Here is a 56529-nt window from a genome sequence, read left to right as displayed (position 1 = left end):
CGTCGAACACCGGCGACAGCGTGGCTTCCTCGTGGTACAGGGTGCCGTCCCGGCGCCGGTTCACGAAGCGTCCGCGCCAGGAATGGCCGGCCAGCAACCGGCTCCACATGTCCCGGTAAGTACCGGCGGGCGTGTGTTCGCTGGCGGCTATCGATGGCTTGCGCCCGCGCACTTCGCCCAGCGTGTAGCCGGTGTTGCGTTCGTACTGGGGATTGACCCACGCGATCACCCCTTCCGCATCGGTGATGACGATGGAAATGGGGCTGTTCTCCAGTGCCGCGCCCAGCACGGAAAAGCGCTGCATGCTCTCCGCCAGGCGGCGCCGGTTGCGCAGCGCGTCCAGCGCCATGGCACCCACGAGCGCGAAGAGCGCGAACGCGCCCCCTCCCACCATCCAGCGCAACCCCATGGGCATGATGGCACTCATGTCGTCCAGCAACACCAGCTGCCAGGGGCCCGCAGGGTCCTCCCAGTCCACGGCGCGGCGGCCCACGGCATAGCGCACGCCGTCGATCAGCGCTTCGCGGGAGTCGATGGAAAACGGCAGGGCCGACACCAGCCCGTTGTCGAAACGGCTGCCAAACTGGCGCGTGCTGCGCACCGCGTCGATGCGTTCCTGCGTCAGGGGCGCGGCCATGGCGTAGAGCCACTCCGGACGGGTGGAAGAGAACACCACGCCCTGCGGCGACATCAGCAGCACGGGATGCCCCGCCCGCGTGAGCAGGCGGTCGAAATGGGAGAACCCCACCTTGACGGTAACCACACCGATGACGGGACTGGACGGGGTATCGCTCTCATACAGCGGCGCTGCGTAATAGAGGCCGCGCTCCTGCGACGTGCCGCCCAGGGCGGCATATACGGACGCATTGCCCTGCAGGGCCTGCTGAAAATAGGGCCGATGTCCCAGCTGCGCACCGGTCGTGCGGTTACCGGCGGTGTCATGCGCTACCACCGTGCCGTCGCGCGCGATCACGTAGGCGCCATCCACCATGAAGCGGCCGCGGATGACGCCCAGGCGCGCCAGCACCGGCGGCGCATCGTAGGGCAGAAAGCCCTGCGCGGCAGCCTTGAGTGACGGCTCGCTCAAGCCAAGCAAGGTAACCATTCCCAGCAGCGGGCCGTTGCTGCTCTCGCCCAGCAGCGTCTGCTCCATGCCTTCCAGCAGCTGATTGCGTTCGTGTTGGCGCTGTTCCGAGCGCACCAGCGCGATCGCTTCCACTGCCAGCCAGGCACCCAGCGCCGCCAGCACGAGCACCCATACGGCGCCCCGCAGCCACCGGCCCTGGGGGTCGCGCAGCGAATCGCGCAGAACAGCCAGCCGTTCCTTGCGCTCAGGCATGGCCGTCAGGCTTGCCAAGGGGCCGAGCGAGCAGCCACACGTCGGGGGAGCTTTTCAAGGAAACCTCCATCAGCCCCGTGCTTCGGGGGGCGGTGCAAGATGCGTCACAGACGCGTGGTGCGCCGTGATCCAGTGGGTGCGCGGAGTATGTCAAAACGTAACTATTTTCGCCATCCTGCATGACACTTATCCACCACCTGCCAACAGCAGCGTACCAGCATGTAACAGCGGGAGCGTGTGACCTTTCTGCCCAGTACGATGGCCCGGATCACGCCACCACCAAGGAGACCCCGATGCGACCGTACCTGCGCGCCCAACGTATGACCGCCTCTGTCGTCGCCGCCCTCGCGGTGGTGACGCTGGCGGCCTGCTCCAGCCCCCCCGCCGCATTCCACTACCAGGTGCCGCAACAGCCCGAGGGCTCTTCCGGCTACACGGAGAAGCCCGGCTGGGCTACCGAGCGCTTCGCGGTGGCAGCCGCCAATCCGCTGGCGACCGACGCCGGCTACCAGGTGCTGAAGGCAGGCGGCTCGGCGCTGGATGCGGCCATCGCGGTACAGATGGTGCTTACCCTCGTGGAACCGCAGTCCAGTGGCATCGGCGGCGGCGCGTTCCTGCTGCACGCGGCTGGCAGCAAGGTCGAGGCCTACGACGGGCGCGAGACCGCCCCCGCGGCCGCCACGGAGAACCTGTTCATTGGCGCCAATGGCAAGCCCATGGCCTTCCATGACGCTGTGGTGGGCGGGCGCTCGGTCGGCGTGCCGGGTACGGTGCGCATGCTGGAGCAGGCCCACAAGGAACACGGCAAGCTTGCCTGGGCCACACTGTTCGAGCCCGCCATCCAGTTGGCGGAACAGGGCTTCAAGGTCAGTGCGCGCCTGCACACCTTGCTGGCCAATGAGAAGTTCCTCGCGCAGGACCCCGTGGCGCGTGCCTATTTCTTCGATGCCGCCGGCCAACCCTGGCCCGTGGGGCACACGCTCAAGAATCCTGAGCTGGCGAGCGTGCTGCGTGCCATAGCCAGGAACGGCTCCAAGGCGCTGCTGGAAGGGGAAGTGGCCCAGGCCATCGTGGCCAAGGTCCAGGGCCACGCAGGCAATCCCGGCGGGCTCAGCCTGGCCGACTTGGCAGGCTATCAGCCCAAGAAACGGGAGGCCTTGTGCTCCGACTACCAGATCGGCGCTAAAGCCTATCGCGTCTGCGGCTTTCCGCCGCCCAGTTCCGGCGCCATTGCCGTGGCGCAGATCCTGGGCATCCTGAAGAACACCGATGCCACGACCATGCCGTTGCAGGAGGGCCCCCAAGGTTCCGCCGACCCGCTGGGCCCGCTGCCCACGGCCGACTGGCTCTATCTGTACAACGAAGCCGCCCGCCTGGCCTTCGCCGACCGCGCGCAATACGTGGCCGACCCCGATTTCGTGCGCCCCCCTGCCGGCAGCTGGATGAGCCTGCTGGAGCCGGCCTACCTCGCCAGCCGCGCACGCCTCATCCAGCCGCAGAGCATGAAGGTGGCCCAGCCCGGAACCCCCGGCGGGGCGCAGACCAGCATGGCGCCCATGCCCGACCAGCCGGAATACGGCACCAGCCACATCAGCGTCGTCGATGCCCGGGGCAATGCCGTCGCCATGACCACCACCATCGAAGACCAGTTCGGCTCCCGCCAGATGGTCAGCACCAGCAGCGCGCGCAGCGGGGGCTTCCTACTCAACAACGAACTGACCGACTTCAGCTTTGCGCCGCGCGACGCCCAGGGCCGCCCCATCGCCAACCGCGTCGAGCCGGGCAAGCGTCCCCGCTCGTCCATGGCGCCCACACTGGTGTTTGACAAGGCGTCCGGGCGTCTGCTGATGAGCGGAGGCAGCCCGGGCGGCGCGCTCATCATCCACTACACCGCCAAGACGATCTACGGGATCTTCAACTGGGGCCTGACGCCGCAGCAGGCGATCAATCTGCCCAACTTCGGCAACCTCAACGGCCCCACCCTGCTGGAGGAAAAGCGCTTCACCTCCACCACGATCGACAACCTGCGCGCACGCGGCGCGGAAGTGCGCGAGATGAACATGACCAGTGGCCTGCAGGCCATTACGCGCAGCGAAGTGCATGGCAAACCCATGTGGCTGGGCGGAGCGGACCCGCGGCGCGAAGGCGTGGTCATGGGCGACTGAAAGCCCGATCCCCCCCCTGGCGACGCACGGGCGATGCGTCGCCCTTCGTGCGGCAGCGCGTGGACCGCCTGCGCTATTGCGTGCGCCGTTTTCTCCCATTTTCATAGCAGCGCAACGCCCCTGCCCCTGCGGGGGCAGGCTAAACCCTTTACCTGGCGAGGCTGCGTGACTTCGTAGAATGTCACCTTTGTAAGGACGTGTGCGCGGCGCCGCCGACCGTGCCCTGCCTACCGACGGCAGCGTCAGCGTTCTGCAAATCGATCTGACCCATGCCCCACCCCGCGTGCGGACAGACACGCGCACCCAGCCATCTTCTTGGAGACACCATGCAGGCTTTACTTTCACTGTCGCGGGCCATCGACAGGCTCAACGCGTTCGTGGGCAAGTATTCAATCTGGCTCATCTTCGCATCCACTTTCATCAGTGCCGCCAACGCCATCGTGCGCAAGGCGTTCGACACGAGTTCCAACGCCTTTCTGGAAGTGCAGTGGTACCTGTTCGCATGGTCTTTCCTGATCGCCGCCGGCTGGACGCTGCTCAACCGCGAGCACGTGCGCATCGACGTGGTCAACAGCCGCTTGCCCAAGAAGGTGCAGGTGTGGATCGACATCGTCGGCTTTGCGCTCTTTCTCACCCCGCTGTGCATCACCATCCTGTACCTGAGCATGCCGGTCGTGATCCAGATGTACCAGTCGGGTGAAGTGTCCGGCAATCCTGGCGGCCTGATCCGCTGGCCCGTATGGGTGGCGATTCCCGTCGGTATCACGCTGCTGATGCTGCAGGGCTGGTCCGAACTCATCAAGCGCATCGCTTTCCTGCGTGGCCAGGGGCCCGATCCCATGGGCAAGCTCAGCGACAAGAGCGCTGAAGAAGAACTGGCCGAGGCGCTGCGCGCCGAAGCTGAGAGAAAGCAGGAGCAGGCCCTGTCCGCCGTTCCCGCCGCGCAACGCTGATCTGCCCCAGGAAAGCATTTCATGGAATTCATCACAAGCAATTACGCCCCCGTCATGTTCGGGGGCCTGATCATCTTCCTGCTGCTGGGCTTCCCCGTGGCGTTCAGCCTGGGCGCCTGCGGCCTGCTGTTCGGCTTCCTGGGGATCGAGCTGGGGGTCTTTCCTTCGTCCGTGATGGCCTGGCTGCCGCAGCGCCTGATCGGCATCATGGCCAACGACACGCTGCTGGCGGTGCCCTTCTTCACGCTCATGGGCCTGATCATGGAGCGCAGCGGCATGGCGGAGGACCTGCTCGACACGGTGGGCCAGGTGTTCGGCCCTTTGCGCGGCGGCCTGGCGCTGGCGGTGGTTTTCGTGGGCGCGCTGCTGGCGGCCACCACCGGTGTGGTGGCGGCCTCGGTGATCTCCATGGGCCTGATCTCGCTGCCCATCATGCTGCGCTACGGCTACGACCGGCGGCTCGCCAGCGGTGTGATTGCCGCATCCGGCACCCTGGCCCAGATCATTCCCCCATCACTGGTGCTGATCCTGATGGCCGACCAGCTCGGCCGCAGCGTGGGCGAGATGTACAAGGGTGCATTCGTGCCCGCCTTCATCCTCGTCGGCCTCTACGTGCTGTGGGTGGTCATCCTGGCCATCTTCAAGCCCCAGTCCGTACCCGCCCTGCCACCCGAGGCGCGCATCTACCGTGAAGACAATGGCAGCTCCGGCTATGCCTCGCTGGCCGTCGTGATGGGCATCTCCACGGCAGCATCGATCTTCCTGGCCGCTCACATGGCCGACGTGCATACGTGGTGGACAGGCACCGAGGTGCTGGACGTGCCGACCGATGAGAAGGTCGTCACCGCCATGTGCGGCGGCACCTTCATCGCGTTCGTCATCGCGAGCATCAACCGCGTGCTCAAGCTGGGCATGCTCTCCCGTCTGGCCGAGCGCGTGACCTTCGTGCTGATTCCGCCACTGCTGCTGATCTTCCTGGTGCTGGGCACCATCTTCCTGGGCATTGCCACACCGACCGAAGGCGGCGCCATGGGTGCCATGGCGGCGCTGGTCATGGGCTTCGCGCGCCGGCGCCTGGACATGCCCCTGCTCAAGCAGGCGCTGGGCGCCACTACGCGCCTGGCCAGCTTCGTGATGTTCATCATGATCGGCGCCACCACGTTCAGCCTGGTGTTCCAGGCGGCCGACGGCCCGAAGTGGGTGGAGCACCTGCTGGCCAGCCTGCCCGGCGGACAGGTGGGCTTCCTGATCGTGGTGAACCTCATGATCTTCTTTCTGGCGTTCTTCCTGGACTACTTCGAGCTGTCCTTCATCGTGGTGCCGCTGCTGGGACCCGTCGCCGACAAGATGGGCATCGATCTGATCTGGTTCGGCGTGCTGCTGGCGATGAACATGCAGACCTCGTTCATGCACCCGCCTTTCGGCTTCGCGCTATTCTTCCTGCGCTCGGTGGCCCCGGACAAGCCCTACATCGACCGGGTGACGCACAAGGCCATCCAGCCCGTGACCACCATGCAGATCTACAAGGGCGCCATTCCCTTCGTCCTGATCCAGCTGATCATGGTGAGCCTGCTCATCACCTTCCCGTCCCTGGTGACGGGCAGCCTGGACAAAAAGGTGGAAGTGAACATGGAAGCGGTGGGCGCGCAAATGATGGATGCGCTCCAGGATGCGGAGAGCTACGGTGCGCCAGGCAACGACCCGTTCGCATCGCAGCCCGCTCCAGACGCCGAGCAGGCCCCGGCACCGGCACCGGAGGGCGAGTTGGCACCCCCTGCCGACGGCGGCTACGGCTCGGACGACCCAGCCAAGGCGCTGCAGGACGCCATGGGCTCGGGCAGCAAGTAAGCCGTCTCAACCCCACTAAAAAGCCCCGGTACGCCGGGGCTTTTTTAGTTTGCGCGGGCAACAAAAAAAGCCGCAGGGAACTGCGGCCTCGTTGGATTGGTCGCAAGCCGCCGCCGCAAGGGCAGCAGCCCGCCACGCGATCAGATCTTCACACTGTTCATGTACTGGTTGAACGGGAACTCCGAGAAGCGGTTCCACAGGATCTGGTCACGCTGGAAGGCGCGCATGTCCTGGTGGATCTTCTTGAACTCGGGCGACTTGGCCTCGTGCTCGGCAAACACTTCCATCGACGCCTTGAAGCCGGCGTCCATGATCGCCTTGGGGAACGCCTTGAGCTGCGTCTTGTTGGCCACCAGGTTCTTGATGGCGCGCGGATTGAACACCTGGTACTTGGCGGTCATGTCGGCAGCGGCCACGCGGGTGGCTGCGTCCAGGATCGCCTTGTGCTCGGGCGACAGGGCGTTGTACTTCTTGATGTTGATGAAGAACTCCAGATCAGCGGAGCCTTCCCACCAGCCGGGATAGTAGTAGTACGGCGCCACCTTGTTGAAGCCCAGCTTTTCATCGTCGTACGGGCCAACGAACTCCACGGCGTCCAGCGTGCCCTTCTCGAGCGCCTGGTACACGTCGCCGGCGGGCATGTTCTGCGCCACCACGCCCAGCTTGGCCATGGCCTCGCCGAACACGCCGCCGCCCAGGCGCATCTTCAGGCCCTTGAGGTCAGCGACGGTCTTGATTTCCTTGCGGTACCAGCCGCCCATCTGGGTGGTGGTGTTGCCGGCGCTGGCGGTCTTGAAGTTGTACTTCTCGAAGAAGGCATCCAGGTACTTGCGGCCGTTGCCGTGGTCCTTCCAGGCGGCCATCTGCAGCGTGGTCAGGCCGAAGGGCACGGCGCAGCTGAAGGCGAACACGGGGTCCTTGCCGGTGAAGTAGTAGGCGGCCGTCTGGGCCATATCGATGGTGTCGCCCTGCAGCGCATCCACCACGCCAAACGCGGGCATCAGCTCGCCGGCGGGGTGCACCGAGATCTCGAACTTGCCGCCCGACATCGCCTTGACGGCCTGGGACAATTTTTCTGCACTGCCAAAGATCGTGTCCAGCGACTTGGGGAAGCTGGAGGCAAGGCGCCAGCGAACGGCGGCCTGGGCATGCACTGCGGGTGCAACCCCGGCTGCGAGTACGCCAGCCAAACCGGCCTGCTTGATGATTGAGCGACGATCCATGGACAAATTCTCCGAAATGATGAAGCAAACAAACAGTAACGCGGTTGAGTGTACGCGCCGCTGAATCCCGCCGATGAGCGGAGGTAAATTGTAAAAACGCGGGTTGCCGGCCCCGTTGCGGGTTTCCCCTGAAAAATCCGCGAATGGCGCGTATTACTCGGCCGGGCAAGGAGCAGCGCAGGCCTCCGCGATGGGCGGCACAGGCGCCGCGACGCATCCCAGCGGCACGCTGCCGCGGGGTGACTGCATTGTTGTGAAGGGAAGGAAAGCGCGTCAGGCCGCTGCCAGCGCCTGCTCGCCCGGCAATGCGCCGAAGCGCTCGGTGATGGAGCGCTGCATGCCAGCGGCGTCCAGCCCCTGCAGGGCCAGCAGCTTGGCCGGGTCGCCATGCTCGATGAACGCGTCGGGCAGGCCCAGTTGCAGCAAGGGGCGCTGCACGCCTGCGGCGGCCAGCGCCTCGGCCACGGCACTGCCGGCGCCGCCCATGATGCAGCCCTCCTCGACGGTGACCAGCGCATCGTGCTCCGCTGCCACCTGAAGCAGCAGCTGCGTATCCAGCGGCTTGGCCCAGCGCATGTTCACCACCGTAGCGTCCAGCGCCTCGGCCGCCTGCAGCGCCGGGTACAGCAGCGTGCCGAAAGCCAGGATGGCAATGCGCCGGCCCTTGCGACGCACCTCGCCCTTGCCGAAGGGCAGCCCCTCCAGATCGGGCAGCGGCGCCACGCCCACGCCCGCGCCGCGCGGGTAACGCACGGCCACAGGGTGGTCTTGCTCGTAGGCGGTGGTGAGCAGTTGGCGGCATTCGCGCTCGTCGGCCGGGCAGGCCATGCTCATGTTCGGAATGCAGCGCACGAAGGCGATGTCATACGCGCCGGCGTGCGTGGCGCCGTCCGCACCCACCAGGCCCGCACGGTCCAGGGCAAACACCACGGGCAGGTTCTGCAGCGCCACGTCGTGGATGAGCTGGTCATAGGCGCGCTGCAGGAAGGTCGAGTAGATCGCCACCACCGGCTTCACCCCCTCGCACGCCATACCGGCGGCAAAGGTCACGGCGTGCTGCTCGGCGATGCCCACGTCGTAGTAGCGCTCGGGAAAGCGCTGGTGGAACTCCACCATGCCCGACCCCTCGCGCATGGCGGGCGTGATACCCACCAGGCGCTCGTCCTTCTCGGCCATGTCGCACAGCCACTGGCCAAAGACCTGCGTGAAGCTCTGCTTGGGCGGCGTGGCCGGTTTCACCAGGCCCACGCGCGGATCGAACTTGCCCGGGCCGTGGTAGGCCACCGGGTCGGCCTCGGCCAGCTTGTAGCCCTGGCCCTTCTTGGTGACCACGTGCAGGAACTGCGGGCCCTTGAGGCCGCGGATGTTTTCCAGCGTAGGAATCAGCGAGTCCAGATCGTGCCCATCAATGGGGCCGATGTAGTTGAAGCCGAACTTCTCGAACAGCGTGGCCGGCACCACCATGCCCTTGGCCTGCTGCTCCAGGCGCTTGGCCAGCTCCAGCAGCGGCGGCGCGTTCTTGAGCACGCTCTTGCCCACGTCGCGTGCCTTGGCGTAGAACTGTCCGCTCATGAGCTGCGCCAGGTAGCGGTTCAGCGCGCCCACGGGCGGGCTGATGCTCATGTCGTTGTCGTTCAGGATCACCAGCAGGTTGGCGTCGGCCACGCCGGCGTTATTCAGCGCCTCGAAGGCCATGCCGGCGGTCATGGCGCCGTCGCCGATGATGGCTACACAGCGGCGTTCGTCGCCGCGCTGCTTGGCCGCCAGCGCCATGCCCAGCGCCGCGGAGATGCTGGTGGACGAGTGCGCGGTGCCAAAGGTGTCGTATTCGCTCTCGGCGCGCTGCGGAAAGCCCGACAGGCCGCCCAGCTGGCGCAGCGAGGGCATGCGGTCGCGCCGCCCGGTCAGGATTTTGTGCGGGTAGGTCTGGTGGCCCACGTCCCACACCAGCCGGTCGCGCGGCGTGTCGAACACGGCGTGCAGCGCCACGGTCAGCTCCACCGTGCCCAGGTTGGACGACAGATGCCCGCCGGTCTTGGACACGCTCTCCAGCACGAAGGCGCGCAGCTCCGTAGCCAGTGCCTTGAGCTCGGCACGGGGCAGCCGGCGCAGGTCGGCGGGATCGTTCACGCGCTCAAGCAGCGGATAGTTCGTCGTGGACATATGCTATGTTTTTAGTAGCTGCTAGCGCTTGATGAACAAGCGCTAGAGGCCAATTTGATTCATAAAAAGACACCAGCCCCGCCATGCGCAGCCTTGCCCATCATCAATGCGAACGGCGCACCACCATGTCGGCCAACGCCGCCAACGCCCGCGTGTCGGTCAGGCCGCTGGCGGCCAACGCCGCCAGTGCCTGCGCGCGCAGGGCTTCGGCATGCGCGCGCGCGGCCTCCAGCCCCATCAGCGAGACATAGGTCGGCTTGTCGCTCGCGGCGTCCTTGCCGGCGGTCTTGCCCAGTGTGGCGGAGTCCTGGGTCACGTCCAGCACGTCGTCCACCACCTGGAAGGCCAGCCCCATGGCTGCGCCGTAGTCGCTCAGCGCGCGCAGCGTGCCCTCCGGGGTCTGGCCGCAGACCGCGCCCATCACCACGCTGGCCTGCAGCAGCGCGCCCGTCTTCAGGCGATGCATCTGACGCAACTGGTCTTCAGACAGCTGCAGGCCCACGCTGGCCAAGTCGATGGCCTGCCCGCCGGCCATGCCGTCGGCACCTGCGGCGCGGGCCAGCTCACGGCACAGCCGCGCCTGCATGGCCGGCGGTACCCCCTCCTCGGGTGTGAGCAGCTCAAATGCCAGCGCCTGCAGTGCGTCGCCCGCCAGCAGTGCACGCGCTTCGCCAAAGCGCACATGCACCGTGGGCTTGCCGCGGCGCATCACATCGTTGTCCATGCAGGGCATGTCGTCATGCACCAGCGAATAGGCGTGGATCAGCTCCACCGCGCAGGCGGCGCGCAGGGCGGCCTGCGCGTTTCCACCGACGGCCTCGCAAGCGGCCAGCACCAGCAGCGGGCGCAGGCGCTTGCCGCCATCCAGCACGGCATAGCGCATGGCCTCGCCCAGGCCTGCGGGCGCATCGGGGCACACCCAGTGGGACAGGGCGTCCTCGACCCGCGCAAGCTGCGCGCGCATCCAGCCATCGAAGTCGAACACAGGTACGGCGGACATGGCGGGCGTCACTCCTGCGTCCATGGCTGCAGCGTGCCTTCGTCCAGCACCTTGATCTGGTCCTGTACCGCGTCCAGGCGCGCGCGGCAGAAGTTCAGCAACACCGCGCCCCGCTGGTAGCCCGCCAGCATCTGGTCCAGCGGCAGCTGGCCCGACTCGATGCGGCCCACGAGCTGCTCAAGCTCTTCCAGTGCGGCTTCGTAGCTGACGGGATCGGGCTGGGTGGATGAAGGGGCGGCGGGGGCCTTGGCCATGGAGACGCAGCGCCAAGGGCGCAAGTGGAAACGGCCAATTTTAGGCGCAGGGCCCCGCGCCTACCCGGCGAAGGCCGCGGGGATGCCCCCGCGGCCGGCGGGAGATCGCCGCCCCGGACGCCGCACGCGGCTTGCTAGGCGCGCGCAATACACGTACACCCGCCGCGGAAATAACCCCACCACCTATAATCCCATTCCTTCACCACGAACCGGCTATGGAGTACTTCCCTGGGCCGGTTTCGTTTTTTCTATAGCCCCGTGCGCACGCGCACCCTCCCTGTGGGGAGTCTTTAGGTCAGGTCACCCATGTCTGATTTAAGTCTTCAACTGCAGCAGGCCGCAAGCCAACTACCAGTTTCCAGCTATTTCGACGAAGCGCTGCTGCAGCGCGAACTGGAGACGATCTTCCAGCGAGGGCCCCGCTACGTGGGGCACCAACTCGCCGTCCCCGAGGTGGGCGACTACTTCGCGCTGCCCCAGGAAAAGGAGGGCCGCGCCCTCGTGCGCAATGCCCAGGGGCGGGTGGAGCTGATCTCCAACGTCTGCCGGCACCGCCAGGCAGTGATGCTCAAGGGCCGCGGCAACCTGCAGGCCCAAGGCAAGGGCCATGCGGGCGGCAACATCGTCTGCCCGATTCACCGCTGGACGTATTCCACCAGCGGCGAGCTGTTGGGCGCGCCGCATTTCGCGCACGACCCCTGCCTGAATCTCAACAACTACAAGCTGCGCGAATGGAACGGCCTGCTGTTCGAGGACAACGGTCGCGACATCGCCGCCGACCTGGCCGGCATGGGCACGCAGCGTGAGCTGTCGTTCGAGGGCTATGCGCTCGACCATGTGGAACTGCACGAGTGCAACTACAACTGGAAGACCTTCATCGAGGTCTACCTGGAGGACTACCACGTGGGTCCGTTCCATCCGGGCCTGGGCAACTTCGTCACCTGTGACGATCTGAAGTGGGAGTTCCAAAAGGAATACTCCGTGCAAACCGTGGGGGTGGCTTCCACGTTCGGCAAGCCGGGCTCCGACGTGTACAAGAAGTGGCACGAGGTGCTGCTGAAGTATCGCGAAGGCAAGATGCCCGAGCGCGGCGCGATCTGGCTGACCTACTACCCGCACATCATGGTGGAGTGGTATCCGCACGTGCTCACCGTCAGCACGCTGCACCCGATCGGTGTGGACAAGACGCTGAACATGGTGGAGTTCTACTACCCCGAGGAAATCGTCGCCTTCGAGCGCGAGTTCGTCGAGGCGCAGCGTGCGGCCTACATGGAAACCTGCATCGAGGATGACGAGATCGCCGAGCGCATGGACGCGGGCCGCAAGGCCCTGATGGAACGCGGCGACAACGAGGTCGGCCCCTACCAGAGCCCCATGGAGGACGGCATGCAGCACTTCCACGAGTGGTACCGCGGTCGCATGGGTGCCGCCGTGTCCCGCGGCTAAGGCCCCACACCGCCGCCCCACGCTACCATTACAATAGCTGCCAGCGCTTGATACACAAGCGCTGGCAGCTATTTTTATTCATACCCATAGGTTTTCCATGCAAGCGCTCTGGATGGTGTTGGCGGCGTTCCTGTTCGCAAGCATGGGGGTCTGCGTGAAGATGGCCTCGGCCTACTTCAACGCGGCCGAACTGGTCTGCTACCGCGGCTTCATCGGCATGGCCATCCTCTGGGCGCTGGCACGCTCGCAAAAGGTGGCGCTGGCCACACGTTACCCCGGCATGCACGCCTGGCGGAGCCTGATCGGCGTGACTTCGCTGGGCGCGTGGTTCTACGCCATCGCCTACCTGCCCCTGCCCACGGCGATGACGCTCAACTACATGAGCAGCGTGTGGATCGCCGCCTTCCTGATCGGCGGCGCGCTGCTCGCCTGGCGCCCCTCCAGCGCGCAGCCGCGCCCGCCGTTGCAAGTGACCTTGGTGCTGACCGTGCTGGTCGGGTTCGCGGGCGTGGTCATGATGCTGCGCCCCAGCATCGACGACAACCAGGCCTTCGCGGGCCTGGTGGGCCTGTGCTCGGGCCTGACCGCCGCGTTCGCCTACATGCAGGTGGTGGCGCTGTCGCGCCTGGGCGAGCCCGAGACGCGCACCGTGTTCTATTTCGCCGTGGGCTCGGCCGTAGCCGGCGGCGCGGCTATGCTGGTCACGGGTATGTCCGACTGGCCCGGGTGGCCCGCGCTGTGGCTGCTGCCGCTGGGCCTGCTGGCCGCGGGCGGGCAGTTGTGCATGACACGTGCCTACTCGCGCGCCCTCACCGCCCGCGGCACGCTGGTGGTGGCCAACCTGCAGTACTCGGGCATCGTCTTCGCCAGCATCTACGGCGTGGCGCTGTTCGGCGACCAGTTGCCGCTCATCGGCTGGGCGGGCATGGCGCTCATCGTGGGCAGCGGCATCACGGCCACCGTACTGCGCGCCCGGGCCGCGCCGGACACGCCTGCCGAAGAACACTGACGCGCTGGCGCGCCCAACGCCACGACAATGGGGCCTGATCGATACGCACAGAGCCCGACCATGCCCTACACCACGCTGATCTCCGTTCCTGAACTGCAGTCCCTCCTGCACAGCGGCCAGCCGCTGATGGTGTTCGACTGCAGCTTCGACCTCACCCAACCCACCCTGGGCGCCAGCCAATACCGCGAGGCGCACATCCCCGGCGCCTTCCACGCCGACCTGGACAAGCACCTGAGCGCCCGCCATGGCGCCCCCGGCGCGGGCGGCACGGTCGTGGCCTCGGCGGCGGACGAGCCCGCATCGGGCGGGCGCCACCCGCTGCCCAACCGCGAGCGATTTGCGACCTGGCTCTCGGACATCGGCTTTGCCAATGACATGCAGGCCGTGGTGTACGACCGCAACGGCGCCAACTACTGCGGCCGCCTGTGGTGGATGCTCAAGTGGGCGGGGCATGATGCCGTGGCCGTGCTCGACGGCGGGCTGCAGGCCTGGCAGGCCGCCGGCGGCGCGGTGGCCAGCGGCGACGAGCCGGCGCGTTTCCAGTCGCACTTTCGGCTGCAGGCGCCGCTGCGCCGGCTGGTGAGCGCGCAGGAGGTGCTGGCGCAACTGGGTCAGCCCGGCCAGACGGTGGTCGACGCGCGCGCCACACCGCGCTACCGGGGCGAGGTGGAGCCGCTGGATCCCGTGGCGGGCCACATCCCCGGCGCACTCAACCGCCCCTTCGGCCTGAACCTGGGAACGGACGGCCACTTCAAAAGCCCGGAGCAGCTGCGTGCCGAGTTCACCACCCTGCTGGATGGCCGCGACCCCGCCACCGTCGTCCATCAATGCGGCAGCGGCGTGAGTGCCCTGCCCAACCTGCTGGCCATGGAAATCGCGGGCCTGGGTCCCACGGCCCTGTTTGCCGGCAGCTGGAGCGAGTGGTGCAGCGACCCCGGCCGGCCGGTTGAGCGCGGCTGACGCTCACGCGGACGCTTCCGCAACGTTACAGCCCGTTTTGCGGTGCACGGCCAAGCCGGCGCCGCGCCTGGGCCTGCCTGTGGTGCACGCGCAGCGGCACCTGTCGCGCGCACGCATCGCAACGGCGGACGGCCTTCACGTACGCAGGCATTCCTCACCTATACTTAAATGCGAATCGTTCTCATGACATATCTTAAGTAATCCGTGATCCGCACCTGCTCCGCCTTGACGTTGCGCCTCGACGCCGCTCCGCCCCTGTTCAACGGCGAGGCCTCGGCCGCCGTGCGGCCGTCCCGCTCCCTCGCGGCACAGGAGGGAGTCCGATGAGGCCCACGCAACCGTTGTGGCGCTACCGGCTCGCCGTGGCCTCGCGCACACTGGCCGCGGTGGCGGGAGGCTATGCGCTCACGGCGGCCTTCACGGCTGCGGCCGCGCTGGCCCTGGCACAACGCAGCACCCGCGTGGACGCCGTGCTGGCCGCCACCTTGCTGGCGTGGCTGGTCTATGCGTTGGCCATCGCCTGGGTTTTCTTTGCGCGCACGGCCTGGCAGGCCTGGTGCGGCGTGCTGGGCCCTGCGATGCTGCTGGGGCTGGCCGCCCAGGTGCCGCAATGGCTGGCGGGTGCCGCATGAGCCCGCCCGCCGACGCATCCCGCGCCCCCGCACGCGAGGGCTTTCGCCAGGCCATGGCCTGGCTGCACACCTGGGCGGGGCTGCTGCTGGGCTGGCTGCTGTTTGCCATCTTCGTGACGGGCACGCTGTCGTATTTCAAGCCCGAGTTCAACCACTGGATGCGCCCCGAACTCCATGCCTTGCCGCCCGCCAAGGCAGATGACGCGGCAGCCGTCGCCGAGCGCGCCCTGGCCGCCCTGCGGCAGCACGCACCGCAGGCCACCCAGTGGATCATGCGCCTGCCCGACGAGCGCCAGCCCGAGGTGTCGCTGCTGTGGCACGCGGGGCCGCGCGAGCGCTTCCAGGCCCTGCTGGTGCACCCCGCCACCGGCGACATCCTCACGCCACGGGCCACGGCGGGGGGAGACTTCTTCTACCGCTTCCATTTCGAGTTGCGCACTGCGCACCAGGGCCGCTGGGTGCTGCAAGGGCGCTGGATCGTGGGCGTGGCCACGCTGCTGATGTTCGTGGCGCTGCTCACCGGCGTGGTCACGCACCGGCGCATCTTCAAGGACTTCTTCACCTTTCGCCCCGCCAAGGGCGGCCAGCGTGCATGGCTGGATGCGCACAACGTCAGCGGCGTGCTGGCGCTGCCGTTCTACCTGGTGATCACCTTCAGCGGACTCATGATCTTTCACTCGCTGTACCTGCCGGCGGGCATTGCCGCCGTGTATCCCGGCGCACGCGGCACCGACACGGCCAGCTACTTCGCAGAACTGCAGGGGGACGCCCCGCGCAGCGCGGGCACCGCCCAGGCCGGTCCGCCCGCGCCCCTGCCACCGCTGGCCGTGGCCGCTGCCATGCAGCAGGCCCAGGCCCACTGGCAGGGAGGGCGCGTGCAGCGCCTGCGCGCGCAGCGCGACCCCGGCGGCGATGTGCGCCTGGAGGTCACGCGCCATGACGGCGACCGCCTGCAGTACGGTCCCGAACGCCTGTGGTTCGATGGCGCCAGTGGCCAGTTGCTGCACGAAGCCGCCCCCGCCGGCGCGGCACGGCAGACCTATGGCGTGCTCTACGGCCTGCACCTTGCACGGTTCGCAGGTCCCGGCCTGCGCTGGGCCCTGTTCGGCTTCGGCGTGCTGGGCAGCCTGATGATCGCCACCGGCCTGGTGCTGTGGACTGTCAAGCGCCAAGCGCAGGCACGGCGTCCCCATGCCGGGCAGCCCCAGCGCCTGCTCTTTGGCGAGCGGCTGGTGGCCAGCCTCAACCTGGCGGCGCTGGCCGGCCTGCCGCTGGCTTTGGCGGTCTACCTCGCTGCCAACCGGCTGCTGCCGCTGCACTGGGCGGCGCGGGCCGATGCGGAGCTGGCCTGTTTCTTCAGCGCATGGGCGCTAGCGCTGCTGCTCGCGGCCGTCTCGCCGGGCCGGCGCGGCTGGTGCGCCCTGCTGGCACTGGCCGGGGCGCTCTGGGCGCTGCTGCCGCTGCTGAACGCAGCCACCACGCACGCGCACCTGGGCGTCAGCCTGCCAGCCCGCGACTGGGTTTTGGCGGGCATGGACCTGGCATTCCTCGCCACCGGCGCGTTGCTGCTGGCGCTGGCCTACCGGCTGCGGCCGCTGCGGGCGCCCGCCAGCGCAAGGCCCCCAGCGACCGTGCAGGCACATCTGTCGGCCACGCGCGGCCACCGCGCGGGAGCCTGAGATGACGGAACTGTTGTTGTGCCTGGCCGGCTGGTGCGCCATGGCCCTGGGCATGGATCGGCACCACGAGGACGCGCTGCGCCGATCCGCCACCGCCCCCACGCTGCAGCGCCTGCGTGGCGTGGGCTGGGTACTGCTGGCAGCGGCCCTGGCCCATGCCGTGGGACGGCCGGCCCCGACCGTGCCCATGGGCCTGGTGTGGTGGAGCGTAGCCCTCTCGCTGGCAGCGCTGGCCGCCACGGCGCTGGCCACCTGGCGGCCACGCTGGCTGCCCACCGCCGGCGTGGCGGCCTTGCTGGCCGCGCTGTTCGTAGGGGCCGCGGCCACGGGCTGCGCCGGCGCGGGGCCGGGCTGAGCCCGCATGGCCCGCATCGCGGGCCGGTGTGCCGACGCACACGCACTTCTTTCAGAGCCACCCACGCCAGCCGCCCGGCTGGCGCAGGCAGCCAGCGTTATCCACAAGGCGCCCCGGGGCGCCCTTGCGAGAGCCTTCATGCGCCTGCCTGTACTCCACATAAAAACCTGCCACAGCGCTTATCTGTAAAGCGCTGACAGCTATTCATTCAATAGCAAACGCCATTCCTCGCATACATCCATCCATTCACAGGAGAACACGCCCATGTCCCTCATCCCTCGACACCCCCTCGCGCGGCTGGCCGGTGCGCTGCTGCTGGCCGGCGGCGCTGCGCAGGCCCACCAGGTCTGGCTGGAGCAGGCACCGAACGAGACGCGCCTGCACTTCGGTGAATACGCCGATAACCTGCGCGAGACCTCGCCGGGCCTGTTGGACAAATTCACCGCAGTGCCTGTGCTACGCCAGGCCGGCGCGCGGTCGACCGAAGGCCGCCGCACGCCCACCGCCTTCGTCTATGCGCCGCAAAGCGCCGCGGACACGCTCTGGGCGGAAGCTCCGTACCCGCTCATCGACCGCAGCAAGACGCAGCGTCCACCGCTGCTGTGGCGCCCCGCGGCGCGCTGGGTGTCCAGCCTGGCGCAGCCGGTGGACGCCGCCACGCCCCTGGACCTGGTGCCCACGGGGCAGGACGGCACGCTGCGCGTGGTGTTCCAGGGCGCCCCGCTGCCCAAGGCCAAGGTGACGCTGGTGGCGCCCTCCGGCTGGTCGCGCGAGGCCACCACCGGCGAAGACGGCACGGTGCGCTTTGCCCTGCCATGGCAGGGCCAGTACGTGGCCGAGGTCCAACACACCGACAAGACCCCCGGCGAGCACCTGGGCCAGCCCTATGGCGAAGCGAGCTACGTGACCACGCTGAGCTTCGTGCAGACGCACGGCGCCATATCGCCTGCCCTGCCCGCCCTGCCCGCCCTGCCCGCACCGACCGCCAAGGCGCGCTGAGCGGTGTCCCGCCCCTTGCATCCCCTACCGCCATGAAACCTCCCCTTGTTCCCCGGCCGCGGCGCACGGCCGTGGCCCTGGCCGCGCAGGCCGCGCAAGCCGCGCTGTGGCTGCTGTGCGGCAGCGCGATCGCACAGACCGCCGAGGCCCCGCCGGGCGCGCCGGCGGCAACCGCCACCCCCACCCTGCGCCAGGTAGACGTGGTCGACTCCACGGCGGGCGCCGCCGCCACGCCCGCGCGCCGCGCGCAAAGCAGCTCGCGCCTGGGCCTGCCAGTGCTGGAGACGCCGCGCGCCGTGAGCGTGATCGACAGCGCGCTGCTGGAGCAGCAGTTGGCCACCACGGAGCGCGACGTGCTGCGCAACGCGGCCGGCGTGTCCTCGCGCAGCGAGTACGCAGGCTCGTACTCGCAGTTCGCGATCCGCGGGTTGTGGGCCAACAACACCTACAACTACCTGCGCGACGGTGCCAAGTTCGTGCACCTGCTCGATCCACCGCTGTTCAACATCGAACGCGTCGAGGTCATCAAGGGACCGGCCGCGCTGGAGTTCGGCCAGGTGGCGCCGGGCGGCCTCGTCAACTACGTGAGCAAGCGGCCCCAGGCCGATCCGCTGCGCAGCGTGAAGATCGGCGCCGGCAGCCACGGCTGGCGCAATGCCGAATTCGACCTCACCGGCCCCCTGAATGCCGACGGCACGCTGCGCTACCGGCTGGACGGCGGCGCGAGCCGCGGCGGCAGCTTCGTGGACGGCAACACGCCGCGCAAGCAGGGCCTGGCCGGCAGCCTGGAATGGCAGCTCACGCCGGACACGCGCTGGCGCGCACAGGCCGAGTACCAAAGCCTGGAAGGCGTATCCACCGTGGGGCTGGCGGTGCCCGACCCGCAGAACCCGCGCAGCGCGGACGTGCTCCCGGTGGGCACCTTCTATGGCGAGCCCTGGCTGCGCACCGACGGGCACCTGCGCTTTTATTCCACGGAGCTGCAGCACCGCTTCACCGACAGCCTTGAAGGGCGGGTGCACTTGTCGCGCAACGAGACCTTTCGCAACGTGAACATGGTCTACCCCATCGGCCCGGTGACGGGCGGCCAGGTCGCGCGCAGCTACTGGCTGGCACCGGGGCAGAACTACACGTCGGACACCGCGCTGGCCGAACTGCGCGCACAAGTGCGGACGGGTCCCGTGCGCCACACGCTGCTCGCCGGGCTGGATTGGCGTGCCATCGAGGGCGTGTACGGTGCGCGTGGCACGGGCAACCTGGGTGCGGTGGACCTGTACCAGCCCGTGACGGGCCTGGTGCCGCCCGCGGCTTCGGGCGGCAGGGCCGCAGTGGCCTCGGACACGCGCAACACGGGCCTGTTCGTGCAGGACCGGATCGCCCTGGGCGACTTCAGCCTGCTGCTGGGCCTGCGCCACGACCGGCTCAAGGACGCTTACACCAAGCCCGCCACGGATCTGAGCAAGACCCAGCCCAGCGCCGCGCTGAGCTGGCAGCCCCTGCCCGCCAGCATGTTCTATGTGAGCCATGCGCGCTCGTTCCAGGCGAACTCGGGCACGCTGCTGTGGGGCGACCGCGCGGCACCGCCCTCCGAGGGCAAGCAGCTGGAGGTGGGCTGGAAGCAGGAATGGCTGGGCCAGCGCCTGCTCACCACCGTATCGGCCTTCGCGCTGGAACTGACCAACGCACCGGCCAACGACCCCGAGCACCCCGGCTACTCGGTGCTGACAGGCCGCCAGCGCATCAAGGGGCTGGAAGTGGAGGCACAAGGCCGCATCACCCCGGGCTGGAGCGTCACCGCGCAGGCCACCTTCCTCGACCCCAAGGTGCTGGCCGACACCGTGCCCGGCGCCAACGTGGGCCACCGCGTCGCGCTCGCCCCGCGGCGCACCGCCTCGCTGTGGACCCAGTACCGCCTGCCCCGGGTGCCCGGCCTGTGGGTCGGCGGCGGGCTGGTCCACCAGGGCGACAAGTTCACCGCCAACGACAACCGGTGGCGCCTGCCCGGCTACACCGTGGTGGACCTCGCGCTGGGCTACCAGTTCGGCGGCGGCGTGCGACTGCAAGCCAACCTGAAGAACGCCGCCAACCGGCGCTACTACGTGGACGCATCCACCACGGCCGCGGGCTTTGCGGCCGTCACACCGGGCGAGCCGCGCTCGCTCTACGTCACGCTGGACTACACGTTCTGAGCCCCTCAATTTCTATCAAAACACGCTGCAGCGTCCGTCCATCCTGCGCAACCAGCTTCACTATTCATAGCACCATGATCTTTCGCACTTTCCCCGCCACGCGCACTGCCGCCGCACAGGCCGCCGTGGCGCTGCTGTGCGGCGCCGCCGCGCATGCCCAGACCACCGAAGCCGCCCTGCCCGCGGTCACCATCAGCGCCGACCCGGCGCAGCAAAGCGCCACCGAACCGGTACGGGGCTTCGTGGCCCGCCGCGCGCTGTCGGCCACCAAGACCGACACGCCGCTCATCGAGACACCCCAGGCCATCAGCGTGGTCACGCGCGACCAGATGGAAGCCCAGGGAGTACAGACGCTGCGCGAGACCACGCGCTACAGCGCGGGCATCGTATCGAGCTACTTCGACAGCCGCGTGGACAGTTTCAAGGCGCGCGGCGGCGATGTGACGCAGTACCTGGACGGCCTGCTGCGCACCTATGGCACGTACAACAATGTCAAGGCAGAGCCCTACACGCTGGAGCGCGTGGAATTCCTGCGCGGCCCCTCTTCGGTGCTCTACGGCCAGGGCAGCGTGGGCGGCGTGCTCAACCTCACGTCCAAGCGTCCGCTGGCCGAGCGCCAGCGCGAGGTGCAGGTGCAGATAGGCAGCCATGCGCGCAAGCAGATCGCCGCCGACCTGACCGGCCCGCTGGATGCCGAGGGCCGGTGGCTCTACCGCCTGGTGGCCGTAGGCCGCGACAGCGGCACGCAGGTGGACCACGTGGACGATGACCGCGTGGTGTTCGCGCCATCGCTCACCTGGCGGCCGAGTGCGGACACCTCACTCACGCTGCAGGCGCACTACCAGAAGGACCAAAGCGGCTCGATGATCGGCTTCTTCCCCTGGCAGGGCACGCGGCTGCCGAGTGCCTACGGGCGTATTCCCACCAACACCTTCATCAGCGAGCCGGGCTGGGACGCCTACGACACCGAGAACGCCTCCTGGGGCTACCTCTTCAGCCACCGCCTGAACGGCGACTGGACGCTGCGCCAGAACCTGCGCCGCACCGTGAGCGACGTGGACTACCGCACGCTCTACACCAGCTTCACTGCCAATGCCGCCAGCGGCCGACCCGCGCGTCCGGTGTTCGACGCCAATGGTCGCACCGTGCTGCGGGACGCCGCCTGGCAACGCAACGCCAGCCGCCTGCTGCTCATCGACACGCAGCTGGAGGGGCGCCTGCGCGCGGGCGCGGTGGAGCACACGCTGCTGGTCGGCGTGGACGGTCAGCGCAACCACACCAGCCAGTCCAATTGGCGCGCCGTGGCGCCCGCCATCGACGTGTATGCACCGGTGTACGGCAACTTCACCCCGCCCAGCAGCGCCGCCCTGACGGCCCTGCCCGACGTGACGCAGCGCCAGCTGGGCCTGTACCTGCAGGACCAGATGCGCTGGGGTGCGTGGACCGCCACGCTGGGCCTGCGCCATGACCGCGCCAAGACCGACACCGAAGGCCGCCCCGCCGCGGCGGTGGACGACAAGGCCTGGACCAAGCGCCTGGGCCTGACCTACCAGGCCGGCGGGGGCTGGGCACCGTATGTCGGTTATTCAGAGTCGTTCCAACCGCTGGGCGGCGTCAACGTGTACGGCACGGCCTACAAACCCCAGCGCGGCCAGCAGTGGGAGGCCGGCGTGAAGTGGATGCCCGAAGGGCGCGGCATCTCGGCCTTTGCGGCGCTCTACCACCTGCGCGAGAAGAACCGCAAGACCACCGACCCGAGCAACCCGCTCAACAGCCTGCAGATCGGCGAGGTCACCATCAAGGGTCTCGAAGCCGAGATGACCGCCAGCCTGGCGCGCCATTGGGACTGGACGCTGGGCTATGCCTATGCCGACGCCACCATCAGCCGCAGCAACGCGGGCGACCAGGGCCAGCGCGTGGCGGGCGTGCCGCGGCACACGGCGTCCAGCTGGCTCATGCACCGCTTCGCGGCCCAGGGCCGGGGCGGCTGGACGGTAGGCGCCGGCGTGCGCTACACCGGATCGCAGTGGACCGGCACACCGGCCATCGATACCCCGTCGGTGCTGCTGGCCGATGCCATGGTGACCTACGACGCGGGCGATTGGCGCCTGGCGCTGAACATCAACAACCTGACGGACAAGGTCAACATCACCCAGTGCCTGGCGCGCGGCGACTGCTTCTATGGCGAGCGCCGCAACGTGCTGCTGACGGGCACCTATCGCTTCTGAGCGCGGTGTAAAAAAAGCCCCGGCAGGCCGGGGCTGGTGGTGCTGAAGGGCGGCGTCAGACGTGGGTGATGGAGATCGCGCGCGTGTTCAAGCAAGCCTCCAGCGCCTCGGGGCCGCCCTCGGAACCGTAGCCCGAATCCTTGATGCCGCCAAACGGCAGCTCGGCCGAGGGCGTCGCGGGCTGGTTGATCCACAGCATGCCCACCTCGACGCGCTGGCTCAGCAGGTGCGCATTCTTGAGCGAGCGCGTGAACGCGTAGCCCGCCAGGCCGTAGGCGAGGCGGTTGGCCTCGGCGATGGCCGCTTCGAGCTGCGTGAAACCCTGCACGGCCGCGACGGGTCCGAAGGGTTCCTCGTTGAAGATGCGTGCATGGGTCGGCACGTTGTCGAGCACCGTGGGCGCAAAGAAGTTGCCCACCTCGCCCAGCCGCTCGCCACCCGTGCGCACCGTGGCGCCCTGCTGCACGGCATCGGCCAGCAGGTCGGCCATGGCCGCCACGCGGCGCGGGTTGGCCAGCGGGCCCATCTGCGTGCCCTCGGCCAGGCCGTCGCCCACCTTCAGGCCTTGGGCATGGCGCGTGAGCGCGGCCACGAAGTCGGCGCGCACGCTCTCGTGCACCAAAAAGCGCGTGGGCGAGATGCAGACCTGCCCCGCGTTGCGGAACTTGGCGCCGCCCGAGGCCTTGACCGCCAGCTCGATGTCCGCGTCCTCGCAGACGATCACCGGCGCGTGGCCGCCCAACTCCATGGTCACACGCTTCATGTGCTGGCCCGCCAGCCCCGCCAGTTGCTTGCCCACGGGGGTGGAGCCGGTGAACGTGACTTTGCGCACGATGGGGTGCGGGATCAGGTAGTTGGAGATCTCGGCCGGGTTGCCGTACACCAGGCCCACCGCACCGGCGGGCACGCCGGCATCGGCAAATGCACGGATCAGCTCGGCCGGGCTGGCGGGCGTCTCCTCCGGCGCCTTGACCAGCACCGCGCAGCCCGCGGCCAGCGCCGCGCCCAGTTTGCGCACCACCTGGTTGATGGGGAAGTTCCAGGGCGTGAACGCGGCCACCACCCCCACCGGGTCCTTCACCACCATCTGGCGCACGGCGAGGTTGCGCGACGGCACGATGCGGCCGTACACGCGCATGCCCTCATCGGCAAACCACTCGATGATGTCGGCCGCGGCCATGGCCTCGACACGCGCCTCGGCCCGGGGCTTGCCCTGCTCCTGCGTGAGGATGGCGGCAATGGCATCGGCGCGCTCGCGCATCAGCGCGGCCGCCCGGCGCATGGTCTTGGCGCGCTCAATGGCGGGCGTGTCGCGCCACACCTCGAAGCCCTTTTGCGCAGCCGCCAGCGCACGGTCCAGGTCGGCAATGCCCGCATGCGCCACCCGCCCGATTTCCTGGCCCGTGGCCGGGTTGTGCACGGCGATGGTCTTGCCGCTCTCGGCGTCCTGCCATTGGCCGGCGATGAAAAGGCGCGTGTCGGGATAGGTCATGCAATAGGCTCCTGGGTGTCATGTCAAGAATAATCGGGCGCCAGGCGCAGGAGCAAGACCCGCGCCGGCCGCAACTGGTCACTATAGAGTGCAACGCCCCGCGGCGCAGTCGCGTGGGCGCGAATCCCCACGGGCTCAGCTGGTGGTATCCCAACCCCCGCCCAGCGCGCGCACCAACCCCACCGTGGCCACGTACTGCGCTGTGCGCACCTGCAGCGCCTGGCGGCGGTTGCGCAGCTCGCTGCGGCGCGCATCCAGCAACTCCAATTGGCTCACCAGACCGTTGCGGTAGCGCGAATCGGACAGCTGCGCAGCGCGCGCGGCGGACTGCACGGCGCGGTCCTGTGCCTGCGCCTGGCCGGCCAGCAGGCGCAGCGCGCTGAGCTGGTCTTCCACCTCGCGAAAGGCTGTGAGCACCTGGCCGCGGTGGGCGGCGAGCGCCCCTTCCAGCCGGGCGCGCGCACCCTCCTCCGGGGCGGCGCGCTGGCCGCCATCGAAGAGCGGCAGCGACAGCAGCATGCCAATGCCCCACGAACGCGCCGACCACTTGAACAGATCGCCCAGCTCGGGCGATGCAAAGCCCGCGCTGCCCGTGAGTGCCAGCGCGGGAAACCACGCCGCCTGCGCCACGCCCACCCGTGCTTGCGCCGCCAGCACCGCGGCCTGGGCCGCAGACACATCGGGCCTGCGCGCCAGGACCGTGCTGGGCACGCCGGGCGGAATCACCGGCAGCGCGGCCTCGACCGCCGCCGGTGGCAGCGAGAAGCCCATGGCCACGTCGCCCACCAGCACGGCCAATGCATGCCGCAGCTGCGCCTGCTGACGCTCCAGCGCCAGTGCTTCGGATTCAGTGGCCGCCACCTCCGTCTGCACGCGCGCCACATCCAGCTCCGCCACATCCAGCTCCGCCACGTCGCCCGCCTGGTAGCGGCGCTGCGTGAGGTGCAGCGTGCCGCGGTAGGCCTCCAGACTCTCATTCACCAGCGAGAAGGAGAAGCACATGGACCAGATACAGGCCATGCGCATATTCGCGCGGGTGGTCGAAGCTGGCACCTTCACGCGCGCCGCCGATTCATTGCAACTGCCCAAGGGCACCGTGACCAAGCACGTCCAGGCGCTGGAGGAGCGCCTGCGCGTGAAGCTGCTCAACCGCACCACGCGCCGCGTCACCGTGACGGCCGACGGCGCCGCGTTCTACGACCGCACCGTGCGCCTGTTGGCCGACTTCGACGACATCGAAGCCAGCATGAGCCAGGCGCGCGCCAACCCGCGCGGGCGTCTGCGCGTGGACGTGGGATCGTCGGTGGCGCGGCTGCTCATCGTGCCAAACCTGGCGCAGTTCCAGGAGCGATACCCCAACATCCAGATGGACCTGGGCGTCAGCGACCGCACCGTGGACCTCATCGGCGACAACGTCGACTGTGTGATCCGCGGCGGCGAGCTGGCCGACCAGTCCCTGGTGGCGCGGCGCATCGGCAACCTGGAATTCATCACCGTGGCCGCGCCCGCCTACCTGGAGCGCTTTGGCGTGCCCGCGCACCCGCTGGACCTGGAGCGCAGCCACCGCACCGTGATCTACTTCTCGCCCGTTTCGGCGCGCCGCTATCCGCTGGAGTTTCGCAAGGACGGCGAGGTGATCGAAACCTCGGGCCCCTCTCACCTGGCCGGGAACGAGAGCAACGCCTATCTGAACGCCCTCGTCGCCGGCCAGGGCGTGGGGCAGATCACCACCTTCCAGGCCCAGCAGCACTTCGAGCGCGGCGAACTCGTGCGCGTGCTGCCCGACTGGTCCCACCCCCTGCTGCCCGTGTACGTGGTGTATCCGCCCAACCGCCATCTGAGCGCCAAGGTACGCGCCTTCGTCGACTGGGCTGCGGAGCTGTTTGCCAACGAGCCGCTGCTGCAACACCAGTAGAGGCAATTGCTATATTTTTAATAGCTGTTGGCGCTTACCAAATAAGCGCTATATGGCAATTTCCTTCAAACCAGCGTTCGTGGGCGGCAAGCGCGTATGCTCGCCGTCCATGACCGACCAACCTGCAGCGCCCGCCCCGCAACCACCCGCACAGCCCCGCAATCCGCTGCACGGCATCACGCTGGAGGCGATGGTCGTGGCGCTGCAGCAGTACTTCGGCTGGGAAGGTCTGGCCAACCGCATTCCCGTACGCTGCTTCCAGAGCGACCCCAGCGTCGCCTCCAGCCTCAAGTTCCTGCGCAAGACGCCATGGGCGCGCGAAAAGGTCGAGGGCCTGTACCTGTTCATGCTGCGCGAGCAGCGGCGCAACGCATCGCGTTGACCGCGGGGACGGTCGCACTGGCGAACGTGCACGGCAGCTGGCGCATGCCGGCGCGCGGTTCGTCGCAATGCGCTGGAACGCCGACGGGCGGGCCAGCACAGTGGCTCCACGGACGGCATGGTGCCGCCGGCAGTGTCCCCCACAGGAGCCCTCATGAACGCCTTGCATACGCTGACCTCGCAGGTCCCTTCCACGCGCCGCCCCTTGCTGCGCGGCGCCATCGCCAGTGCCGTACTGGCGCTGGCCGGCACCGCCACTACGGGCGCGCTGGCCCAGGTGCCGCAGCACGCCCCCGCGCCCCCGGCGGCACAGACGCAGGTGGCCGCCATGCCCCATTCCACCCACGACCGTACCAACGCTGTCGGCCGCACACGCGCTGAAGTGATTGCCGAACTGCAATGCGCGCGCGAGTCGGGCGAGCTGGAGGCCAGCGTGCTGGCCCAGTACGGCCTGGTGCCCCCTGCCCGCCAAGGCGCGCGCGCGAACTGCACGCACGATGCCCAGAGCCGCCAAATGGCACAGGGCCAATAAACACCCCCGAGCCCGGGCCCGGAAGTGCCGGTCAGTCCGCCGCGGGCGCGAGAAAGTCCCTGCTGATGCAGCCGCCGAGTTCGTTCACGCGGTCCAGGAACTGCGTAAGGTAGGCATGCAGGCCGGTGGCCAGGATCTCGTCGATGCGGCCGTAACGCAGATCGGACAGCAGGCGCCCGGCCCGCCGCTCGGTCTCCCCCGAATGCTCATGCGCGACGGCGGCCAGGTTGTCCACCACCTCGTGCATGCTGGCATGCAGCGAACGCGGCATGTCCCGCCGCAGCATGAGCAGGTCGGCCACGCGCTCGGGCGTGATCACGTCGCGGTACACCTTGCGGTAGACCTCAAACGCCGAAACGCTGCGCAGGATGGCGCTCCAGTGGTAGAAGTCGGCCTCGGGCGTGGAACGGCGGGCATCGCCCGCCAACCCATGAAAATCGCTCTGCACCGCATGGAACTTCACGTCCAGCAGCCGCGCCGTGTTGTCGGCGCGCTCCAGGAAGGTGCCCAGGCGCAGGAAGTGAAACGCCTCGTCCTGCAGCATGGTGCCCAGCGTGACCCCGCGCGACAGGTGCGAGCGGTACTTGACCCATTCGAAGAACTGCCCAGGGTCGCGCTCGAAGGCCCCCTCGCGCAGCTGGCGTGACAGCTCCAGCCAGGTCTGGTTCAGCGTCTCCCAAACCTCCGTGGTGAGGGCACCGCGCACAGCACGCGCGTTCTCGCGCGCCGCGCGCAGGCACGCGGCGATGGACGAAGGGTTGCCCTCGTCGCACACCATGAACCGCAACACACCCGTGGCCGTGATCGCACCCTGCCGCGCGGTGTAGGCGGGAATCAGCTCACTGATTGACAGCAGCCCGCGCCAGCCCTCCTGCGCCTGGGCATCGGACTGCGGCAGCAGGGAGGTCTCGTAGCTGACGTTGAGCATGCGGGCGGTGTTTTCTGCCCGCTCGGTGTAGCGGGACATCCAGAACAGGTGATCGGCAGTGCGGCTCAGCATGTGGCCTCCTCGGCTTGGGCGGGCAGCAAACCCCGCACGCGCTGCGCGCGCCCGCTGTGTTGTGGCGCAAGCCCGCCTGCGGCGGGCCTGTCTGCCCGCTCGGTGTAGCGGGACATCCAGAACAGATGGTCGGCAGTGCGGCTCAGCATCTCATTGACCTCCATCCTCATCTCCCAGCACCCAGGTGTCCTTGGTGCCGCCACCCTGCGACGAGTTGACGACGAGCGAGCCCTCCTTGAGCGCCACGCGCGTGAGCCCGCCGGCCACCATCTGCACTTTCTGTCCACTGAGCACGAAGGGCCGCAGATCGATGTGGCGCGGCGCGATGCCCGCATCCACGTAGGTGGGACAGGTCGAGAGCGAGAGCGTGGGCTGGGCGATGTAGCCCGCGGGATTGGCGAGGAGCGCGGCGCGGAAGGCCTCGATCTGGGCGCGCGTGGCCGCGGGTCCGATGAGCATGCCGTAGCCGCCCGCGCCGTGCACTTCCTTGACCACCAGCTCCGGCAGATGCCCCAGCACGTACTGCAGGTCTTCAGGGCGGCGGCACATCCAGGTGGGCACGTTGGCCAGGATGGGCTGCTCGCCCAGGTAAAAGCGGATCATCTCGGGCACGTACGGGTACACCGACTTGTCGTCCGCAATGCCCGTACCCACGGCGTTGCAGATGGCCACGTTGCCCGCGCGGTAGGCCTGCATGAGCCCCGCGCAGCCCAGTGTGGAGGTGGGCCGGAACACCTGTGGGTCGAGGAAGTCGTCGTCCACGCGCCGGTAGATGACATGCACGCGCTGCAGGCCGCGCGTGGTGCGCATGTAGACGACGTTGTCCTTGACGACCAGGTCCTGGCCCTCGACCAGCTCCACGCCCATCTGCTGCGCGAGGAAGGCGTGCTCGAAATAGGCGCTGTTGTGCATGCCGGGCGTGAGCACCACCACGGTGGGGTCGGCGCTGCTCCAGGCCGGCGCGCTGGCACGCAGCGTGTCCAGCAGCAGGTCGGGATAGTGCGCCACGGGGGCCACCTTGTGCAGCGCAAACAGCTCGGGAAACAGCCGCATCATCATCTTGCGGTTTTCCAGCATGTATGACACGCCGGACGGCACGCGCAGGTTGTCCTCCAGCACGTAGTGGATGCCCTCGCCATCCGCGCCCGGCGCGCGCACGAGGTCGATGCCCGCGATGTGCGCGTACACGTCCTGCGGGACGTCCAGGCCCACCATCTCGGGACGGAACTGCGCATTGGCCAGGATCAGGTCGGCAGGCACGATGCCTGCGCGCAGGATGTCCTGGCCGTGGTAGATGTCGTGGATGAAGCGGTTGAGCGCCGTGACGCGCTGCACCAGGCCGCGCCGCATGCGGCGCCATTCCTGCGCGGGGATGATGCGCGGAATCAGGTCGAAGGGGATCAGCCGCTCGGTCCCGGCGCCCTCCTCGTCCTTGTCGCCATACACGGCGAAGGTGATGCCCACGCGGCGGAAGATCACCTCGGCCTGCGCGCGGCGGGCCTGCATGGCATCGGCCGGCTGCTGCGCCAGCCACTGGCCGTAATGCCGGTAGTGCGCCCGCACGTCGCTGCCCCCGAAGGGCAGCACGGTGTACATCTCGTCGAACTGCTGCATGCGGCGTGCCTCCTGCACCCAGGATAGCAAGTTGCAGGCCCGGCAACGCTACGGCTGCGGCAAAAGTGACGCCTCGGACACGCGGTGGTGCCAGTAGCGCCGCGTGGCCTCTCGTTCACAGTGCACGGCCAGCGGCGCATCGGATACCCAACGCGCCGCACCGCAGGGCGGCGACTGCACGAGCAAGACGCCGCGCTGCCGGTAGCGCGCCACCACGTCGGGCGCGGGGTGGCCGAAGCGGTTGCGGTAGCCGGCCTGCACCAGCGCGGTGCGCGGCTGCACGGCATCCAGGAATGGCGCGCTGGACGAGCTCTTGCTGCCATGGTGCGGCACCAGCAGCAGGTCTGCCGCCAGCGCTGCACCGCCATCTACCAGCGCCTGTTCCTGCGCGCGCTCGATGTCGCCCACCAGCAGGGCCACCGCACCGCCGGTCTTGTCACTGGTCCCCGCGGCTGCGATGCGCAGCACACAGCTCGTGGCATTGGACGTCGGCGCACGGGCGCCCGGCCCATCGCCCGCATCGCGCGGCGGGTGCAGCACTTCGAAAAGCACGCCGTCCCAGTTCCAGTGCTGGCCTGCCAGGCAAGGCTCGGCGGGCCGCAGGGCCTGCAGTGCATGGTCGGCCTCAATCGACCCCAGCAGGCGTGCCTGCGGCTGTTGCGCCAGCACTGCCGCGGCGCCGCCGGTGTGGTCGGTATCGCGGTGGCTCAATACCAGCAGGTCCAGCCGTTCGCCCAGCGCGCGCAGCAGGGGCACCAGCACGCGCTCGCCCGCGTCGCTGTCCTGGTGGTAGCGCGGGCCGGCGTCGTACAGCAGCGCATGGCGCGCCGTGCGCACCAGCACGGCCTGGCCCTGGCCCACGTCGGCGGCCAGCAGCTCGAACTGCCCCGGCTGCGGGCGCGCGGGCTGCCACCACAGCGCCGGCAGCAGCAGCGCAAGGCCCAGGGCACGTACGCCCCACGGCAGGCGCAGCGCCAGCAATACGCCGCCGGTCACGGCTGCCGCGCCGGCCCACAGCGGGGCCATGGGCAAAGCGACCTGCGCCCAGGGCCAGGCTGCCAGCCACTGCAGCAACACCGACAACGCCTGCACGCACCACGCCGCCGCCTGCCACAGCGGCGCCCACAGCACCCCCAGCAGCGCCAGCGGCGTGACCACCAGCGTGGTCCACGGAATCGCCACCAGATTGGCCAGCAGCCCCACCAGCGCAACCTGCCCGAACAGCAATAGCGTGAGGGGCGTGAGCGCCAGCGTCACCACCCACTGTTCACGCAGCAATGCATAAAAACGGCCTGCAACGCCCACGGGATAATCGCTAGAAGCTCCCAAATCAGTAGCAAACAGCACAGCCACGGCCACAAAGCTCAGCCAGAAGCCCGGCTGCAGCAGCGCCCACGGATCGACCGCCAGCACCACCGCGCAGGCCAGCAGCCACACCTGCGGCCAGGGCCAGCGCCGCCCCGACAGGCGCAGCAGCGCCACCGTGGCCAACATGCACACCGTGCGCTGCGCGGGCACGCCCCATCCGCTGAAGAGCGCATAGGCAGCGGCCAGCAGCACACCGCCCACCAACGCCGCCGTGGGCGCGGGCACGGCCAGGCACAGGCGTTGCGAGCGGCGCCAGGCCCGGTCCAGCAGTGCGGCCGCAAGCCAGGCAAACAGCGTGATGTGCAGCCCCGAGATGCTCATGAGGTGGGCCACGCCCGTGGCGCGGAACACATCCCAGTCCGCCCGCTCGATGGCGCGCTGGTCGCCCGTGACCAGCGCCGCCACCACCCCGGCCGCACGCTGGCGGGCTGCATCCTGCGCAGGGTCCACCAGCGTGCGCACGATGGCGTCGCGCACCCGCTGGCGCAGTTGCTCCACGGGGTGGCGCCAGGTGGCGCCCAGCCGCTCAGGCGGGCCGTGCAGCGCATCCAGCCGCGCGCTGGTACGCACGTAGCCCGTGGCCTGCACCCCTTGCTCCCACAGCCACAGCTCGTAATCGAAGCCGTGCGGATTGCGCCCGCCGTGCGGCGCCTTCAGGCGCACGGTCAGGCGCCAGCGTTCACCGGCGCGCACAGCGGGCGGAGGACTGTCCGCGCCTGCCTCATCACCCAGCCCGCCGGCATACCAGGTCAGGTCGATGAGCGGCGGCACGCGCACGGGCGCACCGTCCAGTTGCGCCGCCTCCACTTCCAGCCGCAGGCGCAACCCGGTCTCGCGCGGCTGCGGCATGGCGGCAACCACGCCCGTTACGCGCAGATCACGCCCCTCCAGCGCCGGCGCCAGAGACTGCTCCAGGAAGACCGCAGCGCGCATACCGCACAGCCCGTACATCAGCACCGCGGCCAGAATCGCCACGCCGCTGCCGTGCCAGCGGCGCGTGCCGCGCACACCAGCCCACCAGGCGAGCGCCCCGGCCGCCAGCAACGCACCAACCATCAACCCCGCATAGGACGGCCAGGGCCACAGCGCAGGCTGCTGCAGTTGCAGCGCCACGCCCAGCACCCCCGCAGCCAGCGCAACGGGCAGATGCCAGGCCCGCACCACAGGCACGCGAGCGACCGGCACGCGAGCGGACGCCGTCGCCACCCGCGCGGCGGTACTCCCTCCCTGCTGGTGCTGTGGCCCTTCGGGCGCCCACTGGTCCATGGCCGCATGCTATGCGAACGCACGCGATGGGCGCTCCGCCGGCGTGGCGATGTGCAACACTCGCCCGGTCCCACGCCGCATCGGCGGCCGTGGGCGCGTTTCCCGGGCCGTGCCGCGCCCGCCCTCGTTTTCAAGGATTGCCATGAGCGTTTACGACAAGCTGAAGGAACTCAACATCACCCTGCCCCCCGTGGCCGTGCCCGCCGCCGCCTACGTGCCCTATGTGCAGACCGGCAACCTGGTGTTCCTGAGCGGCCACATCGCCCGCAAGGACGGCAAGCCCTGGGCCGCGCAGTTCGGCCGCGACATCACCACCGAGGAAGGCAAGGCCGCCGCGCGCGCCGTGGCCGTCGACCTGCTGGGCACGCTGCATGCGGCCACCGGCGGCGACCTGAACCGCGTGCAGCGCATCGTGAAGGTGATGAGCCTGGTGAACTCCACGGGCGACTACACCGAGCAGCACCTGGTGACCAACGGCGCCAGCGAACTGCTGGGCGAAGTGTTCGGCGACAAGGGCAAGCACGCGCGCAGCGCCTTTGGGGTGGCACAGATCCCCCTGGGTGCCTGCGTGGAGATCGAGTTGATCGCCGAGCTGGCCTAGGGCCTGTTCACACTATTTTTGCCAGATGCGTTGCGATCAAAAAGGGCCAGGCGCAAGGCGCCAAACGAAGCTGGGGTGCTACCCCAGCGAGGCTTGGCAACGCCGCGAATGGCCCTTTTTGATCGCAACCCGGAGGGAACGGAGTGAAAACCGCGCCATTCGTCGTTGCCCTCCTAGCCAAGGCCCCGGCCTTGGCGTCGTCACGCGCCTAGATTGGCGCGGTTTTCACGCCATTCGCACTGGCAAAAATAGTGTGAACAGGCCCTAAGCCGCGCACCGCGTTCTTTCCCAGCCTCCCGCGTGCGCTCGTCGCGGCATGCGGGAGGTGAAGGAGCCAGCCCCGCGCGCCCGCGTGGCAAGCAAGGCGCCCCGTCAGCGCAAGGTGTGCGACCGCACGCGGATCAGAAGGACTCCCAATCGTCCTCACCACCTTGGGCCAGTGCCGCAGGCCGTGTGGCGGCGGCAGGTGCAGCAGCCGCACGCAGGGGGGCCGCCACGCGCTGCGCCGGCGCCCGTGCCGGCACTGCCGCCGCGCGGGGCGCGGCGGGGGCCTTGCCCACCGGTGCCACCGGCATGGAACGTGCCTGTGGAGCGGCCGGCACGGGGCGTGCGGCTGGCGGCACAGCAGCTACCGCGCCATCGATGCGGAATGCTGCCACCACGCGCGTGAGGTGATCGGCCTGCTCGCGCAGGCTTTGCGCCGCGGCGGCGCTCTCCTCCACCAGCGCCGCGTTCTGTTGCGTCATCTGGTCCAGTTGACCCACGGCCTGGTTCACCTGCGAGATGCCCGCGCTTTGCTCGGTGGCGGCGGCGGTGATCTCGCCCATCATGTCGGCCACGCGCTGCACCGACTGCACCACCTCTTGCATGGTGGAGCCCGCGCTGTGCACCAAGCGCGAGCCGCTTTCCACGCGGCCCACCGAGTCGCTGATCAGGTCCTTGATCTCCTTGGCGGCCGATGCCGAGCGCTGCGCCAGGTTGCGCACTTCGCCCGCCACCACGGCAAAGCCCCGGCCTTGCTCACCGGCGCGCGCGGCCTCCACGGCCGCATTCAGCGCCAGGATGTTGGTCTGGAAGGCGATCCCGTCGATGACGCCGATGATGTCGGCGATCTTGCGGCTGCTGTGCTGGATGTCGTCCATGGTGGACACCACCTCCCCCACCACGCTGCCGCCGCGGCGCGCCACGTCGCTCGCGCCGCCGGCCAGCTGGCTGGCCTGGCCCGCCGTCGCCGCGCTGTGCTGGACGGTGCTGGTGAACTCCTCCATGGCCGCGGCGGTTTGCTGCAGGTTGCTGGAGGTGGATTCGGTGCGCGCGGACAGGTCCTGGTTGCCGGTGGCGATCTGCGCGCTGGCCACGGCAATGCTGTCGGTGGTGTGGCGCACCTCCTGCACCATGCGCGCCAGCGAGTCGCGCATGCCCGCCAGCGAACGCAGCAGCTCGCCAAATTCATCGCCACGCTGCACATCCACCGCCTGCTCGCGCAGGTCGCCGTCCGCCACGCGCGCCGCGAGCGCGTTGGCCTCGGCCAGCGGGCGCTGGATGCTGCGGATCAGGAAATACGCCCCCAGCACAATGGCCGCGAGCATCATGGCTGCGGCCACGGCCGCCAGCTTCACCGTGAGCATGCGCGTGGCGGCCATCTCTGCCTGGCGCGCCTGGGCGGTCTGCTCCTGCATGCGCACGAATTCCTGCAGCGTGCCCAGGTAGGCGGTCACTGCGGGCACGTAGGACTGCTGCGCCAGGCGCACCGCCTCATCATGGCTGCCGGCGTCCTTGAGCTGGCGGGCCTGGTTGCGCAGATCGATCATGGCCTTGCGCGCCGTGGCGATGCGCCCCATCTGCTCGCGGTCGGCGGGCGTGAGGGCCATGGCTTCCAGCCCCTTTTGCAGTTCGCTGATGCGCGCCGAGGTGGCGGCAATGTCGCCCTTGAACGCCTGCTCCACCACGGCGTCGGTGCTGAGCACCAGCGCCAGCGTGCGGGCCGCATTGGTCTCGGTCAGGCCGGCCCAGCGTGTGGCCGTCTGCACGCGCTGCGTCATCTCGCGGCTCAAGGCGTCGGATTCGGCCTGCGCCCTGGCAGAGCGCACACCAGCCACGCCCACGACGGTCAGTTGGGCCAGCACGATGCAGCCCACGGCGAGCCAGAGTTTGTGGGAAATGCGCAGCGATCTCATGGGGTGGGCTCCTGGAATTCGTTATGGCGGGGTTGCGAGAATGCTACCAAACGCAACAAAGAAGCCCCGCCGCCCACGCGACATACTATCGCTATCAAAAAAATAGCTGCTCGCGCTTTCTACACCGTAACTTCAACGGCTTTTATCCGTAAAAGCTTGTACTAGCAAGCGCGACCAGCTATTGTTTTTGAATCACTCCACGCGCAGCACGTCGGACGGCTTGAAGCCCAGGTCGGCCGCCTTGCCCTTGCGCCCGCGCACGGCGCGCGCGTTGTTGAGCGAGCGGATCTCCAGCTGCTCCTCGCGCGGCTTGCCGCCACGGCCCACGCCCACGAAGCGCACGCTGCGCGTGTAGGCCGCCGCGCCGGCCAGCTGGTCCTTGGGCTCCAAGTCGATGAGCATCAGCCCGCGGCCGCCCTTTTCCATGAGCTTGAGTTCGGCGATCTCAAACGTGAGCACTCGCCCACCCACGGATGCGCAGCACACATGGGTGGCGGGCGCCAGCGGCTGGCTGCCGCTGGTGAACGCCGCATGCGAGGGGCGGCACAGGCGTTCGCCCTCACCCAGGTTCACAAAGGCCTTGCCGCCACGGTTGCGTGCGGTCATGTGCTCCACGGTGGACAGGAAACCATAGCCGCCCGAGCCCGCAAGCAGCAGCGCTGCGTTGGCCGGTCCGGCGAAGTAGTGCACCGGCTGCGTGCCGGCCTCCAGCTCGATCAGCGTGGTGATGGGCTGGCCGTCGCCACGCCCGCCCGGCAGGCTGGACACGGCCACCGAGTACACCCGCCCGTTGCTGCCGAAGACGATGAGCGTGTCCACCGTGCGGCACTCAAAGGTGCCGTACAGGCCGTCGCCCGACTTGAAGGCGAAGCTGCCCGCCTCGTGCCCGTGGCCCTGGCGCGCACGCACCCAGCCCTTTTCGGACACCACCACGGTGACGGGTTCGTCCAGCACCTTGACCTCGGCCACGGCCTTCTTTTCGGCCTGGATCAGCGTGCGGCGCGCATCGCCGAACAGCTTGGCATCTGCCTCGATCTCCTTGACCATCAGGCGGCGCAGCGAGGCGGGGTTGGCGAGGATGTCCTCCAGCTTCCCCTGCTCGTCGCGCAACTCTTTCAGCTCCTGCTCGATCTTGATGGCTTCCAGCCGCGCCAGTTGGCGCAGGCGGATTTCCAGAATGTCCTCGGCCTGGCGGTCCGACAGGTGAAAGCGCGCGATCAGCGCCGCCTTCGGCTCGTCGGCCTGGCGGATGATGGCGATCACCTCGTCGATGTTCAGCAGCACCAGCTGCCGCCCCTCCAGGATGTGGATGCGGTCCAACACCTTGTCCAGCCGGTGCTGGCTGCGCCGCGTGATGGTGGTCTGGCGGAAGTCGATCCACTCCTGCAGCATCTCGCGCAGCGACTTCTGCACGGGCCTGCCGTCCAGCCCCACCATGGTCAGGTTGATGGGCGCGGAAGTCTCCAGGCTGGTGTGCGCCAGCAGCGCGGTGATGAGATCCTGCTGCGGCACCTTGCCGGTCTTGGGTTCGATGACCAGGCGCACCGGCGCGTCCTTGCTGGACTCGTCGCGCACGCCGTCCAGCAGCGCCAGCAAGGCAGCCTTGAGCTGCGTCTGCTCCTGCGTGAGCGCCTTCTTGCCGGTCTTGACCTTGGGGTTGGTGAGTTCCTCGATCTCCTCCAGCACCTTCTGCGCGGAGACACCCGGCGGCAGCTCGGTCACCACCATCTGCCACTGGCCGCGCGCCAGGTCCTCGATCTTCCAGCGCGCGCGCACCTTGAGGCTGCCGCGGCCCGTGCGGTAGGCGTCCTGGATGTCAGCATCAGTGCTGATGATCTGGCCGCCGCCCGGGTAGTCAGGGCCGGGGACCAGCGCGAACAGTTCCTCGTCGCTCAACTGCGGCTTCTTGACCAGGGCCACGCAGGCGTCGGCCACCTCGCGCAGGTTGTGGCTGGGGATCTCGGTGGCCAGGCCCACGGCGATGCCGCTGGCGCCATTGAGCAGCGCGAATGGCAACCGCGCGGGCAGCTGGCGCGGCTCCTGCGTGCTGCCGTCGTAGTTGGGCACGAAATCCACCGTGCCCATGTCGATCTCGTCCAGCAGCAGGCCGGCGATGCGGGTCAGGCGCGCCTCGGTGTAGCGCATGGCCGCCGCGCCGTCGCCATCGCGGCTGCCGAAGTTGCCCTGGCCGTCGATCAGCGGGTAACGCTGGTTGAAGTCCTGCGCCAGGCGCACCAGTGCGTCGTAGGCCGACTGGTCGCCGTGCGGGTGAAAGCGGCCCAGCACGTCGCCCACCACGCGGGCGCTTTTGACAGGCTTGGCCGCCACGTTGCGGTTTGGCCCGCTGTAGCCCAGACCCATGCGGTCCATGGCGTAGAGGATGCGCCGCTGCACGGGCTTGAGACCGTCGCACACGTCGGGCAGCGCGCGGCCCTTGACGACCGAGAGGGCGTATTCCAAATAGGCGCGCTGGGCATAGCCGGCCAGTTCCAGGCTGTCGCCGTGGTCGGCGGGCGCGGAGAAGTCGAGAGTGGGTTGGTCGCTCATTCAGTGAAGACAGACTCGGTCGATGACTGCCGGGCCAGGCGCGTGGGCGCAGGCGTGGACATGCGCTGCGTGTCGCCGCGCTCACCGGCATCGGATAGGGAATGGGGCGTGGCGGGCAGTTCCATGCGCACGCGCCCGGGGTTCGCGCGCTGATTGCGCGTCGGTAGCGGCGGCTTGAGCAGCGCATACAGGCCCATCACGCTCTGCACGTAGTTGCGCGTCTCGCGGTAGGCGGGCACGCGGTTGCCGGCGCGCTGCACGGCGCCCTCGCCCGCGTTGTAGGCCGCCAGCGCCAAGTCCAGGCGGCCCTCGAAGAGATCCATGAGGTAGCGCAGGTAGCGCGTGCCCGCGGCCACGTTGGTGGCGGGGTCCACCAGCTTCTGCTCCACCGAGCGCCTGGCGTCGCCGCTCACGCCGAAGCGGCTGGCGGTGGCGGGCATGAGCTGCATCAGCCCCACGGCGCCGCGCGGCGAGACCGCACGGGTGTTGAAACCCGACTCGGTGGCGATCACCGCCTGCAGCAGCGCGTAGTCCACGCCATGGCGCGCCGACGCCGAGCGCAGGTGCTGGCGCACGAGCTTGTAGTCGTGCGACACCTCGAAGAAGGCCAGCAGCCGCACCCCCGAGGGACTGGCCGGCCCGGTGGAGACATCGGCCGCACCCTGACGTCCGGTGTTGGAGCCGTCGCGCTCGGAGTCGAAGTCGTTGCCGCGGAAGAACAGCGCGTAACGCTCGTCCAGCTGCTGCGCGGCGAAGTGCGTCACGCCGCGCTCGTCCACGAAGGCCCACAGGTCCGCATGCGCGGTTTGCTGCAAAAACAGGAGCGCGCAGCACATGCCAGCCGTGCGCAAAAGCCCCAAAAGGCTGTTACGCATACGGTATCCCAGGCGCGCAGTCATGGCGAGTGCCTTCGTCAGATGTCCACATCCACCAGGTCGCCGTGCAGTTCCATGAGCTCGCGGCGCGCGGCGGCCTCGCCCTTGCCCATGAGCTTGGTGATCAGGCCCTCGGTGGCGGAGAAGTCGAACGTGCCCAACTGCACCGGCAGCAGGCGGCGCGTGTCGGGGTTGAGCGTGGTCTCCCACAGCTGCTCGGCGTTCATTTCGCCCAGGCCCTTGAAGCGGCTGATCTGGCATTTCTCGCGCGGCACGCCGTCCTTGGCGCACTTGTCGAGGATGCTTTCCAGCTCGGATTCATCCAGCGCATACACCTTGGCCGCGGGCTTCTTGCCGCGCGCCGGCACGTCCACGCGGAACAGCGGTGGCCGGGCGACAAAGATATGGCCGGCCTCGATGAGCTTGGGGAAGTGGCGGAAGAACAGCGTGAGCAGCAGCACCTGGATGTGCGAGCCGTCCACGTCCGCGTCGGAGAGGATGCAGATCTTGCCGTAGCGCAGGCCGGACAGGTCAGGGGTGTCGCTCGGGCCGTGCGGGTCCACGCCGATGGCTACCGAGATGTCATGCACCTCGGTGTTGGCAAACAGGCGGTCGCGGTCGACCTCCCAGGTGTTGAGCACCTTGCCGCGCAGCGGCAGGATGGCCTGGCTTTCCTTGTCGCGGCCCATCTTGGCGCTGCCGCCGGCCGAGTCGCCCTCGACCAGGAAGACCTCGTTGTAGGCCAGGTCACGGCTTTCGCAGTCGGTGAGCTTGCCGGGCAGCACGGCCACGCCCGAGCCCTTGCGCTTTTCGACCTTCTGGCCGGCCTTTTGCCGTGTCTGCGCGGCCTTGATGGCCAGTTCGGCCAGCTTCTTGCCGTATTCCACGTGCTGGTTCAGCCACAGCTCCAGCGCCGGGCGCACGAAGCTGGACACCAGCCGCACAGCGTCGCGCGAGTTCAGCCGCTCCTTGATCTGCCCCTGGAACTGCGGGTCCAGCACCTTGGCCGCCAGCACATAGCTGGCGCGCGCAAACACGTCCTCGGGCAGTAGCTTCACGCCCTTGGGCAGGAGCGAGTGCAGCTCGATGAAGCTCTTGACCGCGTTGAACAGGCCGTCACGCAGGCCGCTTTCATGGGTGCCGCCGGCGCTGGTGGGGATCAGGTTCACGTAGCTCTCGCGCACCGGCTGGCCTTCCTCGGTGAAGGCCACACACCATGCGGCGCCCTCGCCCTCGGCAAAGCTCTCGTTGTGGCGGTCGGCGAAGCCCTCGCCCTCGAACAGCGGGATCACCGGGTCAGCGCTCAGCGTCTGCGCCAGGTAGTCGCGCAGGCCGCCCTTGTACTGCCAGGTCTGGGTGTCGCGCGTCTTTTCATTGACCAGCTGCACCGTAACGCCGGGCATGAGCACCGCCTTGCTGCGCAGCAGGTGCGTCAGCTCGCCCATCGGAAGGTTGCTGGACTCAAAGTACTTGGCGTCGGGCCAGACGCGCACGGTGGTGCCCTGCTTGCGCTCGCCCGCCTGCAGCGGGCGCACCGCCAGCGGCTCGGTCACGTCGCCGCCCGCAAACACCAGGCGCGCCACCTGGCCCTCGCGGTGGGTGGCCACCTCCAGCCGGGTGGCCAGGGCGTTGGTGACGCTTACGCCCACACCATGCAGGCCGCCCGAGAAGCTGTAGGCCCCGCCCTTGCCCTTGTCGAACTTGCCGCCCGCGTGCAGGCGGGTGAACACCAGCTCCACCACCGGTGCGTTCTCCTCGGGATGCAGGCCGAACGGAATGCCCCGGCCGTCGTCCTCCACGCTCACCGAGCCGTCGGTGTGCAAGGTCACCTTGATCTTCTTGCCAAAGCCCGCCAGTGCCTCGTCGGCCGCGTTGTCCAGCACCTCCTGGATGATGTGCAGGGGGTTGTCGGTGCGGGTGTACATGCCCGGCCGCTGCTTGACGGGCTCCAGTCCCTTGAGGACGCGGATCGAGCCTTCGGAGTAGTCGCTGGCGGAGGTGGATGCGGGTTTGACTGCCATGGCGGCGGATTGTAGTGCTGGATATAAAACCAGGATGGTGACGCTTTCTTGCCCCGCCAGCGTGCTGCACAGGGGGCGCCAAGCAGGCGAAACGGGTTTTCGCTACATTCGCCGGATGCACGACGCAACCCGAAAACTGTCCATGGCCCAGGTGCTGATCTGCGGCGCCGCCATCGTCACTCTGTCCATGGGCATCCGGCACGGCTTCGGCCTGTGGCTGCAGCCCATCACCCAGGACATGGGCTGGACACGCCAGACCTTTGCCCTGGCCATGGCCATTCAGAACCTGTCCTGGGGTCTGTTCGGCATCTTTGGCGGCATGCTGGCCGACCGCCTGGGCGCCTTCCGCGTGCTGATCGGCGGCGCAGCGCTCTACGCCATGGGCCTGGCCGGCATGGCGCTGTCTCCCACGCCGCTGCTGTTTTCGCTGACCACGGGCGTGCTGATCGGCGCTGCACAGGCGGGCACCACCTACGCCATCATCTACGGGGTGCTGGGCCGGCAGATCCCGGCCGACAAGCGCTCCTGGGCCATGGGCGTGGCCGCTGCGGCGGGCTCGTTCGGCCAGTTCCTCATGGTGCCGCTGGAGGGGCAACTGATCCTGCGCCTGGGCTGGCAAGAGGCCCTGCTGGTGCTCTCGGCCATGGTGATCCTGATCGTTCCGCTGGCCTTCGGCCTGCGCGAGCCGGGCTTTCATGGCAGCGCCCCCGTCAAACGTACCCAGTCCGTGGGCGAGGCCTTTGCCGAGGCGCTGCGCTACCGCAGCTTCCTGCTGCTCACCGCCGGCTACTTCGTGTGCGGCTTCCAGGTGGTGTTCATCGGTGTGCACATGCCCAGCTATCTGCGCGACCAGGGCCTCACGCCCCAGGTGGCCAGCTATGCGCTGGCGCTGATCGGGCTGTTCAACGTGTTCGGCACCTATATCGCGGGCTCGCTGGGCCAACGGATCCCGAAGCGCCACATCCTGGCGTTCATCTATTTCGCCCGTGCCGTGGCCATCACCATCTTCCTGCTGGTGCCGCTGTCGCCGCTGTCGGTCTACGTGTTCTCGGCCGTGATCGGCGCACTGTGGCTGTCCACGGTGCCCCCCACCAATGCCACCGTTGCGCAGATCTTCGGGGTGCAGCACCTGTCCATGCTCAGCGGCTTCGTGTTCTTCAGCCACCAGATCGGCAGCTTCCTGGGCGTGTGGCTGGGCGGCTATCTGTATGACCGCACGGGCAGCTACGACATCGTGTGGTACCTGGCGATTGTGTTGGGCATCCTCGCCGGCTTGGTGAACCTGCCCGTACGCGAGGGCGCCATCGTGCGCGCCACCCCTCAGGCGGCCTGACCATGCGCACCCTGTACAAGCGGTCGATCGTCGCAGCTGCGCTGCTCGCGGTGCTGCTGGGGGTGTTCGCGCTGTACCTGCAGCCCGACTTCATGCTGACGCTGGCGGACCAGATCTGGGCCTGCTTCTGACGATGGCCCCGCACGGCACCGCCCATGCGCCGCTGCCCGCGGCCTCGGAATGGATACAGCGCTGGTCCCACCTGGTGCCTGCGGGCGGCAGTGTGCTGGACGTGGCTTGCGGTCACGGCCGTCACATGCGCTGGTTCCATGAAAGAAAACACCCGGTAACGGGCATAGATAAAGCCCTAGAAGCTATCGAAAGCATAGCACCATGGGGCGCAACGATCGTTGCGGATATCGAGGCTGGCCCCTGGCCCCTGCCCGGGCAGCGCTTTGCCGGCGTGGTGGTCACCAATTACCTGTGGCGTCCTTTGCTGCCCACCATCGTGGACAGCGTGGCGCCCGGTGGCGTGCTGCTCTATGAGACCTTCGCCGTGGGCAACGAAACTGTCGGCCGGCCCGCGCGGGCCGAATTCCTGCTGAGGCCGGGCGAACTGCTGCAGGCCTGCCGGGACCTGCGCATCGTGGCTTACGAGGAAGGCTTTCTCGATGGGCCCGCGCGCTTCGTGCAGCGCATCGCCGCCGTGCGGCCTGCGCCGTCCATGGACGAGCCGCTGCGCGCGCCGCTGCGCGCGCCGCTGCAGGGCCCCGTCTAGTTAGAATGTCTTTTTACCGTTTTTGAACGCGGACATGACTTCTCCCAGCGCCCCCCTGACCGGCAGCATCGTCGCCCTCGTCACGCCCATGCATGACGACGGCAGTGTGGACTACCCCGCGCTGCGCAAACTCATCGACTGGCACATCGCAGAAGGCACCGACTGCATCGGCGTGGTGGGCACGACCGGCGAATCGCCCACGGTGAACGTGGAGGAGCACTGCGAAATCATTCGCGTGTCCGTGGAACAAGCCGCCAAGCGCGTACCCATCATGGCGGGCTGCGGCGCCAATTCCACGGCCGAGGCCATCGAGCTGGCCAGGTTCGCCAAGAAGGTCGGCGCCGACAGCCAGTTGCAGGTCGTGCCCTATTACAACAAGCCCACACAGGAAGGCCAGTACCGCCACTTCAAGGCGATCGCCGAGGCCGTGGGCGACCTGCCGATGGTGCTGTACAACGTGCCCGGCCGGTCGGTGGCGGACATGCAGCACGAAACGGTGTTGCGCCTCACGCAGGTGCCCGGCATCGTGGGCATCAAGGAAGCCACAGGCAACATCGAACGCGCGCAATGGCTCATCCGCGACGTGCCCAAGGGCTTTGCCGTGTATTCCGGCGATGACCCCACGGCCGTGGCGCTCATGCTGTGCGGCGGCCAGGGCAACATCAGCGTGACGGCCAACGTGGCGCCTCGCCTGATGCACGAGCTGTGCGTGGCCGCGCTGGCCGGTGACACCCGCCGCGCCATGGAGATCCAGTTCCGCCTGATGCCCGTGCACAAGCAACTGTTCGTCGAGGCCAACCCCATCCCCGTGAAGTGGGCTGTGCAGCGCATGGGCCTGTGCGGCGGCGCTCTGCGCCTGCCCATGACGCCCCTGAGCCAGGGCAACGAAGCCGTGGTCGAGGCCGCCCTGCGCGCCGCGGGGCTGCTCTAAGCTCTAATTTCACCCAGCCTGTTGCCAGCTTGCAGCGTATTTGGAACGCTCCCGGCCGAATCTGGATCAATGAGGATTTTCGCGTGAACGCTACCACCCGTTTGGGCCTGCTGGGCCTTGCCGTGACCCTGTCTGCTTGCTCCGTGCTGGAGAACGACAAGATCGATTACAAAAGCGCCACCAAGGGGGCAACGCTGGAGGTGCCTCCGGACCTGACGCAGCTCTCGCGCGACACACGCTACACGGTGCCTGGCGGCGTCGTGTCTGCTGCCGCTTTCGAAGCCGGCCAGGCGCAACAGCCCCGCGGCGCGGCGAGCGCAGCCCCGAAGTCCATTGGAGACGTACGCATCGAGCGCGACGGCAACCAACGATGGCTGGTGGTGGACCGCCCTGCCGACCAACTGTGGGACCCGGTGCGTGACTTCTGGATCGAAAACGGCTTCGTGTACGTGCTGGAACAACCCAAGCTCGGCCTGCTGGAGACCGACTGGGCCGAAAACCGCGCCAAGCTGCCGCAGGACATCATCCGCTCCACGATTGGCAAGGTCTTCGATTCGCTGTATTCCACGGGCGAACGCGACAAGTTCCGGACCCGCCTGGAGCGCAACGCCAGCGGCGGCACGGAGATCTACATCAGCCACCGCGGCATGGTGGAGGTCTACACCAACACCCAGAAGGACAACACCGTCTGGCAGCCCCGCCCGGCCGATCCGGAACTGGAAACCGAATTCCTGCGCCGGCTGATGGTCAAGCTGGGCGTGAGCGAGGAGCAATCCAAGGCCGCCGCCGCAGCGCCCGTACCCTCCGCCCCGTCCGCGCGCATGGCCACGGTGGACAACGTGCCGGTGGTGCAGCTTGATGAAGGCTTCGACCGCGCGTGGCGCCGCGTGGGCGTGTCGCTGGACCGCACCGGCTTCACCGTGGAGGACCGAGACCGCAGCCAGGGCGTGTACTTCGTACGCTACGTCGCCCCGACCGAGAAGAAGGAGCAAGGCTTCTTCAGCAAGCTGTTCAGCCGCTCGCCCGACGCGGTGCCGCCGCTGAAGTACCGCATCGTGGTGCGCAGCGAGGGCAACCGAAGCACCGTGTCTGTGCTCAACGCCGCAGGCGCGCCCGAGACCTCCGCCAATGCACAGCGCATCGTGCGCGTGCTCGCGGATGATCTGAAGTAAAAGGGGCGGCGCCGCGCCGCTTGCGCCTACACGATGCTGCGCTTTCGCAATCTGGCCAGCGGCAGCACCGGCAACGCCACGCTGGTTGAAGGGCGTAGCGGCGCGCATACCCGGCGCCTGCTCGTGGATTGCGGGCTGGGCATCCGGCAACTGCAATGGCGCCTGGAGGCTGCCGGTACGGCCCCGGCGCAGTTGGATGCCGTCTTCATCACGCATGAGCATTCCGATCATGTGGGCTGCGTGCTGAAGCTCGCCCTGCGCGAACGCATCCCCGTTTGGATGAGCGAGGGCACCTACGGCGCCCTAGGGTCACCCGACCTTGACGGCCTGTTGCATGTGGCGTGCGATGGCGTACCCGTCGATATGGGCAGCTTTTGCGCACATCCTTTCAGCGTGCCGCATGACGCACGTGAACCATTGCACTTGCGCTGCAGCGATGGCGCGACGCACATCGGCCTACTGACCGACCTGGGCCATGCGGCAGAAACGGTGGTGGAACGGCTGCAGGGTTGTCACGCGCTGCTGCTCGAAGCCAACCACGACGCCGACCTTCTGGCGTCGGGCGACTATCCCGTGTTCCTGAAACGGCGCATCGCAGGTCCGCGTGGGCACCTTCCCAACCATGTCAGCGCGGACATCCTGCACGCCGTACATCACCCGAATCTGCGACACGTGGTGGCTGCACACCTGAGCGCACACAACAACCGACCGGATCTCGCGCAATCCGCTCTGGCGCAAGCTGTGGGGTGGCATGCAAGTGACATCGTAGTGGCCGATCCGCGCGAGGGCACTCCCTGGATCGAGGCCAGCTACTGAGCCATTGCCTAAAAAAGAAAACCCCGACCTTGCGGTACGGGGTTTGCAGCAAGCCCGGCCCCTGGAGGGGCCCGGCATCAGAGTGTTCTTACTTGGCTTCGGAAGCGGCAGCGCCGGTAGCGGCGGCAGCAGCAGCATCAGCAGCCGCCTTGGCGGCATCGGAAGCTGCGTCGGTAGCGGCAGCAGCAGGTGCCTCGACAGACGCTGCGGGCGCGGGAGCAGGTGCGGGCTCAACAGCCGGTGCGGGAGCAGGAGCTTCCACAGGAGCGGGAGCAGGTGCGGGCTCTTCCTTCTTGCCGCAAGCGGCGAGAGCGGCAGCAGCGATCAAAGCAGCCAGAACGACGGAGTTCTTCATTTGGTGTCCTATCAAGCGGAACGATTGTTATCAAACAGCCCAATGCCGCCATCCACGCGGCTAGTCAGGCAGTGGCGCTACGCTTTGCGAAGCAAACGCCGGGGGGCAAAACCAGTTCGGAATTATAGAAAGATTTCGTCAATAGTAGATAACACGAATAACTGGCTACCCTTGTTACAAAGAGGGTGAATCCGTCACAGGCCAAGTACGGATGCAGGGAATCCAGGAGTGCTCTTGCGGTCTACCCACTCCTGCAGCGATTCGCGCAGGATGATGCGGCGCTCCGGCTCGGCGCCGGCGACGCCGTTGCACCGCACCGGGTCGTGCCGCTGCAGCGCCCACAGCGGCGACCACAGTGCACTGGGCACATCCTGCGGATCTGCGACGGACGCCTTGCGGCAGACAATGATGTGGTCCCAGCGCACGCGCCACTGCACAAAGCGCGCGTGCCGCCGCACGATTTCATCGAACCCCGCCGCCACCAGCACGAAGCGCCGCCCCGCCCGCGCCCAGTCCTGCAGGGAATCGGCCACGGAGCGCTCCCCCAACGGCCAATCGTGGAAGCTGGCGTCCGACAGGATGAGCTCGGGCCAACCTTCGCGCGCAGCGCATGCCAGGGCATCGCGCACCAGTTGCTGAAATGCCACCCGCCCTTCAAACCGGCCAGCGGGCAGCGATGACTGTGCGTGCGAGATGGCGTCTTCCATGGTTTGTCTCCGGCGGCGACACGTCAGGCCTGCGCGCCCGCATGGGCCCAGCCTGCCTCGCACCAGGCGGACAGCAGCTCCAATGCTTCATCGCTCGCCCGCGCGAGGTCCCGCGAGTCCAGGAGACGCTCGTCGGCCAAGCGACGCATCAGTACCGCATCGCGACCGGCCGCGCGATAGCTTTCGCCGTTGATGAACACATGCCTGTCGTCATACATCATGCGCGTGCGCCGGTCCAGCACCACGCTCTCCAGCATGCCCGCCGGAGACGGCTCGAACCACACGTTGGGCTTGGGTTCGGTCAGAGCCTCGCCCAGCGCGCACTCCAGCGCCTGAGGCTGCTGCAACGCGCGCTGCACCACCTTGCGTGCGAAGTCTTGCAACGCGGCCGGGATGGCTCCCGGGTTCGCAACAGCGGACTGCTGTGCGTCACGGTAGATGGCCCCCTCCTCGTCGGCCGCCGCCTCCGCCATGCGCTGCAGCACCTCATGCGCCAACTGGGCACCATTGGGCGAGCGAAAGCCGATGGAATAGGTCATGCATTCCCCCTCGGCAATGCCATCGTGGGCCCAGCCCGGGGGCAGGTAGAGCATGTCGCCGGGCTCGAGCACATGCTCTTCTTCGGGCTCGAAAGCCGCGAGGATCTTCAGCGGCAAGCCGGGGCGCAGCGTCTTGTCCTTTTGCCGGCCAATGCGCCAGCGCCGCCGCCCATGGGCCTGCAGCAGGAAGACGTCGTAGTTGTCGAAATGCGGCCCCACGCCTCCGCCGTCGGTGGCGTAGCTGATCATCAGGTCATCAAGCCGCGCCTCGGGCACGAAACGGAACTGCTGTAGCAGCGCGTGCACGGCATCGTTGTGCAGATCCACGCCTTGCACCAGCGCGGTCCAGCGCGGCGTGGCCAGGGACGGCAGGGAGCGGCGTGCCAACGGCCCGTGGCGCAGCACCCATTGGCCGGCCTTGTCCTGGATGAAGCGCGACTCCACACCGTCCTGCCCCGCCAACTCCAGCAGTTCGGCGCGGCTCAGCAGCGGCTTGAAGCCGGGGATGGCCTGGCGCACCAGCAGCGGCTTCTTGTGCCAGTGGCGGCGCATGAACTGCGCCGGGCTCAGGCCCCCGAGCAGGGCCAGCGGTTGTTGAACGTCCATGGAATCAAAATGGCCGCGCGCGCGGCAGGGCAGTGAACTGCGACAATTCTCCTATGGAAATTACCGAACAATGTGTGGTCGCCTTGACCTGGGTCCTGAAAGACACGCTGGGCGAGGAACTGGATGTGCTCGACGATCCCGTGGAATTCCTCGTGGGAGGCGACGACCTGCTGGGCCGCATCGACCAGGCCCTGCAGGGCCATGGCGCCGGCGCCGAACTCTCGCTGCACCTGGAGCCCGAGGAAGCTTTTGGGGACTACCAGGACAAGCTGCTCTTCCTGGAGCCCCGCCAACTGTTTCCCGCGGATATCGAAGAAGGCATGACGTTCGAGGGAACGGCTTTGCCCCAAGGCGTCAACCCCGATGCACCGCGCGACGCGCTGTACACCGTGGCGCAGATCTACCCTGAGCACGTGGTGCTGGACGGCAACCATCCGCTGGCAGGCATCGCACTGCGGCTGCAGCTCAAGGTGCACGCGGTGCGCGAAGCCACGGAGGAGGAAATCGGCCGTGGCACAGCGGGCACGGGGTTTTTCCGCATTCAGCCGCAGGCGCCGGGCAGCGACCTGATCCACTAAACCACGCACTTTTCGACACACAGCCCCAAAAAAACGGGCTCCCCTCGGGAGCCCGTTGTGTGTGCGCGGCGCCGCCATCGGCGCGTCAATCGTTTTACATGCGCGATATCTGTCCGCCATACAGCCGCACGCGGTCGCCGGTGCGCAAATCGCCTGGCGACGGCACTTCGTACACCCGCTGGCCGCCCCGGTCCAGGTTCACCGTGATGCGATAGGCCTCGTAATCACCGGTGTTATTGCGGCCTTCGATGGCATTGCCCGCCACCGCTCCACCCACTGCCCCGATGGCGGTAGCCGCCGTGCGGCCGGAGCCCGAGCCAATTTGATTGCCCAGCACGCCGCCCACGACGGCACCCAGGATCGCGCCAGCGCCGGAGGTGCGGTTGCGCGCCTGCAGTCCCTCGATGTAGGCCACGGTGCCGTATTCGGTACCTTGCTGATTGGGGTAGGTGGTGTATCCCGGCGCCGGTTGGCTGGTGTAGCCGGGCGTCGGATGGTAGTCAGAATAGCGCGGCTGTTCGGCGCAGGCGACCAGTGCGCCAGCCACCAGCGCGGAGCCGGCCAAGGCGATGAAGCGGGAATGAGGACGCATGGAAATCTCCTTGGTTCAACAATGCAAGCATGGCTACATGAAAGCGGCCACCCATTGGGAGATTGAAGCACCACAGCATCCTGCACACTGCCGGCCATGCCCGGCGGGCCTCGTAGTGAAGTGCGCACCCGCCATGTAGGCAGGTGCCGACAGCGGCGCTGGCGCTCAGTGCTTGCCCGTGGAGCCGTAGCCGCCCTCACCGCGCTCGCTGGCCGGAAACTCCTGCACCACGTTGAACTGGGCTTGCACCACCGGCACGATGACCAACTGCGCCAGGCGCTCCATGGGTTGCAGGGTGAAGGCCTGGGGGCTGCGGTTCCACGCGCTGACCATGAGTTGCCCCTGGTAGTCGCTGTCGATCAGGCCCACCAGGTTGCCCAGCACGATGCCGTGCTTGTGGCCCAGCCCCGAGCGCGGCAGGATCAGCGCGGCATAGCCCGGGTCCTGAAGGTAGATGGCGATGCCCGTGGGCACCAATTGCCAGGCGTTGGGCTCCAGCGTGAGCGGCGCGTCCAGGCACGCGCGCAGGTCCAGCCCCGCGCTGCCGGGCGTGGCATACGTTGGCAATTGATCCGCCATGCGGGGGTCGAGAATCTTGACGTCGATTTTCATGGGAGCAGAGGTTCAAAGGAATGGTCGGGCGGCGTCACGCCGGCAGCACCGCGAGCCGAGCCCGCGATCATCGCCCAACCGGTGCACCCCTACCCGCTCAAACGGCGGCAAGGCGCCGCGCGATCTCCGCCACGAGCTGATGGCCCAGCGCCTCCTTGGAAGCACGGGGCAGTTCACGATGGCCCTGCGCGTCCACCAGCAGCAGCGCATTGTCGTCCTGCCCGAACGTGGCCGGGCCGATATTGCCCACCAGCAACGGCACGTCCTTGCGCTCGCGCTTGGCGCTGGCATGCTCCAGCAGGTTCTCGCTCTCGGCGGCAAACCCCACACAGTACAGACGGCCAGCGCGCGCGCGCTCGGTGCGCGCCACCGTGGCCAGGATGTCGGGGTTCTCCACAAACTCCAGCGCCGGCACGTCGCCCGTGCCGTCCTTCTTGATCTTGTGCAGCGCAGCAGTGGCGGGACGCCAGTCCGCCACCGCGGCCGTAGCTATGAAAATAGTAGCTTCTCGCGCTTGCTCCTCAACGATTGCAAGCATGTTTTGTGCTGAACGCACGTCGATGCGCCGCACGCCCCGCGGGGTGGGCAGATGCACCGGCCCGGCGACCAATGTGACCTGTGCGCCAGCGGCACGCGCCGCGCGGGCAATCGCAAAGCCCATCTTGCCGCTGGACAGGTTGGTGATGCCGCGCACCGGGTCAATGGCCTCGAAGGTGGGGCCAGCGGTAATCAGCACGTGCTGGCCCGTAAGCAACTGGGGGGTGAAGAAGGCCTCCAGTTCCTCCAGAATCTCCGCGGCCTCCAGCATGCGGCCGTCGCCCGTCTCGCCACAGGCCTGGTCACCAAAGCCCACGCCCAGCACCGTCGCGCCGTCGCGCGCCACCTGGGCCAGGTTGCGCTGAGTGGCCGGGTGGCCCCACATCTCGCGGTTCATGGCGGGGGCCAGCAGCAACGGCACCCGATCCCGGGGCCGTGCCAGACACAGCAGGCTCAATAACTCGTCGGCCCGCCCCTGCACCAGCCGCGCGATGAAGTCCGCGCTGCACGGCGCAATGAGGATCGCGTCCGCCTCGCGGCTCAGGTTGATATGGGGCATGTTGTTCGCCTCGCGCGCGTCCCACTGCGAGGTGTAGACGCTGCGTCCCGACAGCGCCTGCATGGTCACGGGCGTGATGAACTGCGCAGCCGCCTCGGTCATCACAACCTGCACCGTGGCGCCGGCCTTCACCAGCAACCGGCACAGTTCCGCCGATTTGTAGCAGGCCACGCCGCCGCTCAAGCCCAGGACAATGTGTTTGCCAGCCAACTGTTCGTTCATGGGGGCGCAATTTAGCAGAGGGCATGGCCCCTGCCACTGCATCCCTGCAGTGGGCTGATTACAATCCCAATTTCCCACCACCATCAAAGACATGACCAAATTCGTCTTCGTCACCGGCGGTGTGGTGTCTTCCCTGGGCAAGGGAATCGCCTCAGCCTCCCTTGCCGCGATCCTCGAATCGCGGGGTCTCAAAGTCACCCTCATCAAGCTCGACCCGTACATCAACGTGGACCCGGGCACCATGTCACCGTTCCAGCATGGTGAGGTCTTCGTGACCGACGACGGCGCCGAAACCGACCTGGACCTCGGCCACTACGAGCGCTTCATCGAAACGCGCATGAAGCAGGCCAACAATTTCACCACCGGCCGCATCTACCAAAGTGTGCTGGAGAAGGAGCGCCGCGGCGACTACCTCGGCAAGACCGTGCAGGTGATCCCGCACGTGACCAACGAAATCCAGGAGTTCATCAAGCGCGGCGCGGGCATAGACACGGACGACGCCGTGGACGTGGCCATCTGCGAGGTCGGTGGCACGGTGGGTGACATCGAGTCCCTGCCCTTCCTGGAGGCCGTGCGCCAGCTGTCGCTCAAGCTGGGGCCGAACAACTCGGCTTTCGTGCACCTGACCTACCTGCCCTGGATCGCCACGGCCGGCGAGCTCAAGACCAAGCCCACGCAGCACACGGTGCAGAAGCTGCGCGAGATCGGCATCCAGCCCGACGCCCTCCTGTGCCGCGCCCAGCAGGCCGTGCCCGACGAGGAGCGCGAGAAGATCTCCCTGTTCACCAACGTGCCCGAGTGGGGCGTGATCAGCATGTGGGACGTGGACACCATCTACAAGGTGCCGCGCATGCTGCACGAGCAGGGCCTGGACGGCCTGATCTGCGACAAGCTGCGCCTGAACACACCGCCCGCCAACCTCAAGCGCTGGGACGCGCTGGTGCACGAGACCGAGCACCCGCAGGGCGAGGTGAAGATCGCCATGGTGGGCAAGTACGTGGAGCTGTCGGACGCGTACAAGTCCGTCAACGAGGCGCTCAAGCACGCCGGCATGCAAAGCCATGTGCGCGTGAAGATCGACCACCTGGACTCGGAAGACATCACCGACGCGAACGCTCGCGAGCGGCTCGGTGCCTACGACGCCATCCTCGTGCCCGGGGGCTTCGGCAGCCGCGGCGTGGAGGGCAAGATCTCCACGGCGCGCTACGCGCGCGAGCACCAGGTGCCCTACCTGGGCATCTGCCTGGGGATGCAGGTGGCCACCATCGAATACGCGCGCCACGTGGCGGGCCTGCAGGGCGCCAATTCCACCGAGTTCGACCCCGCCACGCCGCATCCGGTCATCGCCCTGATCACCGAATGGAAGGACGAGGACGGCACCATCAAGACGCGCTCCGAGAATTCCGACCTGGGCGGCACCATGCGCCTGGGCGCGCAGAGCTCGGACGTGCAGCCCGGCACCCTGGCGCACAGCATTTACGGCGACGTGGTCACCGAGCGCCACCGCCACCGCTACGAGGCCAACGTGCAGTACCTGGACCGCTTGCGCAGCGCCGGGCTGGTGATCTCGGCGCTCACGCAGCGCGAGCACCTCACCGAGATCGTCGAGCTGCCCAAGAGCGTTCACCCCTGGTACATCGGCGTGCAGTTCCACCCCGAGTTCAAGTCCACGCCCTGGAGCGGCCACCCGCTGTTCAACGCCTTCATCAAGGCGGCCGTGGAACACCAGAAGCCAGCGGCGAAAGCCTGATTGGAAGGAAAGCCCATGCAGCTGTGCGGATTCGACGTTGGCCTTCAACATCGCTTCTTCCTGATCGCAGGCACCTGCTCCATTGAAGGCCTGGAGATGTCGCTCGACGTGGCCGGCCAACTCAAGGAGGCCTGCGCGCCGCTGGGCATCCCGCTGATCTACAAGGGCTCGTTCGACAAGGCCAACCGCTCGTCCGGCACCAGCAAGCGCGGTGTCGGCCTGGATGCCGGTTTGAAGATCCTTGACGAAGTGCGCCGCCAGTTGCAGCTGCCCATCCTGACCGATGTGCACGACACCTCGCACGTGGCCGAAGTGGCCAGCGTGGTCGACGTGCTGCAGACCCCGGCCTTCCTGTGCCGCCAGACGGATTTCATCCGTGCCGTGGCGCAAAGCGGCAAGCCGGTGAACATCAAGAAGGGCCAGTTCCTTGCACCCTGGGACATGAAGAACGTCATCGACAAGGCCCGCGCCGCCGCGCGCGAGGTGGGCCTGTCGGAAGACCGCTTCCTGGCCTGCGAGCGCGGCGTGAGCTTTGGCTACAACAACCTCGTGGCCGACATGACCAGCCTGGCCGAGATGCGCAATTCCGGCGCGCCCGTGGTGTTCGACGTGACCCACTCGGTGCAGAAGCCCGGCGGCCTGGGCGCCGTGAGCGGTGGCGCGCGCGACATGGTGCCCGTGCTGGCCCGTGCCGGCGTGGCCGTCGGCGTGGCGGGCCTGTTCATGGAAACGCACCCCAAGCCCGCCGAGGCATGGTCGGACGGCCCCAACGCCGTGCCGCTCAAGCACATGCGCGCGTTGCTTGAAACACTGGTGGCGCTCGACGACGTGACCAAGAAGAACGGTTTTCTCGAAAACAACTTTGGAGCCTGACACCATGCCCAGCGGCTACATCATCGCCAACGTCCGCGTGACCAACCCCGCGCAGTACGAGGAATACAAGACGCCGCCTTCGCGGCGCACAACGCCGAGATCTGCGTGCGTGGCGGCCAGGTGGAGGTGATGGAGGGCGACTGGCAGCCCGAGCGTGTGGTGATCGCCAAGTTCCCCAGCTTCGAGGCGGCCAAGGCGTTCTACCATTCGCCCGAATACGGCAAGGCCCGTGCGGCGCCCGAGGGCGCAGCCATCATGCGGCTGGTGTGCGTCGAAGGCCTTTGATGCTACCCATTTGATAGCTGCCAGCGCTTGATGGAAAAGCGCTAGCGGCCAATTTGATTAAAAACTTCCGCAAAAGGAAACCCATGAGTGCCATCGTTGACATCGTAGGCCGCGAAGTGCTGGACAGCCGCGGCAATCCCACCGTCGAATGCGACGTGCTGCTGGAATCGGGCGTGATGGGCCGCGCGGCCGTGCCCTCGGGCGCGTCCACCGGCTCGCGCGAAGCCATCGAGCTGCGTGACGGTGACAAGGCCCGCTACCTGGGCAAGGGCGTGCTCAAGGCCGTGGAGCACATCAACACCGAGATCAGCGAGGCCGTACTGGGCCTGGACGCCTCCGAGCAGGCCTTCCTGGACAAGACCCTGATCGACCTGGACGGCACCGACAACAAGAGCCGCCTGGGCGCCAACGCCATGTTGGCCGTCTCGATGGCCGTGGCCCGCGCCGCTGCCGAAGAGTCCGGCCTGCCCCTGTACCGCTACCTCGGCGGCATGGGTGGCATGCAGCTGCCCGTGCCGATGATGAACGTCATCAACGGCGGCGCGCACGCCAACAACAGCCTGGACCTGCAGGAGTTCATGATCATCCCCGTGGGCGCACCGAGCTTCCGCGAGGCCGTACGCTGGGGCGCCGAGGTGTTCCACGCGCTCAAGAAGATCATCCACGACAAGGGCATGAGCACCGCCGTGGGCGACGAAGGTGGTTTTGCGCCTTCCGTGGAAAACCACGAAGCCGCCATCCAGCTGATCCTGCAGGCGATTGAAGCCGCCGGCTACACCGCGGGCGAGCAGATCGCCCTGGGCCTGGACTGCGCCGCCAGCGAGTTCTACAAGGACGGCCAGTACGTCCTGGAAGGCGAAGGCGGCCTGCGCCTGACCGCCCAGCAGTGGACCGACATGCTCGCCACCTGGTGCGACAAGTACCCCATCATCTCCATCGAAGACGGCATGGCCGAGGGCGACTGGGACGGCTGGAAGACCCTGACCGAGCGCCTGGGCCAGAACGTGCAGTTGGTAGGCGACGACCTGTTCGTGACCAACACCAAGATCCTGAAGGAAGGCATCGACAAGCGCATCGCCAATTCGATCCTCATCAAGATCAACCAGATCGGCACGTTGACCGAGACCTTCGCCGCCATCGAGATGGCCAAGCGCGCCGGCTACACCGCCGTGATCAGCCACCGCTCGGGCGAGACCGAGGACTCGACGATCGCCGACATCGCCGTGGGCACCAACGCCGGCCAGATCAAGACCGGCTCGCTCTCGCGCTCCGACCGCATCGCCAAGTACAACCAGCTGTTGCGCATCGAAGAAGACCTGGGCGACATCGCCTTCTATCCCGGCCGCGCCGCGTTCTACAACCTGCGCTAAGCCCACCCGCGCCGCTGCGCCCCGCCATGGGCACACGCATCGTTCCGCTCGCCCTGCTGCTGCTCCTCGTGGGGATCCACGCGCAGCTGTGGACCGGGCGCGGCAGTGTCGGCCATGTAGAGGACATGCGCCGGCAGATCGCCGCCCAGCAGGCGGCGAATGCGCAGGCGCGCCAGGCCAATGAGCGCCTGGCCGCCGAAGTGCAGGACCTGAAGGACGGCCTGGAGATGGTCGAGGAAAAGGCGCGCAGCGAACTGGGCATGGTCAAGCCTGGCGAGATCTACGTGCACGTCACCCCGGCCCGCAAGTGAGCCTCTCGCCCGGCCCCGTGCCCGGCGCTGCGGCGGTGCGCATCGCCATCCTGGGCGCGCACGCGCCCGCCTGCACCGCCTTACGCGACGGCATCGCTCAGCACTGTCCCGCGCTCGCAGTCGCGGCGGCCGGCCCCGATCTGCCAGCCCTGCCGGCGGACCTCACGCTGCTGTGCGCACTGGACCTTCCCGATGCACACGAGCTGCAACTGCGCGCCGCGCTGGCCCAGGCCGGCACGGCCTACCAGGTGCTGTACGGGCCGCCAGCGGCGCAACTTCGCAATGCACTAAACGCTATTGATTTAATAGCTACTCGCGCTTATCCATCAAACGTTGAGGCCGAATTGGAGTCGGAACCCAGCCATCCTCGGCTGCGCGCTTGGGGTTGCGAAGAATGCGTGGAGCCCCAGTGCGAGCATCGGCTGTTCACCGCGCTGCGCGGCCTGGGTGCAGGGGCGTGAGGCGGACGCTTCACGCTCGTTGAAGCGCGACCGCCTGCAGCGCCGCGGCGCGCAGGCTGGCTCGCGAAAGCCGCCCAGAGCGGCCGCCTGGATCACTGCATGCGCGACGGCGCGGGCGGCTGCTTGTGCGGATCGGTGAACAGCTGCGCGGCATCCACCGGGTCGAAGTGGTACTGCTGGCCGCAGTATTCGCAGCCCACCTCGATGTTGCCACGCTCCTCCAGGATGCTCTCGACCTCTTCCGTGCCCAGGCTGCGCAGCATGTTGCCCACACGCTCGCGGCTGCAGGAGCACGCGAAGCGCGGGCCGCTATCGCCCTGCTGAGGCGCGAAGCGCAGCAGTTTTTCCTCCCAGAACAGGCGGCGCAGGATGGTGTCCACGTCCAGCGTGAGCAGCTCCTCGCGCGTGAGGCTGCTCGCCAGGGTGGCGATACGGTTGTAGTCCTCGTTGCGGCCGATCTGGTCCTCGTCCTCGCGCCCATGGCCGCCGGCCAGGTTGGCCTCGCCCTTCAGGGGCATGCGCTGGATCAGCACGCCCGCGGCCACCTGGTCGTTGGCAGCCAGCACCAGGGTGGTATCGAGCTGCTCGGACTGCAGCATGTAGTGCTGCAGCACGTCGCTGAGCTTGTGCAGCTTTTCCTGGTGGTCGCCATACAGCGGCACCACACCCTGGTAGGGCTGCTGGCCTGGCAGACGGTCCTTGGGGTCCAGCGTGATGGCGCAGCGCCCGCCGCCGCCCACGTTCACCATGTCCGGCAGGCCCGCGTTCGCGGGCAGTTCGCCCGACACCGACGCGGTGGCGCGCAGGCTCAGGTCGGACTGCACCTCGGCCACGGCCAGCTTGACGGGGCCGTCACCAAAGACCTGCAGCACCAGCGCACCGTTGAACTTGATGTTCGACTGCATCAGCACGCCGGCGGCGGCCATCTCACCCAGCAGCTCGCTCACGGGCGCGGGGTATGGCCCAGTTTC

At 68.0% G+C, this 56529-nt stretch carries 49 protein-coding genes and 2 pseudogenes (2 of these 51 only partly in view); 29 read left to right on the top strand and 22 right to left on the bottom strand.

Annotated elements, in window-relative coordinates:
- Positions 1-1339 carry the 5' end (the start) of a response regulator gene (locus K2L43_RS05360; RefSeq protein WP_220638647.1) on the bottom strand. 3497 nt of this gene lie to the left of the window's left edge, so the window shows 1339 of its 4836 coding nt (coding positions 1-1339); its start codon is at positions 1337-1339; its stop codon lies off the left edge, out of view.
- Positions 1340-1632: 293 nt separating this feature from the next.
- Between K2L43_RS05360 and K2L43_RS05355 the strand changes: the two genes are divergently transcribed.
- From K2L43_RS05355 to K2L43_RS05345, 3 genes are all read left to right on the top strand, one after another.
- Positions 1633-3504 carry a gamma-glutamyltransferase family protein gene (locus K2L43_RS05355; RefSeq protein WP_172206493.1) on the top strand — a complete coding sequence of 624 codons (1872 nt, stop codon included), beginning with the start codon at positions 1633-1635 and terminating at the stop codon, positions 3502-3504.
- 326 nt (positions 3505-3830) lie between these two features.
- Positions 3831-4457 (top strand): TRAP transporter small permease subunit, encoded by a 627-nt coding sequence (locus K2L43_RS05350; protein ID WP_220638646.1) that lies wholly within the window; start codon positions 3831-3833, stop codon positions 4455-4457.
- 21 nt (positions 4458-4478) lie between these two features.
- Positions 4479-6305, top strand: coding sequence for a TRAP transporter large permease subunit (locus K2L43_RS05345; protein WP_220638645.1), 1827 nt, complete (start codon positions 4479-4481; stop codon positions 6303-6305).
- 140 nt (positions 6306-6445) lie between these two features.
- Here the strand turns inward: K2L43_RS05345 and K2L43_RS05340 are convergent, their stop codons facing one another.
- The 4 genes from K2L43_RS05340 to xseB form a co-directional block, all read right to left on the bottom strand.
- Positions 6446-7528, bottom strand: coding sequence for a TRAP transporter substrate-binding protein (locus K2L43_RS05340; RefSeq protein WP_011804476.1), 1083 nt, complete (start codon positions 7526-7528; stop codon positions 6446-6448).
- Positions 7529-7801: 273 nt separating this feature from the next.
- Complete coding sequence (gene dxs, locus K2L43_RS05335; RefSeq protein ID WP_220638644.1) at positions 7802-9691, bottom strand: 1-deoxy-D-xylulose-5-phosphate synthase; 1890 nt, start codon at positions 9689-9691, stop codon at positions 7802-7804.
- A gap of 103 nt (positions 9692-9794) precedes the next feature.
- Positions 9795-10691, bottom strand: coding sequence for a polyprenyl synthetase family protein (locus K2L43_RS05330; RefSeq protein WP_252102258.1), 897 nt, complete (start codon positions 10689-10691; stop codon positions 9795-9797).
- A gap of 8 nt (positions 10692-10699) precedes the next feature.
- On the bottom strand, positions 10700-10945 hold the full coding sequence (xseB, locus tag K2L43_RS05325; protein WP_015912683.1) for an exodeoxyribonuclease VII small subunit: 246 nt from the start codon (positions 10943-10945) through the stop codon (positions 10700-10702).
- A 306-nt stretch (positions 10946-11251) separates the two neighbouring features.
- Here xseB and K2L43_RS05320 point away from each other — a divergent pair, with 306 nt between their 5' ends.
- From K2L43_RS05320 to K2L43_RS05280, 9 genes are all read left to right on the top strand, one after another.
- A complete protein-coding gene (locus K2L43_RS05320; protein WP_047349609.1) occupies positions 11252-12391 on the top strand; it encodes an aromatic ring-hydroxylating dioxygenase subunit alpha in 1140 nt (379 codons plus the stop codon).
- 97 nt (positions 12392-12488) lie between these two features.
- A complete protein-coding gene (locus tag K2L43_RS05315; RefSeq protein WP_015912681.1) occupies positions 12489-13400 on the top strand; it encodes a DMT family transporter in 912 nt (303 codons plus the stop codon).
- Positions 13401-13460: 60 nt separating this feature from the next.
- A complete protein-coding gene (locus K2L43_RS05310; RefSeq protein WP_041835920.1) occupies positions 13461-14360 on the top strand; it encodes a sulfurtransferase in 900 nt (299 codons plus the stop codon).
- 323 nt (positions 14361-14683) lie between these two features.
- Entirely contained in the window at positions 14684-14992 is a 309-nt protein-coding gene (locus tag K2L43_RS05305) for a DUF3649 domain-containing protein (protein WP_047349607.1), read from the top strand.
- Entirely contained in the window at positions 14989-16671 is a 1683-nt protein-coding gene (locus K2L43_RS05300) for a PepSY domain-containing protein (RefSeq protein WP_220638643.1), read from the top strand. The genes K2L43_RS05305 and K2L43_RS05300 overlap by 4 nt, the downstream gene beginning before the upstream one ends.
- A 1-nt stretch (position 16672) precedes the next feature.
- Positions 16673-17026 (top strand): DUF3325 domain-containing protein, encoded by a 354-nt coding sequence (locus K2L43_RS05295; RefSeq protein ID WP_047349605.1) that lies wholly within the window; start codon positions 16673-16675, stop codon positions 17024-17026.
- Between the two features lie 264 nt (positions 17027-17290).
- Positions 17291-18025, top strand: a complete 735-nt coding sequence (locus K2L43_RS05290; RefSeq protein ID WP_220638642.1) for a DUF4198 domain-containing protein — start codon at positions 17291-17293, stop codon at positions 18023-18025.
- Between the two features lie 32 nt (positions 18026-18057).
- Positions 18058-20214 carry a TonB-dependent siderophore receptor gene (locus K2L43_RS05285; RefSeq protein ID WP_220638641.1) on the top strand — a complete coding sequence of 719 codons (2157 nt, stop codon included), beginning with the start codon at positions 18058-18060 and terminating at the stop codon, positions 20212-20214.
- Positions 20215-20288: 74 nt separating this feature from the next.
- Positions 20289-22442, top strand: a complete 2154-nt coding sequence (locus K2L43_RS05280; RefSeq protein ID WP_220638640.1) for a TonB-dependent siderophore receptor — start codon at positions 20289-20291, stop codon at positions 22440-22442.
- 55 nt (positions 22443-22497) lie between these two features.
- Here K2L43_RS05280 and K2L43_RS05275 read toward each other — a convergent pair whose 3' ends face one another.
- Both K2L43_RS05275 and K2L43_RS05270 read right to left on the bottom strand, forming a co-directional pair.
- Complete coding sequence (locus tag K2L43_RS05275) at positions 22498-23934, bottom strand: NAD-dependent succinate-semialdehyde dehydrogenase (RefSeq protein ID WP_011804463.1); 1437 nt, start codon at positions 23932-23934, stop codon at positions 22498-22500.
- A 135-nt stretch (positions 23935-24069) separates the two neighbouring features.
- A pseudogene (locus K2L43_RS05270) lies at positions 24070-25002 on the bottom strand (efflux transporter outer membrane subunit); the annotation flags it as partial.
- Here K2L43_RS05270 and K2L43_RS05265 point away from each other — a divergent pair.
- The 3 genes from K2L43_RS05265 (at position 24935) to K2L43_RS05255 (ending at position 26762) form a co-directional block, all read left to right on the top strand.
- Entirely contained in the window at positions 24935-25849 is a 915-nt protein-coding gene (locus K2L43_RS05265) for a LysR family transcriptional regulator (RefSeq protein WP_220638639.1), read from the top strand. The pseudogene K2L43_RS05270 and the gene K2L43_RS05265 overlap by 68 nt on opposite strands.
- A gap of 109 nt (positions 25850-25958) precedes the next feature.
- Positions 25959-26231, top strand: a complete 273-nt coding sequence (locus K2L43_RS05260) for a VF530 family DNA-binding protein (RefSeq protein WP_011804461.1) — start codon at positions 25959-25961, stop codon at positions 26229-26231.
- A 153-nt stretch (positions 26232-26384) separates the two neighbouring features.
- On the top strand, positions 26385-26762 hold the full coding sequence (locus K2L43_RS05255; RefSeq protein WP_220638638.1) for a hypothetical protein: 378 nt from the start codon (positions 26385-26387) through the stop codon (positions 26760-26762).
- A 31-nt stretch (positions 26763-26793) separates the two neighbouring features.
- On the opposite strand, the gene K2L43_RS05250 is transcribed toward K2L43_RS05255, so the two are convergent.
- The 4 genes from K2L43_RS05250 to K2L43_RS05235 are packed head-to-tail and all read right to left on the bottom strand — an operon-like array spanning position 26794 to position 32010.
- Positions 26794-27762, bottom strand: a complete 969-nt coding sequence (locus K2L43_RS05250; protein WP_011804459.1) for an alpha-E domain-containing protein — start codon at positions 27760-27762, stop codon at positions 26794-26796.
- Complete coding sequence (locus K2L43_RS05245) at positions 27756-27911, bottom strand: alpha-E domain-containing protein (RefSeq protein ID WP_083766728.1); 156 nt, start codon at positions 27909-27911, stop codon at positions 27756-27758. The genes K2L43_RS05250 and K2L43_RS05245 overlap by 7 nt, the downstream gene beginning before the upstream one ends.
- A gap of 1 nt (position 27912) precedes the next feature.
- Complete coding sequence (locus K2L43_RS05240; RefSeq protein ID WP_220638637.1) at positions 27913-29376, bottom strand: circularly permuted type 2 ATP-grasp protein; 1464 nt, start codon at positions 29374-29376, stop codon at positions 27913-27915.
- Between the two features lie 48 nt (positions 29377-29424).
- Positions 29425-32010, bottom strand: a complete 2586-nt coding sequence (locus tag K2L43_RS05235) for a DNA internalization-related competence protein ComEC/Rec2 (RefSeq protein ID WP_255580535.1) — start codon at positions 32008-32010, stop codon at positions 29425-29427.
- Between the two features lie 142 nt (positions 32011-32152).
- Between K2L43_RS05235 and K2L43_RS05230 the strand changes: the two genes are divergently transcribed.
- The gene (locus K2L43_RS05230) at positions 32153-32611 is read left to right on the top strand and encodes a RidA family protein (protein WP_011804457.1); all 459 of its coding nucleotides are present in this window, start codon (positions 32153-32155) and stop codon (positions 32609-32611) included.
- A 401-nt stretch (positions 32612-33012) separates the two neighbouring features.
- On the opposite strand, the gene K2L43_RS05225 is transcribed toward K2L43_RS05230, so the two are convergent.
- The 4 genes from K2L43_RS05225 to K2L43_RS05210 all read right to left on the bottom strand — a co-directional run bounded on the left by K2L43_RS05225 (position 33013) and on the right by K2L43_RS05210 (position 40231).
- A complete protein-coding gene (locus K2L43_RS05225; RefSeq protein WP_220638636.1) occupies positions 33013-34788 on the bottom strand; it encodes a methyl-accepting chemotaxis protein in 1776 nt (591 codons plus the stop codon).
- A 192-nt stretch (positions 34789-34980) separates the two neighbouring features.
- Positions 34981-37335: a DNA topoisomerase IV subunit A gene (parC, locus tag K2L43_RS05220; protein ID WP_220638635.1), complete on the bottom strand. Its 2355-nt coding sequence runs from the start codon at positions 37333-37335 to the stop codon at positions 34981-34983.
- A complete protein-coding gene (locus K2L43_RS05215; RefSeq protein ID WP_220638973.1) occupies positions 37332-38210 on the bottom strand; it encodes a lytic transglycosylase domain-containing protein in 879 nt (292 codons plus the stop codon). Before K2L43_RS05215 ends, parC begins: the two co-directional genes overlap by 4 nt.
- Positions 38211-38248: 38 nt before the next feature.
- On the bottom strand, positions 38249-40231 hold the full coding sequence (locus K2L43_RS05210; RefSeq protein ID WP_011804453.1) for a DNA topoisomerase IV subunit B: 1983 nt from the start codon (positions 40229-40231) through the stop codon (positions 38249-38251).
- A gap of 115 nt (positions 40232-40346) precedes the next feature.
- Here K2L43_RS05210 and K2L43_RS05205 point away from each other — a divergent pair, with 115 nt between their 5' ends.
- The 6 genes from K2L43_RS05205 (at position 40347) to K2L43_RS05185 (ending at position 45201) form a co-directional block, all read left to right on the top strand.
- Positions 40347-41564 carry an MFS transporter gene (locus K2L43_RS05205; RefSeq protein ID WP_011804452.1) on the top strand — a complete coding sequence of 406 codons (1218 nt, stop codon included), beginning with the start codon at positions 40347-40349 and terminating at the stop codon, positions 41562-41564.
- Between the two features lie 2 nt (positions 41565-41566).
- Positions 41567-41695: a hypothetical protein gene (locus tag K2L43_RS19000; RefSeq protein WP_011804451.1), complete on the top strand. Its 129-nt coding sequence runs from the start codon at positions 41567-41569 to the stop codon at positions 41693-41695.
- A gap of 2 nt (positions 41696-41697) precedes the next feature.
- Positions 41698-42282, top strand: a complete 585-nt coding sequence (locus K2L43_RS05200; RefSeq protein WP_220638634.1) for a bifunctional 2-polyprenyl-6-hydroxyphenol methylase/3-demethylubiquinol 3-O-methyltransferase UbiG — start codon at positions 41698-41700, stop codon at positions 42280-42282.
- Between the two features lie 34 nt (positions 42283-42316).
- Positions 42317-43213, top strand: coding sequence for a 4-hydroxy-tetrahydrodipicolinate synthase (gene dapA / locus K2L43_RS05195; RefSeq protein ID WP_011804449.1), 897 nt, complete (start codon positions 42317-42319; stop codon positions 43211-43213).
- 83 nt (positions 43214-43296) lie between these two features.
- Positions 43297-44385 (top strand): outer membrane protein assembly factor BamC, encoded by a 1089-nt coding sequence (gene bamC, locus K2L43_RS05190; protein WP_015912654.1) that lies wholly within the window; start codon positions 43297-43299, stop codon positions 44383-44385.
- A gap of 33 nt (positions 44386-44418) precedes the next feature.
- Positions 44419-45201 carry an MBL fold metallo-hydrolase gene (locus K2L43_RS05185; RefSeq protein ID WP_088887461.1) on the top strand — a complete coding sequence of 261 codons (783 nt, stop codon included), beginning with the start codon at positions 44419-44421 and terminating at the stop codon, positions 45199-45201.
- Between the two features lie 88 nt (positions 45202-45289).
- On the opposite strand, the gene K2L43_RS05180 is transcribed toward K2L43_RS05185, so the two are convergent.
- The 3 genes from K2L43_RS05180 to K2L43_RS05170 all read right to left on the bottom strand — a co-directional run bounded on the left by K2L43_RS05180 (position 45290) and on the right by K2L43_RS05170 (position 47408).
- Positions 45290-45556, bottom strand: a complete 267-nt coding sequence (locus tag K2L43_RS05180; RefSeq protein WP_041835919.1) for a hypothetical protein — start codon at positions 45554-45556, stop codon at positions 45290-45292.
- A gap of 194 nt (positions 45557-45750) precedes the next feature.
- On the bottom strand, positions 45751-46263 hold the full coding sequence (locus K2L43_RS05175) for a hypothetical protein (RefSeq protein ID WP_015912652.1): 513 nt from the start codon (positions 46261-46263) through the stop codon (positions 45751-45753).
- 23 nt (positions 46264-46286) lie between these two features.
- Complete coding sequence (locus K2L43_RS05170; RefSeq protein WP_103737320.1) at positions 46287-47408, bottom strand: cupin domain-containing protein; 1122 nt, start codon at positions 47406-47408, stop codon at positions 46287-46289.
- 53 nt (positions 47409-47461) lie between these two features.
- Here K2L43_RS05170 and K2L43_RS05165 point away from each other — a divergent pair, with 53 nt between their 5' ends.
- Positions 47462-47986 (top strand): peptidylprolyl isomerase, encoded by a 525-nt coding sequence (locus K2L43_RS05165; RefSeq protein WP_220638633.1) that lies wholly within the window; start codon positions 47462-47464, stop codon positions 47984-47986.
- Positions 47987-48080: 94 nt separating this feature from the next.
- Here the strand turns inward: K2L43_RS05165 and K2L43_RS05160 are convergent, their stop codons facing one another.
- From K2L43_RS05160 to coaBC, 3 genes are all read right to left on the bottom strand, one after another.
- The gene (locus K2L43_RS05160; RefSeq protein ID WP_015912649.1) at positions 48081-48578 is read right to left on the bottom strand and encodes a glycine zipper 2TM domain-containing protein; all 498 of its coding nucleotides are present in this window, start codon (positions 48576-48578) and stop codon (positions 48081-48083) included.
- A gap of 165 nt (positions 48579-48743) precedes the next feature.
- Positions 48744-49190, bottom strand: a complete 447-nt coding sequence (gene dut / locus K2L43_RS05155; RefSeq protein ID WP_015912648.1) for a dUTP diphosphatase — start codon at positions 49188-49190, stop codon at positions 48744-48746.
- A gap of 97 nt (positions 49191-49287) precedes the next feature.
- A complete protein-coding gene (coaBC, locus tag K2L43_RS05150; protein WP_103737321.1) occupies positions 49288-50508 on the bottom strand; it encodes a bifunctional phosphopantothenoylcysteine decarboxylase/phosphopantothenate--cysteine ligase CoaBC in 1221 nt (406 codons plus the stop codon).
- A gap of 91 nt (positions 50509-50599) precedes the next feature.
- On the opposite strand from coaBC, the gene K2L43_RS05145 reads away from it, so the two are divergent.
- The 6 genes and pseudogenes from K2L43_RS05145 (at position 50600) to K2L43_RS05120 (ending at position 55558) form a co-directional block, all read left to right on the top strand.
- Positions 50600-52258, top strand: a complete 1659-nt coding sequence (locus tag K2L43_RS05145; RefSeq protein ID WP_220638632.1) for a CTP synthase — start codon at positions 50600-50602, stop codon at positions 52256-52258.
- A 15-nt stretch (positions 52259-52273) separates the two neighbouring features.
- Complete coding sequence (kdsA, locus tag K2L43_RS05140) at positions 52274-53131, top strand: 3-deoxy-8-phosphooctulonate synthase (protein WP_220638631.1); 858 nt, start codon at positions 52274-52276, stop codon at positions 53129-53131.
- A gap of 4 nt (positions 53132-53135) precedes the next feature.
- Positions 53136-53416: pseudogene (locus K2L43_RS05135) on the top strand (DUF1330 domain-containing protein).
- An 83-nt stretch (positions 53417-53499) separates the two neighbouring features.
- On the top strand, positions 53500-54786 hold the full coding sequence (gene eno, locus K2L43_RS05130) for a phosphopyruvate hydratase (RefSeq protein WP_015912643.1): 1287 nt from the start codon (positions 53500-53502) through the stop codon (positions 54784-54786).
- Between the two features lie 26 nt (positions 54787-54812).
- A complete protein-coding gene (locus K2L43_RS05125; protein ID WP_011804436.1) occupies positions 54813-55097 on the top strand; it encodes a septum formation initiator family protein in 285 nt (94 codons plus the stop codon).
- Positions 55094-55558, top strand: a complete 465-nt coding sequence (locus K2L43_RS05120) for a hypothetical protein (protein ID WP_220638630.1) — start codon at positions 55094-55096, stop codon at positions 55556-55558. Before K2L43_RS05125 ends, K2L43_RS05120 begins: the two co-directional genes overlap by 4 nt.
- Before the next feature lie 92 nt (positions 55559-55650).
- Here the strand turns inward: K2L43_RS05120 and K2L43_RS05115 are convergent, their stop codons facing one another.
- Positions 55651-56529, bottom strand: the 3' portion of a protein-coding gene (locus K2L43_RS05115; RefSeq protein WP_088887469.1) for an Hsp33 family molecular chaperone HslO. 108 nt of this gene lie beyond the right edge of the window; the window shows 879 of its 987 coding nt (coding positions 109-987); its start codon lies beyond the right edge, outside the window; the stop codon is at positions 55651-55653.

This window comes from Diaphorobacter sp. MNS-0, from assembly GCF_019602835.1.
Lineage (GTDB): Bacteria > Pseudomonadota > Gammaproteobacteria > Burkholderiales > Burkholderiaceae_C > Diaphorobacter > Diaphorobacter nitroreducens.
Note: the sequence above shows the minus strand (reverse complement) of the source record. Positions and strands in the feature narration are given on the sequence as shown.

What these genes read in the sequence shown, in the direction of transcription:
- K2L43_RS05355 (WP_172206493.1), top strand. Translation starts at nt 1,633, where the DNA reads ATGCGACCGTACCTGCGCGCCCAACGTATGACCGCCTCTGTCGTCGCC.
- K2L43_RS05350 (WP_220638646.1), top strand. Translation starts at nt 3,831, where the DNA reads ATGCAGGCTTTACTTTCACTGTCGCGGGCCATCGACAGGCTCAACGCG.
- K2L43_RS05345 (WP_220638645.1), top strand. Translation starts at nt 4,479, where the DNA reads ATGGAATTCATCACAAGCAATTACGCCCCCGTCATGTTCGGGGGCCTG.
- K2L43_RS05340 (WP_011804476.1), bottom strand. Translation starts at nt 7,528, where the DNA reads ATGGATCGTCGCTCAATCATCAAGCAGGCCGGTTTGGCTGGCGTACTC.
- dxs (WP_220638644.1), bottom strand. Translation starts at nt 9,691, where the DNA reads ATGTCCACGACGAACTATCCGCTGCTTGAGCGCGTGAACGATCCCGCC.
- K2L43_RS05330 (WP_252102258.1), bottom strand. Translation starts at nt 10,691, where the DNA reads ATGTCCGCCGTACCTGTGTTCGACTTCGATGGCTGGATGCGCGCGCAG.
- xseB (WP_015912683.1), bottom strand. Translation starts at nt 10,945, where the DNA reads ATGGCCAAGGCCCCCGCCGCCCCTTCATCCACCCAGCCCGATCCCGTC.
- K2L43_RS05320 (WP_047349609.1), top strand. Translation starts at nt 11,252, where the DNA reads ATGTCTGATTTAAGTCTTCAACTGCAGCAGGCCGCAAGCCAACTACCA.
- K2L43_RS05315 (WP_015912681.1), top strand. Translation starts at nt 12,489, where the DNA reads ATGCAAGCGCTCTGGATGGTGTTGGCGGCGTTCCTGTTCGCAAGCATG.
- K2L43_RS05310 (WP_041835920.1), top strand. Translation starts at nt 13,461, where the DNA reads ATGCCCTACACCACGCTGATCTCCGTTCCTGAACTGCAGTCCCTCCTG.
- K2L43_RS05305 (WP_047349607.1), top strand. Translation starts at nt 14,684, where the DNA reads ATGAGGCCCACGCAACCGTTGTGGCGCTACCGGCTCGCCGTGGCCTCG.
- K2L43_RS05300 (WP_220638643.1), top strand. Translation starts at nt 14,989, where the DNA reads ATGAGCCCGCCCGCCGACGCATCCCGCGCCCCCGCACGCGAGGGCTTT.
- K2L43_RS05295 (WP_047349605.1), top strand. Translation starts at nt 16,673, where the DNA reads ATGACGGAACTGTTGTTGTGCCTGGCCGGCTGGTGCGCCATGGCCCTG.
- K2L43_RS05290 (WP_220638642.1), top strand. Translation starts at nt 17,291, where the DNA reads ATGTCCCTCATCCCTCGACACCCCCTCGCGCGGCTGGCCGGTGCGCTG.
- K2L43_RS05285 (WP_220638641.1), top strand. Translation starts at nt 18,058, where the DNA reads ATGAAACCTCCCCTTGTTCCCCGGCCGCGGCGCACGGCCGTGGCCCTG.
- K2L43_RS05280 (WP_220638640.1), top strand. Translation starts at nt 20,289, where the DNA reads ATGATCTTTCGCACTTTCCCCGCCACGCGCACTGCCGCCGCACAGGCC.
- K2L43_RS05275 (WP_011804463.1), bottom strand. Translation starts at nt 23,934, where the DNA reads ATGACCTATCCCGACACGCGCCTTTTCATCGCCGGCCAATGGCAGGAC.
- K2L43_RS05265 (WP_220638639.1), top strand. Translation starts at nt 24,935, where the DNA reads ATGGACCAGATACAGGCCATGCGCATATTCGCGCGGGTGGTCGAAGCT.
- K2L43_RS05260 (WP_011804461.1), top strand. Translation starts at nt 25,959, where the DNA reads ATGACCGACCAACCTGCAGCGCCCGCCCCGCAACCACCCGCACAGCCC.
- K2L43_RS05255 (WP_220638638.1), top strand. Translation starts at nt 26,385, where the DNA reads ATGAACGCCTTGCATACGCTGACCTCGCAGGTCCCTTCCACGCGCCGC.
- K2L43_RS05250 (WP_011804459.1), bottom strand. Translation starts at nt 27,762, where the DNA reads ATGCTGAGCCGCACTGCCGATCACCTGTTCTGGATGTCCCGCTACACC.
- K2L43_RS05245 (WP_083766728.1), bottom strand. Translation starts at nt 27,911, where the DNA reads ATGCTGAGCCGCACTGCCGACCATCTGTTCTGGATGTCCCGCTACACC.
- K2L43_RS05240 (WP_220638637.1), bottom strand. Translation starts at nt 29,376, where the DNA reads ATGCAGCAGTTCGACGAGATGTACACCGTGCTGCCCTTCGGGGGCAGC.
- K2L43_RS05235 (WP_255580535.1), bottom strand. Translation starts at nt 32,010, where the DNA reads ATGGACCAGTGGGCGCCCGAAGGGCCACAGCACCAGCAGGGAGGGAGT.
- K2L43_RS05230 (WP_011804457.1), top strand. Translation starts at nt 32,153, where the DNA reads ATGAGCGTTTACGACAAGCTGAAGGAACTCAACATCACCCTGCCCCCC.
- K2L43_RS05225 (WP_220638636.1), bottom strand. Translation starts at nt 34,788, where the DNA reads ATGAGATCGCTGCGCATTTCCCACAAACTCTGGCTCGCCGTGGGCTGC.
- parC (WP_220638635.1), bottom strand. Translation starts at nt 37,335, where the DNA reads ATGAGCGACCAACCCACTCTCGACTTCTCCGCGCCCGCCGACCACGGC.
- K2L43_RS05215 (WP_220638973.1), bottom strand. Translation starts at nt 38,210, where the DNA reads ATGCGTAACAGCCTTTTGGGGCTTTTGCGCACGGCTGGCATGTGCTGC.
- K2L43_RS05210 (WP_011804453.1), bottom strand. Translation starts at nt 40,231, where the DNA reads ATGGCAGTCAAACCCGCATCCACCTCCGCCAGCGACTACTCCGAAGGC.
- K2L43_RS05205 (WP_011804452.1), top strand. Translation starts at nt 40,347, where the DNA reads ATGCACGACGCAACCCGAAAACTGTCCATGGCCCAGGTGCTGATCTGC.
- K2L43_RS19000 (WP_011804451.1), top strand. Translation starts at nt 41,567, where the DNA reads ATGCGCACCCTGTACAAGCGGTCGATCGTCGCAGCTGCGCTGCTCGCG.
- K2L43_RS05200 (WP_220638634.1), top strand. Translation starts at nt 41,698, where the DNA reads ATGGCCCCGCACGGCACCGCCCATGCGCCGCTGCCCGCGGCCTCGGAA.
- dapA (WP_011804449.1), top strand. Translation starts at nt 42,317, where the DNA reads ATGACTTCTCCCAGCGCCCCCCTGACCGGCAGCATCGTCGCCCTCGTC.
- K2L43_RS05185 (WP_088887461.1), top strand. Translation starts at nt 44,419, where the DNA reads ATGCTGCGCTTTCGCAATCTGGCCAGCGGCAGCACCGGCAACGCCACG.
- K2L43_RS05180 (WP_041835919.1), bottom strand. Translation starts at nt 45,556, where the DNA reads ATGAAGAACTCCGTCGTTCTGGCTGCTTTGATCGCTGCTGCCGCTCTC.
- K2L43_RS05175 (WP_015912652.1), bottom strand. Translation starts at nt 46,263, where the DNA reads ATGGAAGACGCCATCTCGCACGCACAGTCATCGCTGCCCGCTGGCCGG.
- K2L43_RS05170 (WP_103737320.1), bottom strand. Translation starts at nt 47,408, where the DNA reads ATGGACGTTCAACAACCGCTGGCCCTGCTCGGGGGCCTGAGCCCGGCG.
- K2L43_RS05165 (WP_220638633.1), top strand. Translation starts at nt 47,462, where the DNA reads ATGGAAATTACCGAACAATGTGTGGTCGCCTTGACCTGGGTCCTGAAA.
- K2L43_RS05160 (WP_015912649.1), bottom strand. Translation starts at nt 48,578, where the DNA reads ATGCGTCCTCATTCCCGCTTCATCGCCTTGGCCGGCTCCGCGCTGGTG.
- dut (WP_015912648.1), bottom strand. Translation starts at nt 49,190, where the DNA reads ATGAAAATCGACGTCAAGATTCTCGACCCCCGCATGGCGGATCAATTG.
- coaBC (WP_103737321.1), bottom strand. Translation starts at nt 50,508, where the DNA reads ATGAACGAACAGTTGGCTGGCAAACACATTGTCCTGGGCTTGAGCGGC.
- K2L43_RS05145 (WP_220638632.1), top strand. Translation starts at nt 50,600, where the DNA reads ATGACCAAATTCGTCTTCGTCACCGGCGGTGTGGTGTCTTCCCTGGGC.
- kdsA (WP_220638631.1), top strand. Translation starts at nt 52,274, where the DNA reads ATGCAGCTGTGCGGATTCGACGTTGGCCTTCAACATCGCTTCTTCCTG.
- eno (WP_015912643.1), top strand. Translation starts at nt 53,500, where the DNA reads ATGAGTGCCATCGTTGACATCGTAGGCCGCGAAGTGCTGGACAGCCGC.
- K2L43_RS05125 (WP_011804436.1), top strand. Translation starts at nt 54,813, where the DNA reads ATGGGCACACGCATCGTTCCGCTCGCCCTGCTGCTGCTCCTCGTGGGG.